Below are 57,671 nucleotides of genomic sequence, written 5' to 3' on the forward strand. Positions count from 1 at the left end.
AGGGACGACGATGGTGATACTGCCCATCACGCCCTCCACCTCCAGATCGATGACGTCAGCCGACGCTTGGGCACGCAGGCAGTTGAGTTTGATCTCGCCCATCCCGCCGTCCAGGCGCAGAAAGGGCGGCAGGGTCCAGACACCGTCACGCTTCTCGCTGTCCCAGCCGGCGCGGATGACCAGTGGATCATCAAGGGAATAACCAGGCTCGGTCAGCGGGGAGAGCTGTGCCGTCCGGGTACGCGGTTCCTGCATCGCCGAGGGAGGTGGCACGGGCAGGTCGGCCACCAGCGGGTCCAGGTCAGCGTAGACCTTGGCCGCCAACGCCTTCTCGACGCGTTCCGCCTGTTCCTCCATCGTGATCCGCCCCTCGGCGGCCGCCTTCTGCAGGACCTCGACCACGCGGTCCCGCTCGGCATGTCCAATTCTCATCTGCGCCGCGTCAGCCATGGCTGCATGGTAGCCAAGGCCCGGACGAGCCTCAGGCGCGGCAACGCCAGTCCGCTGATCAGGCGTGGCGGATCAGGCCGAAGGCGTACGCATCGGCCAACGCTTCCCAGCTCGCCTCAATGACGTTCTCCCCCACCCCGACGGTGGTCCACGCGTGCGGCCCGTCGGTGGTGTCGATCAGCACCCGCACGGTGGCATCGGTGCCGTGGCCCTGTTCGAGGATCCGCACCCGATAGTCGGTGAGTTCGAAGTCGCCCACCCGCGGCAGCATCGGCTCCAGCACCGTCCGCAGCGCATGGTCCAACGCGTTGACCGGCCCATTGCCGCTGGCATCGGCACTGGCTTCCTGGCCGGCCACCGACACCGTGACCGACGCCGAAGTGCTGTCCTTTCCGTCCCGTCCGGCGCGGACCGCGACATCCCAGTCGAGGATGTGGAAGGGCAGTTCGAGCACCCCGAGCTCGTCACGCAGCAACAACTCGAAGCTGGCATCAGAAGCCTCATAGGAGTAGCCGACCGATTCGCGTTGCTTCACCGTGGTGGTGATCCGCGCGGCGACTTCTCGGTCGGACAGGTCGAAACCGAGCTCGGCGCCCTTGAGCTGGATGTTGGCCCGACCGGCCATGTCACTGATGAGCATGCGCATCGAGTTGCCGACCAGCTCGGGCTCGATGTGCTGATACATGTTCGCGTCCACCTTGATGGCCGAGGCGTGCAGCCCGGCTTTGTGGGCAAAGGCGGAACTACCCACGTAGGGCTGTCGGCCCGGCAACTGGACGTTGGTGATCTCAGCGATCTCGTGGCACACGGCCGTGGCATCCGCCAAGCAGGAATCGGGCACCAGGTCCCAGCCGTACTTGAGCTGCATGTTGGCCAGCACCGAGACCAGGTCAGCGTTTCCGGTCCGCTCGCCGTAGCCGTTGACGGTGCCCTGCACGTGCATCACGCCGGCCGACACCGCGGCCAGCGAGTTCGCGACTGCACAGCCGGAGTCGTTGTGGCAGTGGATCCCCAGCCCCACACCGACCTCACCGACGGCGCTGACGATCTCGCCCATGTCCTCCGGCAGCATGCCGCCGTTGGTGTCGCACAGCACCACGACCTCGGCTCCGGCCTCGGCGGCCGCACGAACCACCTCCAGGGCGTACGCCGGGTTGGCCCGGTAGCCGTCAAAGAAGTGTTCGCAGTCGACGAAGACTCGCCTGCCCTGCTCGACCAGATGGCTGACGGTGTCGGTCACCATCGCCAGGTTTTCCTCCAGCGTCGTCTTCAACGCGTCGGTGACGTGGCGGTCGTGGCTCTTGGCCACCAGGCAGACCACCGGGGCCTCGGAGTCGACCAGAGCCTGCACCTGCGGGTCGGTCGCCGCGGTCGCACCGGCGCGGCGGGTCGAGCCGAAGGCAGCCAAGGTGGCGTGCTGGAGGTCCAGTTCGGTGCGGGCCCGCTGGAAGAACTCAGTGTCAGACGGGTTGGCGCCGGGCCAACCACCCTCGATGAACGTCACCCCGAGCCGGTCCAGACAGCCAGCCATGCGCAGCTTGTCCGCCACACTCAGCCGCAGGCCTTCCTGCTGTGCACCATCACGCAGGGTGGTGTCATAGATGTGGAAAACCTCCGGCGCGTGCGGGGTGGTCACCATCGAGTTCCTCCGGTCAACGAGAGAATCGGCCTGTCGCACCAGTCTGCTGCGCCCGGACCGGGGCAGAGTCCAGGTTCAGGGTCTGAGACTCACAGGATGCGATGCATCCAGCCGTGGTTGTCCTCCGCGCGGCCGTACTGGATGTCCATCAGTCGGCGCCGGATCTCCATCGTGACCTCTCCGGATGCGCCGCCGTTGACCTGCCAGTGCCCCTCGGGTGACTTGAAACTGCCGATCGGGTTGACCACTGCCGCGGTGCCGCAGGCGAACATCTCGGCGATACCACCGCTCGCGACACCGTCGAGCATCTGCCTGACGTCGATCGGCTGTTCCTTGACCGACAATCCCATCTCGTCGGCCAGCGTCAGGATCGACTTGCGGGTGACGCCTTCCAGGATGGTGCCCAGCGGCGGGGTGATGAGTTCATTGGAGTTGGTGACGGCGTACACATTCATGCCCCCCAGTTCGTCGACCCAGCGTCGCTCGACGGTGTCGAGGAAGAGCACCTGGCTGCAGTCGTTCTCGGCGGCTTCCTGCTGCGGAAGCAACGAGGCGGCGTAGTTGCCGCCGCACTTGGCCTCACCGGTGCCACCGGGAGCAGCGCGGGTGTAATCGGTCGAGATCCAGATGTCGACCGGCTCGACACCGCGCGGGAAGTACGCCCCGGCCGGTGACGCGATGCAGCAGTACTGGACCTGGCGGGCAGCCCGCACCCCGAGGAAGACCTCGGTCGCGAACATGAAGGGCCGCAGGTACAGCGAGGACTCACCACCGGCCGGCACCCATTCCTGGTCAACCCGGACCAACTCCTCGATGCTGGCCAGAAAGTCCTCCTCGGGCAGTTCCGGCAGCGCCAGCCGATGCGCGGATGCCGCCATCCGGCGGGCGTTCTGCTCGGGACGGAACAGCCAGATCGAGCCATCCTCCCAGCGGTACGCCTTGAGACCCTCGAAGACCTCCTGGGCGTAGTGCAGCACCGCGGCGGCGGGGTCCAGGCTGAACGGGGCGCGCGCCACGATGCCGGAGTCGTGCCAGCCGTCCGACGCAATCCAGGTCGCTACCGCCATGTGGTCGGTGAAGTACTGACCGAAGCCGGGCTTGGCGAGCACCTGCTCACGCTGCTGGGGGCTGACCGGGTTGTCGTTGCGGCGCAACTCGAACATCAAGGACATGAACGCAAATCTAACAGCGCGGCGCAGTGCCGCGCGGAGGATTCCGCCCCACTCATCAGGGTGAGTTGGCATCGTGAGACATTCCGGCGTGGCCCCGATGCGCCACTACGCTCACCCGCGTGACTACCAACGAGCAGAACACTGCTGCCCCCGGCAAGCCCACCATCGCCGTCATCGGCGGCGACGGCATCGGCCCCGAGGTGGTGACCGAAGCCCTCAAGGTGCTCGACGCCGCGTGGGGTGCCGACGCGTACGAACGAGTCGACTACGACCTCGGGGCCGAGCGCTGGCAGCGTACCGGCGAGGTGCTGCCCGATTCGGTGATGGCGGAGCTCGACACCGCCGACGCGATCCTGTTCGGCGCCATCGGTGCCGCTCCCGGAGCCACCGACATCCCCTCGGGCCTGCTCGAGCGGGGCCTGTTGCTGAAGCTTCGCTTCGCCTTCGACCACTACGTCAATCTGCGGCCGAGCATCCTCTACCCCGGCGTCCCGACACCGCTGTCCGAGGCGGTCGTGGGCGGTCGTGAGATCGACTTCGTGGTGGTACGCGAGGGCACCGAGGGGCTCTACTGCGGCAACGGCGGCGTGGTCCGTGCCGGTACGCCGCAGGAGATCGCCACCGAGGTCAGCGTCAACACTGCCTTCGGTGTCGAACGCGTGATCCGGGATGCCTTCGAGCGGGCCACCCAGCGCCGCAACAAGTTGACCCTGGTCCACAAGCACAATGTGCTGGTCAACGCCGGCGGCCTGTGGCGCAACCGCTTCGAAGCGGTCGCTGCGGAATACCCGCAGGTCACCACCGACTATCTGCACGTCGACGCTGCCACCATCTTCATGGCCACCGACCCCGCCCGGTTTGACGTCATCGTCACCGACAACCTGTTCGGCGACATCATCACCGACCTGGCAGCTGCGGTGACCGGCGGTATTGGTCTGGCTGCCAGCGGCAACATCAACCCGGACCGCACCCATCCCTCGATGTTCGAGCCGGTGCACGGCTCGGCCCCCGACATCGCCGGGCAGCAGCTGGCGGATCCGACCGCAGCGATCCTGTCGGCCTCCTTGCTGCTGCAGCATCTGGGAGAGGATGCGCGGGCAGCCCGCATTTCTGAGGCGGTCGCCGCCGACATCGCCGGGCGTGGCCACACCAAGCGCTCCACTGCCCAGGTCGGCGACGCGCTCGCCGCAGCCGTCAGCTGAGCGATGGACCTCCCACCCCTGGTCAGCAAGGCGCTCAGTGCGGCGCTGTCGTCCGGTTACATCGAAACCACACGGTCGGAAACCGGTCGATTCCTCGCGGTACTGGCAGCTGCCTGCACCGCACCCATTGCCGAGATCGGCACCGGGTCAGGGGTGGGAGCAGCCTGGCTGCGACACGGCGCGACCGATGCGGTCACGGTGCTGACGGTCGAGGCCGACGATGCCTTGGCGGAGGTCGCCAGTGCGGTCTTCGCCGATGACCGCATCGAGGTGATGCACGGCGACTGGGAGGACGTACGCCCGCGTGGCCCGTTCGGGCTGTTGGCCATGGATGCCGCGATCGCGGCCCAGCTGCCGCAGCCTGAACTCATCGAATCCCTGGTGCCAGGCGGGATGCTGGCCATCGACGACTTCGGACAGTTCGACGGCCGGCACGGGCTGCGCTCGGGGCTGCTGGAAAATCCTGGCTGTGTTGCCGCCGAGGTCCGCATCGCCGAGGACTGCCTGATCGTGTTGGCAACCCGGCTGCCCTGAGCTGACGCAACTGGCGGGAACCAGGCATGGCGATGCTGTCGTCCATTCCCGCGGGTCATCCGCCGAACAGCTACGATCTGTTCTGGCTCGGCCTCCGGTCGTTCGGCCCTCCTGATCCATGGGCCTTCGACCGCATCACTCGCCGGCCCATACTTTGACACCGAAGGAATCCCATGAATCGCTCCATCCTGTCCCGCTCCGCCCGCCGTGCCCTTGCGGGTGCCGCGGTGCTCGCCCTCACCCTGACCGGTTGCTCTGCCATCGAGGACCTCGTCGGTGGCGGCGCCGAAGGAGGGACCACCACTGAGGCCCCGCCCGCCACGCAGGCCCCCGAAACCAGCGATGCCCCCGAAACCAGCGATGCTCCGGAGACGACTGACGCCCCGGAGACCAGTGGCGCCCCCAGCGGCGGCGGCGAGTCGGGCGCACCGCAGATCACCATCGACGGTGAGTCGATCGACTTCAGCGGCGTGAAGGGCAGTTGCCTGCCCAGCGGTGAGGAGGTCACGCTGGCGTACTCCACCCAGGACGCCAATGACACCCGCGCGCTGTTGGCCACCATCAACGGCACGACCGTCGAGAGCCTCGCCCTGGTGCCGTCTGAGGCTGAGGTCATCAGCTACTCCACCGAGTCCGGTGGCGGCGACCTGAAGGTCAGCGAGTCCAACGGCACCTACACCATCACCGGTACCGCCAGCCGCCTCAGCGCCGCTGGCGCCGGTGAGGTCGAGATTGAGCTCGTCCTCACCTGCAGCTGAGTGTTCTCACCCACGGGTGCGCCCGCCAACCGGGCGTACCCGTGGGTTTTTTGTTGCCCGGACCCGTCCTCAGTTGTCCCGGACCCGCACCGCCGGAGCCGGCCGGGCCACCACGACGGTGGCGATGACGACCAGCACGGCGCCGACCACCGACAGCCATGACAGGGCGCGGTCGGCCGGCAGGAAAACGTCGAGCAGCAGGGAGACCACCACCTGCCCGGCAATGCTGGAGACCATCAGGATGAGGATGCCCAGCCGTGGCGCCAGCGCCGCGGACCCGGCGATGTAGACGATGCCGATCACACCGCCCAGGAACAGCCACGGGTTGACATCGAGGTTCAGGTTGTCGCCGGTGAGCAGGCCGATCGCGGTGATCCCGCCGACCAGCACTCCTCCGAGGCTCGAGTTCAGTGAGGTCGCCGCCAGCGGGTGCCCTGACAGTTTCGCAACCCTCCCGTTGAGCGCCTGCTGCACCGTCGAGGACAGACCGCCGGCCAGGGGGATGATGAGCAAGATCCACAAGGTCAGGCTGGGTTTCAGCGCCAACGTCGGCAACACCACTGCCACCAACGCCAATCCGGCGCCCAGCAGCCGGGTCCGTGACGGTGGCGTGGGAGACAGTGCCAGCCGGGAGCGGTCCACGGCATACCCGCCGACGAGTTGGCCGGCGACCAGTCCGACCGTGTAGAGCGTCAGTCCCAGGGGCAAGGCCGACAGCGACTGGGAGGACACCGCGACACAGCCGAACAGACCTCCGAGGAAGTACCACCGCGGCGAAGTGCCGTGCCGGATCGCGGTGGCAATGGTGCTCATCGCATGCCGACCGCGGCTGGTGGCCAGTGCCACCAGACCGGCCAGGATGCCGCCGATCAGCAGCGAGCACGCCGCAGCCGCCATCGGGTTGTCGAACTCGCGGCCGAGCTGGCCGTTCACGCGCGCCTGAACCGCGATGAGACCACCCAGAAACGCGCCGAAGAGCACCGCCAGCGGGGTCAGTCCCCCCGCCGGCGGTGCCACCGAGACAGCAGTAGGCCCGGAGGAAGGGGGAACCATGATGGCGTCCCTCCTCTCCGGGCCTGAATGCTGATGTGCTGTTACTCCTGTGATCCGGGACCGGATCAGCGGGCAGCGGTGCCCTCCACGTAGTCGTCGTCATGCGACTTGACCCACGCCATCAGACCGCGCAGCTTCTTGCCGGTCGCCTCGATCGGGTGCTTCTCGGCCTCCGCACGGAAGTTCTTGAACTCCGGTGCGCCGGCGTCCTGGTCGTCGATGAAACGCTTGGCGAAGGTGCCGTCCTGGATGTCGGACAGGACACCCTTCATGGTCTCCCGCACGGCCGAGTCGATGACGCGGGGGCCCGACACGTAGTCGCCGTACTCGGCGGTGTCCGAGATGGACCAGCGCTGCTTGGCGATGCCGCCCTCGTACATCAGGTCGACGATCAGCTTGAGCTCGTGCAGGCACTCGAAGTAGGCGATCTCGGGCTGGTAGCCGGCATCGACCAGGGTCTCGAAACCGGCCTGCACCAGCGCGGACATGCCGCCACAGAGCACGGCCTGCTCGCCGAACAGGTCGGTCTCGGTCTCTTCGGTGAAGGTGGTCTTGATGCCGCCGGCACGCAGACCGCCGATGCCCTTGGCGTACGCCAGGCCCAGATCCCAGGCCTTGCCGGTCGCGTCCTGCTCCACCGCGATGATCACCGGGACGCCGCGGCCCTCGCTGTACTCACGACGCACCAGGTGGCCGGGGCCCTTGGGGGCGACCATGACCACGTCGACATTGGCCGGGGGCTTGATGAAGTCGTAGCGGATGTTGAACCCGTGGGCGAAGAAGAGCGCGTCGCCCTCCTCCAGGTGCGGCTCGATCGACTCGGTGTACACGTGGCGGGCGACCTGGTCGGGCACCAGCAGCATGATGACGTCGGCCTCCTGGGCCGCCTCGGCCGGGGTGAGCACCCGCAGGCCTTCGTCGATGGCACGCTGACGGCTCTTGCTGCCCTCGGCGAGTCCGACGCGAACGTCGACACCCGAGTCACGCAGCGACAGCGCGTGCGCGTGGCCCTGGCTGCCGAAGCCGATGACGGCGACGCTGCGCCCCTGGATCACGCTCAGGTCGGCGTCGTCGTCGTAGAACATCTGTGCGGGCACAATTTCTCCTTCGTCTGTTGATGCGTCCGGGCTGGACGCGGGGTGATGACTCAGCGGCCGCCGGTGCGGTCGGCATGCCGGGGTCGCTCGTTCAGAGACTTGTGGCCACGCGCCAGCGCGACCATGCCCGACTGAACGAGTTCGCGGATCCCATAGGGCTCCAGCATCGAAATCAACGCGTCCAGCTTCTCACGGCTGCCGGTGGTTTCGACGGTGATCGCCTCGGGCGAGACATCCACGGTTTTGCCGCGGAACATCTCGACGATCTGCAGCACCTGGCCCCGGGTCTCGGGGTCGGCACGAACCTTGATCAGCACCAACTCTCGCCGCACCGACTGCGGGTCGAGTTCGACGATCTTGAAGACCTCGATCAGCTTGTTGAGCTGCTTGGTGATCTGTTCCAGGGCAAGGGGGTCATCGACGGAGGCGACGACCGTCATACGCGAGATGCCCGCGGACTCGGTCGGACCGACCGCAAGCGACTCGATGTTGAAACCGCGGCGCGAGAACAGCGCCGCCACGCGGGTGAGGACACCGGGGCTGTCACTCACCAGAACGCTGAGGGTGTGGGTGCTCACAGCTGCTCATCCTCCCAGTCGGGCGCCATGTCTCGCGCCACCTGAATCTCGTCATTGCTGGTGCCGGCGGCGACCATCGGCCAGACCATCGCATCCTTGTTGACCACGAAGTCGATCACGACCGGACGGTCGTTGATCTCCATCGCCTGCTTGATCACCTCGTCGACCTCGTCGCGGCTGGTCGCCCGCAGGCCGGCGCACCCCATCGCCTCGGCCAGCTTGGCGAAGTCGGGCACCGTCAACGAGTTGAGGTCGGTGTTGGAATAGCGCGAGTCATAGAACAGCGTCTGCCACTGCCGCACCATGCCCAGGGTCTGGTTGTTGATGATGGCGATCTTGATCGGGATCCCCTCGACGGCGCAGGTCACCAGCTCCTGGTTGGTCATCTGGAAGCAGCCGTCGCCGTCGATGCCCCACACGGTCGCCTCAGGGCGGCCGGTCTTGGCACCCATCGCGGCCGGCACGCAGTAGCCCATCGTGCCCGCGCCGCCAGACGTCAGCCAGTGACCGGGCGAATCGAAGGGCAGCAACTGAGCGGCCCACATCTGGTGCTGGCCCACGCCGGTGGCCCAGTAGGTGCCGGGTCCGGACAGTTGCCCGAGCCGCTTGACGACGTACTGCGGCAGCAGTGCGTCCTCGGGCTGGTCATAGCCGATTGGGTACCGCTCAACCAGACCGTCAAGATAGGAGACCCATGCCTCGTAGCCGGGGGTTTCCTCGCGTTCGAGTCGATCCAGCAGCGCCGCCAGCACCTCCTTGCAGTCCCCCACGATCGGCAGGTCCGCACGTCGGTTCTTGGAGATCTCGGCCGGGTCGACGTCGGCGTGGATGACCTTGGCGTCCGGGGCGAAGCTCGACAGTCGGCCGGTGACCCGGTCGTCGAAGCGGGCTCCCAGGGAAAAGACCAGGTCGGCTCGCTGCAGCGCACCCACGGCAGCAACGGTGCCGTGCATGCCGGGCATGCCGTAGTTGAGGTCATGGCTGTCGGGCAGCGCGCCGCGAGCCATCAGCGTGGTGACAATCGGGACCCCAAGCCGGTCCACGACCGCAGCCAACTCGTCGTACGCCTGTGCCTTGACCACGCCGCCACCGACGTAGAGCACCGGACGCTTGGCCTCCGTCAGCATCCGGGCAGCTTCCTTGATCTGCTTGCTGTGGGGGCGCGTCACCGGGCGGTAGCCGGGCAGGTCCACGTCTGCGGGCATGTGATACGGCGACAGTGCCTGCAGGGCGTCCTTGGCGATGTCGACGAGAACCGGGCCCGGCCGGCCACTGCTGGCGATGTGGAAGGCCTTCTTGAGGACACCGGGAATCTCGGCCGGATCCGTGACCAGGAAGTTGTGCTTGGTGATCGGCATCGTGATGCCGCGGATGTCGGCCTCCTGGAAGGCATCGGTGCCGATCATCGGCGCAGCGACCTGACCGGTGATGGCCACGATCGGGACCGAGTCCATCATCGCGTCCATGATCGGGGTGACCAGGTTGGTCGCACCTGGACCCGAGGTCGCCATGCACACCCCGACCCGACCGGTCGCCACGGCGTACCCCTCGGCCGCGTGGCCGGCGCCCTGCTCGTGACGGACCAGGACGTGACGGACCTTCTTGGAATCGAAGAGCGGATCGTACGCCGGCAGGATCGCGCCGCCGGGGATGCCGAAGACGACCTCTACGTCGAGATCCTCGAGGGCGCGAACGAGGGACTGTGAACCCGTGATCTCGTCAGTGTCTGCGGTGACCTCGCTGGTCATCTCGGCTCCCTTTCGGTTGGTGGATCAGGTACTGCGGGTGGTGCTGTGTGCGTGCTCGGGAAACAAAAAACCCCCGTTGCCGCGAAGGCAGACGAGGGAGCGCGCCGGTGGTCGAGGTGACTCAGCCGACACGCTTGGTTACTACGAGAACGAAGAACTGCACGGCCTCAGCTTCCTCCCTGCAGGACGCCGTGTCAACTCCTGTCCAGCAGTTGAACTCCCCCGGCTGGCCGGCGACTGGGGGCCCCGGCCGGGTGCTGCCGTGGCCCGGCTGTGGCGCAGCCGCTGCAGACTCCGCCAGCTGTCGGTCAGCACCGGCCCAGTCCACGGCACCGCCACCCCCAGCAGCAGCGCAGCGCCCAGCAGGGGCTGCGCCGCGCCGAGGGTGTCCTGCCACCAGTTGTAGGTCAGTTCGGCACCTTGGGCGTAGGGCAACAACGCCAACGGAAGGCCCGCGGCGATCAACAGGACCAGCGCGCGACAACCGATCAGCCAGAGCTTGGGCACGGACTCCAGCCGCGGCCCGAACGCCACGATCGCCAGTGGCATCGCCCAGACGTAGTGGTGGGTCCACGACACCGGCGAGACCAGGCAGGTGGTCAGCCCGGCCAGCGCCACGGCGAGCGCCCGGTCCTGACGGATCGGACCGGAGCCGCGCCACAGCCCGACAAAGACCAGCAGCCCCGCCAGCGCCACCAGCACCGAGACCGCCAGCCCGACTCCCATCCCCAGCGGGCGGGGTTCCAGTAGCCGCAGCCCGGCGCCGACCAAGGACTGGTTGCCGACGTAGAGCGAGTCCGGCGTGGTCTCCCCGGTCACTCCGGTGAAGAACCTCACCGTGTCACGCGGCAGCAGGACCAGGCCGAACAGGTTGAGGCCACCGAAGCTGAGCAGCGCATTGCGGACCGTACGCCAGCGGCCCGCCAGCAGCAGCGCGCCGATGAAGAACAATGGGGTCAGTTTGATCGCTGCGGCCAGCCCCACCAGCAGGCCGCGCGGCAACCGGCGACGGCCCTGATCGGATGGAGGAAGCAGATCAGCGGCCACCAACGTCATCAGGATGATGTTGACCTGGCCGTAGCCGATGGTGGTGCGGATGGGCTCCAACCCCACCACCATCGCCGCAACCAGGGCGCCGGTACGCCAGTTCGCCGGCAGGCCGAGACGCCGAGCCACCACGACCAGACAGACGACCTGCAGCACGCCCCAGACGATCTGCCAGAACAGCCGTTCGCCGAAGGCCATCGGCACCGCCAGCAACGCCGCGATCGGCGGATAGATGAAGGGCAGGTCCCAGCCGGGCGTACGGGTGTCGTAGATGCTGCGGCCGGCCAACAGGTCCCGTGCGGTCAGTTGGTAGACGTCGAGGTCGATGGTGTTCGGAGCCCACGGCCACGCCGACCCACCGGCGATCACCCACGGCAGCACCAGGGCGGCCGCGATGATGCCGGGCACGTGGGTCGCCAGCACCGAACGGATTCTCATCGGGCCGGCTTCACCACATTCTCCAGCGGCTCACCGGCAATGAAACGCTGCACCTGGTCGCGGATCAGCGCATCCCGGCGGGCCGGAAAGGCAGTGCTCAGACCGCCGACGTGCGGCACCAGCAGCACCCGCTCCAGGTCCCACAGCGGATGGTCCTGAGGCAGCGGTTCGGGGTCCACCACGTCGAGGGCGAACCGGAGCCGTTCCTTGGCCTGCTCGACCATGGCGTCGGTGTCGATGACGGCGCCGCGGCCAACGTTCACCACGAGCGCATCGTCGGGCAGCAGACTCAACAGTTCCGTACCGAGCAGCCCGCGGGTGTGCTGGTTGGCGGGCAGGACGCAGATCAGCACGTCAGTCTGGGGCAACAGCTGCGGCAGTTCCTCGACGCCGTGGATGTCGTCGCGTGCCCGGCTGGCGACCTTGGTGATGCTGGCGCACTCGAAGCCGGCCAGCCGCTGCTCGATGGCCTTGCCGATCCTGCCGTAGCCCAGGATCGTGACCCGCTGGTCGGCGATGGAGTGGCCCACCGACTTGGACCAGTCGCGCTGCCGGGCATACCGGTCGATGTGGCGGCCCTGGGCCAGGGCGAGCGTCACGGCGAGTTCGGCGGTGCTGGTGTCATGCACGCCGGCGGCGTTGCACAACGCGACCTGGTCCGGCACTCGGTCGATGAGATTCTCATATCCGGCCGACAGGCCCTGCAGGAACCGCAGCTTCGGCATCTGGGCGACCAGTTCCATGCCGGCTCCGGTGACGTTGTAGGGCAGCACATAGAACTCGGTCCGCTCCACCCCCTCCGGCGCCGGTCCCTGGCGATACAGCAGCACCTCGACGTCGTCGGGCAGCGGACCGACCACCTCATGGGCGGTCGCCAGGTCGTGGTAGGGCAACATGATCGTGGTCATCGAGAGCTCCGTGTCAGTTGGCAAATGGTCGGTTGGCGAGGGTGTCAGCCAGCAGAGGTGTCAGTCGCGGGCATGGTCCGCACCGGGAAACCGGCCTGGGCCAGGCCGGCCTTGACCTGGCCGACGGTCAGTGTCCCGAAGTGGAAGACGCTGGCCGCCAGGAGCGCATCGGCACCGGCCCGGGCCGCTGCCACGAAGTGCTCAACTGTGCCGGCTCCACCGGAGGCGATCAGCGGAACGTCGGTGGCCTCGCGTACCGCTGCCAGCATGTCCAAGTCGAAGCCGTCGGTGGTGCCGTCGGCATCCATCGAATTCAACAAGATCTCTCCGACGCCACGCTCGGCGGCCTCCACCGCCCACGCCACCGCGTCCCGGCCGGCGTCACGACGACCACCGTGGGTGGTGACACCGAAACCGGACGGCTGGGCCGGGTCGCGGCGGGCGTCCACCGACAACACCAACACCTGGTTGCCGAACCGGGCCGCGATCTCGTCGATGACCTCGGGGCGGTCGATGGCGCCGGTGTTGATGCCAGCCTTGTCGGCGCCGCTGCGCAGCAGGGTGTCAACGTCGGCGACGCTGCGTACGCCGCCGCCCACCGTGAGCGGGATGAAGACCGTCTCCGCGCAGCGCTGCACCATCGCATGGGTGGTGGCCCGCCCCTGGTGGGAGGCGGAGATGTCCAGGAAGACCAGTTCGTCGGCGCCGGCCTGTCCGTAGGCAGCCGCCAAGGCAACCGGGTCTCCGGCATCGCGCAGGTTGACGAAATTCACGCCCTTGACGACGCGTCCCCCGTCGACGTCAAGGCAGGGGATGACGCGAATCGCCACACCCTCCCCCGGGTCGGCCTGTTGAGTCTGGGATGAAGTCACAGGTCTCAGGCTATCCGGTCGGTCGGGGCTTAGGGTGGCATCCATGTCCGCACGGAATCCCGGCGCCCACGATGCTGGCGGCCCACACCGGGACCGCAAGCGCCCCGGCCAGCTCGATCGCTGGGACGTGGCCCGGATGGCTGTTGCCGCCATCCCGTCGGGTCGGGTCGTCAGCTACGGCGACCTCGGCGCGCTGCTCGGCACCGGTCCGCGCCAGGCCGGCCAGTTCATGGGGCAGCACGGCACGGGGTTGCCGTGGTGGCGGGTGGTGTCCCACAGCGGGGACCTGCGCAAGGATCTGTTGGAACGGGCGTTGCCGCACTGGCGCTCCGAAGGGATCGACCTCAAGCCCAACGGCCGAGGCTGCCGGATCCAGCACTACCGGGCAGACTTGCCGTCCTGGGCCGACGAGGTCGAAGCCGTTTCCGGCTGGCCGCCGGGTGGTCCCGATACCGTCGAGGTCGTCGACATCCCGGCGCCCTGATCCGGTTCGGGCAGCGGAGTGCCGCGACGCAGGTCATCCCAGCCCAGCAACGCCGCCCACGCCAGGATCGCAATCCCGAGCAACGCGGATACCGCACTCACCCACCATTGGTCGACGGTCCAGGTCAGCTCGACGTCACCGCCACCGGGCAGCCGGTTGTAGAAACCCAGGCACAGCCACAGCACCCAGCCACCGCACAGGGCCCGCAACGAGTCGGGGATGCCGGGCCGAGCCAGTGCCACCGCCATCGGCACCACCCAGACGAAGTGATGCGCCCATGACACCGGGGAGGCGATCAAGGTGGCGACGCCACCCAGACAGACCGCAAACCCGACCGCGCCGCGACGCCACCAGGCCACCACCGCCAGCGCGCCAACGGCGACGACCAATGCCGACGCCAGCACCGCGGCGCCGCTCGCATCCGGTCCGAGTCGACGCAACACCGCGACATGGATCGACTGGTTGGTGACATACAACACGGAATTGCCCAGGCCGGTGTCACCACCGAGCAGGCCCCACCAGTAGTCCCGCGACGCCGCCGGGGCGGCAACGGCGCCGACCACCCCGAACAGCAGGAAGCTGCCCACCGCACCCAGCGCCGTACGCCACTGGCGACAGCAGACCAGCACCACCGGGAAGAACAGTGGGGTCAGTTTGATGGCGGCCGCGAGCCCCACCAGTGCCCCCGCGGGCAGCAGGCGTACCGGGAACAACCGCGGCCCCGGCACCAGATCCAAGACCACCAGGGCCACCAACAGGATGCCGACCTGGCCGTACCACAGGGTCAGGCTGACCGGATGCACCAGCTGGACCACCAGCGCGGACAGCAGGCTCAGCAGCCAGGGGCGTTCCACCCCGATCCGATGCAGCACCGCCACCACCAGCACGGCGTTGAGCGCGGTCCAGACCATCTGCGCCGTGGACCATTCGACCAGCCGCAGGGGCACAGCCAGCAGCGCCGCGACCGGCGGATAGAGGAAGGGCAAGCCGCCGGCAGAGTCGTAGATGTCCTGTCCGGCCAGCAGCTGTTCCGCCGCCCTGACGTAGACCGCCAGGTCGGCTGTCAGCGCCTGCCACGGCCAGCTGACCAGCCCGGTGTCGCCCGTGTCGGCCACCACCCCGAAGGCAACAAAGATCGGCAACACGCAGACCGCGACCACCGCAGCGATCCGTTGCAGGACCGCGACCGTACCTCCGGTGGCCGGCAGCGCAAAGACCGCACGCCCGGCGTCGGCATCGGCGGCCTCGGTGGCACGCAACGTGACCGGGCCGAAGAAGTCGGTCAGCCGGCGTACCGTCGTGGTCACTCGGTCGATCCCTCGGCTGCGACCACGCCACGGCGGATCGCATCGACCAGCTCATGGCAGCGGCGCCGCAGCGCCGGATCCGGGGTGGCGTTGGCGACCTGACCGGTGAAGTCGATCAGCTGCCGGATCCAGCGTACGAAGTCACCGGCGGTCAGCCCGGACATCCCCAGCACCGTGCTGAGCGGGCGGCCGGCCGCCCACGCGAAGGCGACCTCGGCAAACCCCAGATCGAGCTCCTTGCCAGACTCGAGCTTGTGGTCCCGCTCCAGCAACCGGACCTGTCGCAGCAGCTGCTGTTGCAACCGGACCACCTCGTCGGTGCGGGCGTCGGGCATCTGCGGGCGGGTGTGGTCGTCAGCGCGACGGGACTCATAGAGCAGCGTCGACAGGCAGGCCGCCAGCTGCGGGGCGCTGAGCCCGTCCCAGATCCCCATCCGCAGACACTCGGCGGTGAGCAGGTCGAGCTCACTGTAGATCCGCGCCAGATGCTGGCCTTCGTCGGTCACGACGAGTTCGGCGCTGTCATCGGCGAGATAGCCCAACGCCAACAGCACCCCACAGATCCGGTCGAACCGTTGCGCGATGGTGTTGCTGCGTCGGCCCACCCGGGCCTCGGTGCGACGGACGTCCCGCTCCAGGCGAAGCGCCGGCTCCGCCAGCCGGGCATGGTCCTCCCGGTCGGGGCAGTCATGACATGGATGCTCACGCAACTCCCGACGCAACGCCTCGATGTCGGTCGGTACGCCGCCGGCCTCGTTGGAGCCAATGTCCGGCAGCGCGATCTCGTCGCTGGCGAGCTTGGCGTCGAAGGCGGCCATCAGGCTGCGCCGGTCCCGCGCCTCGCGGTGGTCGAACTGCTTGGGCACCCGGAGCTTGCCAACCACGTGCGGGGGCTGCGGGAAATCATGCATGCCAAGCCGCTTGATCTGCCGATGTTCCGTCAGCACCCAGGGCCGAGGACCTTCGCGGTCCTTGCCGGAGCCGGGCCGCACCACGACACCGAGGCCGGACCACTTGCCGGCTGGGATCGTGATGATGTCACCGGCGGTCAGCGCCACCACCGCCTCGACGCTGCGGTCGCGCCGCTTGGCCTTGCGCTCCTGAGCCGCGGCTGATTCGCGTTCGGAGATCTCGGCGCGCAGCCTGGCATACGACTGGAAGTCGCCGCGATCACAGCTGATGCCCTGCCAGGCCCGGGCGGCAGCTTCCTGCTGCCGGCGTACCCGGCGGGCGCCCCCGACCACCGACCGGTCGGCCTGGAACTGGGCAAAGGACTGTTCCAACAGGGTCCGGGCCCGGTCCCGGCCGAGCCGGCCGATCAGGTTGACGGCCATGTTGTACGTCGGCGCGAACGACGAATTCAACGGATAGGTACGCCGGGCCGCCAGACCTGCCACCGCACGCGGGTCCATTCCGGGCTGCCACAGCACCACCGCGTGGCCCTCGACGTCGATGCCACGTCGGCCGGCGCGACCGGTGAGCTGGGTGTACTCCCCCGGCGTGATGTCGGCATGGGTCTCACCGTTGTACTTGACCAGCCGTTCGATGACCACGCTGCGGGCCGGCATGTTGATGCCGAGCGCCAGGGTCTCGGTGGCGAAGACCACCTTGCACAGACCCCGGACGAAACACTCCTCCACGCAGGCCTTGAACGCCGGCAACAGCCCGGCATGGTGGGCCGCGATGCCGCGCCGCAGCGCCTCGGCGAAGTGACCCCACCCCAAGGCCGTCCGGTCGGCCTGCGCCAGGGCGCCGGTGTGGCGGTCGATCACCTCGTCGATCTCGGCCCGTTCGGCGGCATTGGTCAGCTCGATGCCGCTGGCGACCACCTGCCCGACGGCCTGGTCGCAGCCGGCCCGGGAGAAGATGAACACGATGCCGGGCAACAGGTGGGCGCGCTGCAAGGTCTCGACCATCTGATCACGACGGATCTGCGGTCGACCCTTGCCGCGGTGACGCGGGTGGGCCGCACCGCCGAAGGCGCCGCGCCCGTCCGGCTTGCCCTTGCCGCTGCGGCCGCGGGGGCGCCGGGCATCGTCACGCTGTCCGCGCGCCTCCTGCTTGGCGATATTGACCAGGTCTGGGTTGACCCGGGGCGGGTCCTTGTCCGGCAACACCCGGGCGGTCGGCGCCTCGCCGTCAAAGAGATCGTGCAGTTTGGAGCCCACCATGACGTGCTGGAAGAGCGGCACGGGTCGGCGTTCGGAGACCACGGTGACCACGGCTGCCTCAGGCTCGGCCAACTCGCCCTCGTCGCCGGGCTCGGCGGGGCCGGACTGCGGGTCACCGCCCTCGTCGTCCTGGTCGTCCTCGTCGTCCTGGTCTGGATCCGGCACGGCGAAGGCCGCGCCGCCGCGTACCTCGTTGAGCCATTCGCCGAACTCCTCGGCATTGGAGACCGTGGCCGACAGACCGACCAATTGCACCGCATCGGACAGGCCGATGATGACTTCCTCCCAGACCGCGCCGCGGTTGCGGTCGGCCAGGTAGTGCACCTCGTCCAGCACCACGTAACCGAGATTGTCCAGCGTCGCGGACTCGGCGTAGATCATGTTGCGAAGCACCTCGGTGGTCATCACGACCACCGGCGCCTCACCGTTGTGGGAGGTGTCGCCGGTCAGCAGCCCGACGTTCTCGGCGCCGTGGCGGCGGACCAGGTCGTTGTACTTCTGGTTCGACAGCGCCTTGATCGGCGTGGTGTAGAAGCATTTGCGGCCCGCATCCAGCGCCAACTCGACCGCAAACTCCCCCACCACGGTCTTGCCGGCACCAGTCGGGGCCGCGACCAGGACGCCCTTGCCGTCTGCGAGATGTTGGCAGGCCTCGGCCTGGTAGTCATCCAGCGGGAAGCCGAAACTTGCCGCGAATCGGGCGTACGCCTGCTTCGGATCCGGTCGACGGGGATCAGCGGCGGGCTGGTCGGTGTGCTCAGACATCCCGGCCAGCCTACTGCCGCGGTGCTCAGGGAACGTAGACCTCGAGCGCCCCGGGCCGGATCTGGATGTCAACCGGGGTCGGCCCCAGGTCCTCACCGTCGGCCATGCAGTAGAGATCCGATCCGGCCAGGCGCACCCGACTGGCCCGCAGCAGCTCCACTGCAGGATGGGCGACGTAATGGCCGCTGTACATCCGCGGCAACAGCCGCACCAGGGTGGCCTTGTCTGTGGGATGCACGATCGTCACGTCGGCCAACCCGTCGTCAGGTTCGGCGTAGGGGCAGGCATGCATCCCGGAGCCGAAGTACTTGGTGTTGCCGACCACGACGAACATGGCCTCGAACGAACGCTGTTCGCCGTCGATCTCGAGGTGGTACCGCATGGGCTCGAAGGTCCTCAGTTCGGCCATCGCCGCCACGAAGTAGCGGGCCCCGCCGCGGGGCCAGCTGAGCGCATTGGCGCGGCGATTGACCTTGGCCGGGTAGCCGGTGGCCACGGCCGAACCCACCCAGCGAGTCGGTCCGCCGACCAGGCTCCCGGAGGTCGACAACAGGTCAACTTCCCGGGTCCGGCCGGCGATGATGGCGCGGACCGCAGCCTGGGTGTCATGGGCGTCGATGCCCAAGCCGCGACACAGGTCGTTGCCGGTGCCGCCCGGGATCATTCCCAGCGGTACACCGGTGCCGGCGCAGGCGTTCAGCCCCAGATGCATCATCCCGTCCCCGCCGAGTACTGCCAGCGCATCGGCCGGGCGCTGGTCGGTGGCGGGACGGGAGCCCGCCACCGCATCGGCCAACGCCCGCTCCGCCTCCGGGTAGGAGACGGTCTCCATCAGATGGATCCGCCAGTCCGGCAGCCCCCGGACCAGATGGGCGACAACCTCGGGCAGGATCTTCGCACCGCGACCGACCCCGGCTCGAGGGTTGGTCACCAGTGTCAGGACAGGCGTGTCCTGCGGAGCGGCGACTGGGTTCATCTGAGGTGTCAGACCTCTGGGTCGAAGCGGGGCTTGACGGCCTTGCGACGGTCGTGGACCCGACAGATGATCTCGGCGATCACATAGAGCAGTGACATCGGCACCGCCAACGCCAGCATCGACAACGGATCACCCGAAGGCGTGGCGACCGCGCCGAAAACGAAGGTGCCAAAGACCACACCGTTGCGGGCATTGGCCAACTGGGCCGCCGACACGACACCCATGAAGTTGATCGCGCACACCACCACGGGCATCAAGAACGCCAGTCCGAAGACCAGCATCAGCCGGATGACCAGGTCGAGGAACTGGTTGATCTCGAGCATGTTGGTGATGCCCTGGCTGTCGGGCGTGAAGCCCAACATGAAGGAGATGCCCTTGGGCAACACCAGGTAGCCAATCGCCACGCCCATCAGGAAGAGCGGGATCGAGGAGAGCATGAACGCTGCGCTCCACTTGCGCTCATTGGCGAGCAGCCCGGGCGCGATGAACTTCCACAGCTGGTAGAGCCAGATCGGCGAGGCCGCGATGAGACCGGCCAGCGCCGTGGCCTTGACCGCCAGCATGAACGGGGCTGCCACGCCCTGATTCACCAGTGCGGTCTCGACGTCCGGATTCTGGGCCGCCAGATCAGCGATCGCGACGTCCCAGGGATACAGGATGATGGCCACCAGCTGCCGATAGAAGAACGCCGCAATCACGGTCGTGACGATGAATCCCAACACCGACATGACGAGGCGATAGCGAAGCTCAGCGATGTGCTCCCACAGCGACATGTTGCCGTCCGGTGGGACCACCGGCGGCTTCAGCCACCCGAGAGACAGCCGCGGCTTGGCGACCTTGAGGGCCACGAGTCAGGCCCTCACTTGGTGTCAGGCGTACGCGACTCGACAACCTCGGCATCCGCGATGTCGGACTTGGTCTGCTCGGCGGTGGCCTCGTCGTGAGCGGTGCCGTCCTCGAGCTCCTTGTCCTTGTCCTTCTCTCGCAGTCCGGCGGTCTCTTCCTTGAACTCGCGGATGGCGCGGCCGGTACCGCGACCCAGACCCGCCAGTCGGGAGCCACCGAACAGGAGCAGCGCGACGACGAGGAGGATGACCCACTCCATGCCGTTCGGGAGTCCCATCACCATTGGTGTGAACATCTGTCTCCTCTTTCCTGGTCTTGCTGTTGTTCTGCAGCGCCCCGGGGCGGGGCACTTCCGACAGAGGTCGTACCTGAAATCGCAGTCTATGTCCGGTCTGCCGTACGAGCCATGTCCGACTCGTCAGCCGTTACCAAGGTGAGACGTGACACGTCGATCTCACCGAGCAGTGTCGCCATCTCGTCAGTTCGCTTGCCGAGCACCTTGAGCTCGAAGAAGAGGTCGCTGGCCCGTCGCCACAGCCACAGCGCGTAGCAGACGAGCACGATCAGGCCCAGGACTGCGATCCCGGCGAACACCCACGGCCACATCATGGCCCCACCCTACACAAGGAAAACTGCTCCTCCAGTCAAGCGTCGGTTCGGACCGGTCCGGGCCCACCGGATCGGCTCGCGGCAACGGCCGCATAGTGATCCAATGCCGCGTTGGCCTCCTCGGCCAGGCCCCGAGCCAGATCAGCCGTCGGCAGGTCAGCGGTGGACAGCAGCTGGACCCGCGGCCCCAGTTCCAGCAAGAGTCGTCGCAACCACACGGGGTCGACCACCGGGATCCGGACCCGACGGCGGCCATCCCCCTCCTCTGGCGCGGTCAGTTCCTGGACTGGGAAGTACTCCACCACCCAGCTCGCCTGCGGGCTCAACTCGAGTTCGACCATTGGCGCCTCGGCGAGTCGCTGCTGCCAGTCCTGCCGGACATCGGGAGCCGCGCCGTGGTCGTGCACGGCTTCGGCGGTCAACTCGGCCGCGCTGATCCGGTCCAGCCGATAGACCCGCCAATCTCCGCGCAGCCGGCTCCACGCCTGCAGATAGCCCACCCCGTCGATCTCGAGCACGGCGTGCGGCTCGACCTCAAGGCGTCGGTCCGTGTCGTGGCGGCGATGGGTGATGACCACCATCTGCCCCGCTGTCACCGCCTCCTGCAGCACCTGGCGTACTTGTGGGTCACCGGTGGCAAGCTCGACCCGGACCCGCTCCAACCCTTCTTGTTCGCCGCCCAGAGCCTGGGTCAGCTTCGCCAGCACGCTGTCGGCCGCCGACTGCAGATCTTCGCCGACCAGCTCACGCAGCGCCCGGACGCCCAGCACGATGGGGATGGCGTCGTTGACGCTGAGCCGGATCGGACGGTTGAGGGTGTCGGCATTGGTGACGATGACGACGCCTTGGGATTCGGCCGCCTCGATGTCGACCTCGATCATGCCGCCAGGCGTACGCGAGGGCCCACACATGAACAGCACGTTGAGCAGTTGGAAGAGCCGCTGTTTGGGGATCCCGAAGGTCGCGGTGACCTCCTCGACAGGGATCCGCGGGTGCTGCAGCAGATAGGGCACCAAGGTGAGGGCCTGCTCCACCTCACCGCCGCTCCAGTCAGTCCTGACCTTTGCCATCACGGCCCTCCTGACCTACATCGGTCCCAGCCGCTGCGGCCCACCAGCCCAGCCATTGTTGTACTGCGGCCACCAGTTCGGGCGGCTCCAGCACCACGACCGCGCTGCCGTGACCTGCCAGGTCCGCGGCGGCCTCCTCGACGTCACCGAAGGTGTACGCGGCACGTTGCCAACCGGGCAATGCGGCTGCCACCTCGGGGGACAACTGTCCCTCGGCGCCGCCACGCAACTCCAGCGCACGGCCCGGCGCCAATGCCAGCACCGCCTGCCGATCCCGTTGTTCTGGGCGAATCGCCTGAGCGCGCGCGGCCGCCTCGTCCTCATCAATCTGGTAACTGCCCGGCTCGCCGATCAACTCCACGGCTTGGTCGACCCGTGCCAACTTGAAGGTACGCGGTTCGGAGCGGTCCAGGTCGTGCCCCACCACATACCAGTGGCCGCGCCGCTGTGCCAGCGTCCAGGGTTGCAGGTGGCGAGTGCTGCCGCGATAGCCGAACGTCACCGGCGTACGTGTGGTCACCGCCGTGAGCCACAGCGGCAGGTCGGCCGCCTGTGGGACCGAGGGATGCACCATCGGCAACGCCCCCACATCGGGTTGCAGGCCCGCTGCCCGAAGCTTGCCCAGCGCGGCAATCGAGGACCGGCCCATCGCCTGCTCCTGCCAGGTCCGGGTGGCGGCCCCGAGGATCATCGATTCTGCTGGGGAGAACTCCAACGGCGGCAGTTCGTAGTCTCCGGCCCGGATCAGATATCCCTCGGCCTCGGCGAACGGGTCGTGGCTGCCCGAGCTGATCGGGATGCCCATCTCGCGCAGTTCCTTCTTGTCCCGCTCGAACATCCGCTGGAACGCGTTGTCGCTGAGGCCCTCGTAGCCCGCCACCTGATCACGGATCTCCTCGCGCCCCAAGAATCGGCGGGTCGCCCGCAGCACCATCACCAAGCTGACCAACCGCTCGGTCTTCCGGTCCGCCATTCACCGCCCCTTGTCAGCCGTGACTTCGGCGCAACTTCTGGGATCTGTGCGCCCAGCAGCAACGTAGCAGCCACTACGGTGACTGATCATGAGCGCCACACAGCCAGCTCCAGGGCCAGCCGGATCACCGACGGCAGGCTATGGCCGGTTTGCGCCGAGTCCGAGTGGTCGGCTCCACGTCGGCAACCTCCGGACCGCGTTGGCGGCCCGCCAGCTGGCCGAGGCGACCGGCCGCGGCTTCCTGGTGCGGATGGAGGACTTGGATCAGTTGCGCAGCGCCGACGCCGAGACCATCGGCGCTGGCCAGCTCGCCGACCTGGCCGCGATCGACGTCATCAGCGACGTCGCCGTGGTGTGGCAGCGAGACCGGCTGTCGGCGTACGCGGCCGCTGTGGCCGAGCTGGCTCCGCTCACCTACGAGTGTTTCTGCACCCGCGCCGAGATCCGGGCCGCCAGCCGCGCCCCGCATGGCGCGCAACGCCCCTACCCCGGCACCTGCCGCGACCTCACCGACGCCGAGCGGGACCGGCGACGCCGGGACCGTCCGGCCGCGCTGCGGGTCCGCTCCGGGGACCAGTGGATCAGCTTTGACGACCGGTGGCAGGGCGAGCAGCGGGCCTTCGTCGACGACTTCGTGGTGCGACGCAACGACGGAGGATTCGCGTACAACCTGGCGGTGGTGCTCGACGACGCGTGGCAGCAGGTGAGCCAGGTCGTGCGGGGCGCCGACCTGATGGAGTCGACCGGCCGGCAGATCTGGCTGCAACGCCAGTTGGGCCTGCCCGAGCCCGAGTGGGCCCACGTCGGGCTGGTGCTCAACAGCGACGGCGTACGCCTGGCCAAACGCGACGGTGCGGTGGATCTGGGCGAACTGGCCGAGCTCGGGATCAGCGCCGAGCAGGTCCGCGCCGGCCTGGTCCGCAGCCTTGGCGGGCCGGGCGAGCCGATCGGCCCCGCCTCGGGCGCGAACCCAGCCGGGCCCGGCCAGACCTGGGTCTGGCACGGGCCCGGATCGCTCAGCTGAAGCGGTTGCCGCCGGTGTGGTGGCTCATCCGACCGGAGTGACGAAGCTCAAGTCGACGACGTAGATCATCGTCTCCCCCGGCGCCAGGTTCAGCTCAGGATTGCCTTCGGGGTATCCGGCCGAGGGCGGGATCGCGATGACGATCCGGCTGCCGCTCTTCTTGCCGATCATGGCTTCCTGAAAGCCTGGCACCAGGTCGGTCAGCAGGGCAGCATCGGGCTCTGGCGCGTCGAAGTTCTGTTCCATGACGGTGCCGCTCTCCCAGGCGATCGCGGTGTAGCGCAGGATGATGGCATCGCCCTCCTGGACCACCTCGCCGTCACCCTCGATCAGATAGCCGGACATGGTCTCGGTCGGGGCCGGCCCCTCCGGCTTGGTGATGACCGGTACGCCGTTGTCCCCAACGGTGACCGCGGGCATCCACGGCGCCGGCGCATGCTCGGTGCCGGTCGGTTCAGGAATCTCGGCCCCGAGGATGTCGATGACGAAAATCAGGGTGTCCCCGGGCAGGATGTCCGGCGGCTGCCCCTGGGGGTCGTAGCCATCGGCGCCGGTCATGGCGACCACGACCCGGCTGCCGACCTGCTGGCCCTCGAGCGCCTTCTTGAAGCCGGTGACGACCTGATCGGTGCTCATCGGCGCGGGGGCGCCCCGCTCCCAACTGGAGTCGAAGACCTCACCGGTACGCCCGTTGACACCGTGGTAGTTGACCCGGACCCAGGAGTTCTCGGCCACCACTGGGCCGCTGCCCGGTTTGAGGACCTCGACGGTCGTCTCGCTGATCCCCCACGGCGCGGGCACCGTGACCGTGGGCGCGTCATCGCCGGTGATCTCGATCCGGTCCAAATTGTCGTCGGTGGTGATCTCCCCGGCCGGGGTCGCAGCCGCCGACGGGTCGCTGCTCTGGCCGGCGGCGCTGGGATCGGTGGTCGGGTCTGCGGCAGGGTCGCCGCCGCAGGCGGCCAGGACGAGGCTCAGCCCCAGGGCCAGGGCGACGCCGGCGCTGCGGAGCGGACGACGGGACAGGCGTTCGGGCGTGGAATCAGGCACCCCGGGAGGATACCCGACCGAACCGGCCATCACGACCGATCGATTCCAGCGCTCAGACGAGCAGTTCGCCCTGACCGGCTGATCCACCGTGGGCCTGCACCGCTGCAATCAGGTCATCCACCCGTTCATCCTGGGCGGCCAATGGATCCTCCAACAGCACGGTCCGCTTGGTCTGCGAGGCGGCAGCACTGGTCCGGCCCGGCTCATCGGTCCACCGCAGCGTCGTCCAGTCGACCGTGTGGCCCACTCCGGCTGCGCGAGCGGCCTTGACGAACCGCCCCCGGAGCGCTGCCCGGGTGGTGGCCGGCGGCTCGGTCCGGGCTACGGTGACCGCCCTGGGATCGGTCAGTCGTGGCACCAGGCCGGACTCCTCCATCCGGCGTACGATCCCGCCGGGCTGGTGATAGGCCAGTGCCAGCTGAGCGGCTCGCGCGGACCCACCGTCGGGATGTCGTTGGCTGTCGCGTTCGATCAGCTGGCGCTTGATCGCCCAGTCGATCCGGTCGGCCAGATCGATCCACCGGTCCGCCGCCAGGCTGTCGAGCACCCGGCCCCATTCGGCACGGACGGTGGCCAACTCGTCGTTGTCCACCACTGCTTCGGACCACTGCCACAGCCGCTGTTGCATCTCCAGGGCGGACAGTTCACCACCGTCGGCCAGCGGCACCGGGGTGGTCAGGTCCCGGGAACTGGCACGAATGGCGGTCGAAGGGTTCTCCGGGGTGAGGCTGAGTGGCCCGGGGTGGCCGCTCTCGATCAGCCGTAGCACCAGTTCAGTGGTGCCCACCTTCAGCAGGCTCGTGGTTTCGCTCATCGTCGAGTCGCCGCTGATGACATGCAGTCGGCGAAATCGACGCGGGTCAGCATGTGGCTCGTCACGGGTGTTGACCAGGGGTCGGCTCCGGGTCGTGCTCGACGACATCGCATCGGCGAGGAAGTCGGCGCGGGCGCTGACCTGGTAGTGGGCGGCCTCACCGTTGCGTTCGGGTTGCCAGCGGCCGGCCCCGCACACCGCGATCCGGCTCACCAGATGCCCGACGAGGGCCGTCACAAAGCTGTGGAAGTGCGGATGCCGCTCCACCATGAAGTTCTCGTGGCAACCGTAGGAGTTGTGGTGGGAGTCGGCGTTGTTCTTGTAAACCCGCAGCCCGGCACTGGCGGGCAGGTCCGGATGGGCCGGGTCGCTGTGCAGCGATTCGGTGGCTCGCACCGCCAGGTCGCCGACCAGTTCCTCGCCAGCCCGGTCGTGGGTCAGCAGGTCCAGCAAGCCATCAGTCTCCGGGGTGGCGTACTCGGGGTGCGCGCCGACGTCCAGATAGAGCCGACCACCGTTGGAGAGATAGACATTGCTGGATCGCCCCCAGCCCACGACGGGATGGAAGAGCCGCCGCGCCGCATCCTCGATGTTGAGACGTACGCCCACCGCGTGCAGCCCGAACTCCGTCTCCAACCCATAGATCCGCCGGCCCATCCAAGCGCCTTGTGGACCGCTCACATCTGGACCAGGTCGAGCAGGGCGCCAAGTTCCTCCCGGCGCAGTTCCCGCAGTTCACCGACCGGGAGCCGTGCCAGCCGCACCGGGCCGACGGCGGTGCGGACCAACCGCCGTACCGGATGACCGACGCTGTCCATCATGCGCCGCACGATCCGGTTGCGGCCCTCGTGCAGGGTGATCTCGATCATGGTGCGTTCAGGCATCCGCTGCACCGCGGTGACCTGGTCCGGCTTCACCGGGCCATCCTCCAAGCGCAGGCCGGTTCGCAGTCGGGTCAGTTCCTTGTCCGTCATCGCACCCTCGACCTCGGCCAGGTAGGTCTTGGGGACCTCGTAGGAAGGATGCGCCAGCCGATGGGCGAACTCGCCGTCGTTGGTGACCAACAGCAGCCCCTCGGTGTCGGTGTCGAGTCGCCCCACGTGGAAGAGCCGCTCCGAGCGGCCCACCAACAGGTCCGCGACCGTCGGGCGGCCCTCGGGGTCCTCCAGGGTCGTCACCACACCGCGAGGCTTGTTGAGGGCCAGATAGACATGGCGGCGAGCTGTCGGAATGCGTGACCCGTCGACCCGGATCTCGTCCTGGTCGGGGTTGACCCGCAGACCCTGTTCGAGGATCAACTGACCGTTCACCTCGACCCGGCCATGGGCGATCATGTCCTCGGCGGCCCGGCGCGAGGCCACCCCGGCCGCAGCCAACACCTTCTGAAGCCGGACTCCGTCGGGCTGGTGCGGATCCTGGTCGGCTCCGCCGTCACGGCGGTCATCTCGCCTGGGGTTCATCATCTTCCTCCGTGGTGTTCGTGGACGGTGCTGCCTCGGCCAACCCGGTCTGGGTCAACTCGGCCTCCAGAACGCTGGCGTCCGGCAGATAGGGGGCGAGATCGGGCAGGTCGTCGAGAGAGGTGATGCCCATCCGCTCGGTGAAGTAGTCCGTGGTGACGAAGCGGGCTGCCTGGCCGGCGTCCGAGTCAGGTTGCGCCTCGGCGATCAGGCCGCGCGCCACCAGCGTACGCACCACCGCATCCACGCTGACGCCACGGATCGCCGAGATCCGGCCTCGAGTCACTGGCTGCAGGTACGCCACCACTGCCAGCGTCTCCAACGCCGCCTGGGACAGCTTGGCGGGTTGGCCCAACACCACTGCCTCGGCGATCGCGTCGGCCAGGTCCGCGCACGTGGCGAACCGCCAGCCGGCACCGGCCCGCCGCAGCTCGAAGCCGCGCTGCTGCACTCGGTAGAACTCGGCAATGGCGACGAGTTCGGCCTCGGTCTGTTCCTCGGTCAGGTCGACCTGGGCAGCCAGGGTCGCCGTGGCAACCGGTTCGGTCGCCATCAGCAACAGGGCCTCCAGCAGTCGGCTGTGCTCCGACTCAGCCATTCTCACCGCTCCCCTCCGCCGGGTCCTGCCCCGTCGTGCGCTGAGTCAGATCGTCCTGACTCACGTCATTGTGGCCCGCGTCCTCATGCTGATCGGGGACACCGTCAAATTCGTCGATGCCTGCGGTCAGGTCATCGGATTCGTCTGCCGCACTCCACACCACCGTCAGCGCCCCCAGCGGCGATTCCTGTTCGAAGGTGACCGCCCGATTCCGGAACAGCTCCAACAGCGCCAAGAATCTGGCCACGGTGGTCAACCGGTCCGCGCCGGCCACCAGATCCGCAAATCCCATCCGACCGGCGGCCCGGATCGAACTGGCCACGATCTGGGCCTGTTCCCGGACACTGACCTGAGCGCCGTGCAGGTGACTCAGCGACACTTCTGCAATCTCCTCGGGTGCCATCAACGCGGCCACCAACCGGGCCAGTTGCTCCGGCGTACGCCCGATCACTGGCGGCGGCAGCAGCGAACTGAAGGCATCCTCCAGACCGCCGGGGCGGGGATGGATCCGGTCGCTGACACCGATCCGGTCGGCCAGGAACCCCGACACCAGTTTGAACGCGCGGTACTGCAGCAGCCGCGCAAACAGCAGGTCGCGGGCCTCCAGCAGTTCCAGGTCCTCAGAGTCCTCCACCTCGCCGCTGGGCAGCAGCCGGGCGGCCTTGAGGTCCAACAGGGTGGCCGCCACCAGCAGGAAGGAACTGGCCTGTTCCAGGTCCCAGGGTTCGCCGGCTGAGCCGCTGGCACCGACTCTGATGTGAGCCAGGAAGTCGTCGGTGACTTGGGACAGCGCTACCTCGGTCACGTCGAGTTTGTGACGTGAGATCAGCTGCAGCAACAGGTCGAAGGGGCCCTCGAAGTTGGTGAGGCGCACCGTGAAGCCCCGCTCGGCGCCGGCGCGGGGCTCGGCCTCGATCGGGGTCGGGGTGGTCACCGCTTCAACCGCCGCCACAGGTCCGATTCGGTGCCGTTCGCCCGGTAGTCGGCGACCGCCTGGGCGACCGCGATCCGGACCAACCGGCCTCGGTCGACCCGGACCCCGTGACGGTCACACAGGTCAGCGCGAGTCTTCTCGATCACGTGCAGGTCCTCGGCGGACAGATAGACGGTGATCTTGGAGTCGTGTCGGATCCGTCCGGCGTCGACCCCGAACTCCTCGACGAATGCAACCGGTTCCCGATCCGGCATCACTTCCCTGGGCATCGGAGCAGCACCTCCCGCGCCAGATCGCGGTAGGCCTGAGCCCCAGCCGAGGAACTGGCGTAACTGGTGATCGGCTCCCCTGCGACGGTGGTCTCGGGGAATTTGATGGTGCGACGGATGACCGTGTGGAAGACCTTGTCACCGAACGCCTGAACCACCCGTTCCAGCACCTCGCGACTGTGCAGGGTGCGGGCGTCATACATGGTGCCGAGGATGCCCAGCACTTCCAGCTCAGGGTTGAGGCGATCGGTGACCTTCTCGATGGTGTCGGTCAACAGCGCAACTCCGCGCAGTGCGAAGAACTCCAACTCCAGCGGCATGATGACCTGGTCGGATGCCGTGAGGGCGTTCACCGTCAACAGTCCCAGCGAGGGTGCGCAATCGACCAGGATGACGTCGTACTGGCTGCGCAGCGGGTCCAACACCCGCTTCAGCGTCTGTTCCCGCGCCACCTCTGACACCAGTTGCACCTCGGCCGCCGACAGGTCGATGTTGGCGGGCAGCAGGTCCATGTTGGGAGTGTCGGTCGTGTGCAGGACCTCCGACACCGGCGTACGCCTGGACAGCAGCAGGTTGTAGATGGACTGGTCCATCGTGTGCGGATTCAGGCCCATCCCGACCGACAGCGAGCCCTGCGGGTCAAAGTCGACCAGCAATACCTTGCGCCCGGTCTCGGCCAAGGCTGCGCCGAGATTGATGGTGGTGGTGGTCTTGCCGACGCCGCCCTTCTGGTTGCACATCGCGATCACCAGCGCGTTGGTCTGCTCCGGCGGTGGCGTCGGCTCCGGCAACTGCGGCAGTGGACGCCCGGTGGGACCGATGTTGGGATCTGCCGCCGCGACCGACCGCGGCGGTGCCACGGTGGTGGCGGAATCGTCCGGGGTGAACAACACCGACTGACCTTGGTCAGGTGAGGTGGGGTCCTCGATGCGGGCATTCACGACCGGTCAAACCTCCAAGGGGCACGTCGGATGATCTTGGCCATGCTAGTACGCCCGCGGGTGCGCCGAAAGGTACACCTCACGCAGGTGGTCAATTCCGACATAGGTGTAGATCTGGGTCGTGGTCACCGACGCATGCCCGAGCAACTCCTGCACCACGCGTACGTCAGCGCCACCTTCGAGCAGGTGGGTCGCATAGGAATGCCGCAGCGTGTGCGGTGAAATTTCCACCTCCAGGTCGGCACGTTGGGCCTGCCGGGTCACCGCCTGCCAGGCTGATTGGCGCGACAGCCGCTGCCCGCGGGCATTCAGCAACAGGGCTGGCGTCGCGGTACGCGCCCGAGCAGCCAGCTCAGGTCGGCCCCGGACCAACCATGCCTCGACCGCTGATCGGGCAAAGCTGCCCAGCGGCACGATGCGTTCCTTGTCCCCTTTGCCGATCAGCCGCAGCCCGGCATCCTCACCAGCGGCGAGCAGGTCGGTCAGGTCATCGACGTCGAGGGCCAGCACCTCGCTGATGCGGGCGCCGGTGCCGTACAGGAGTTCCAGCAGACAGCGGTCCCGCAGCCCGGCCGGGGTGGCCGGGTCGGGTGCTTCGAGCAGGTGCTGCACCTGCCCGATCGTCAACGCCTTGGGCAGGTGCTGAGTCTGGCTCGGTGGCCGAACTCGGGCCGCCGGGTCGGAAGTGGTGATGCCCTCCACCAGTGCGAACTTGTGCAGGCCACGGACCGCAACCACGGCTCGGGCGGCGCTGGCGGGGGCGAGCCGGTGCTGTTCGCGCAATGCCACGACGAAATCTGCGACGTGCTCGGGAGTCACCACGCCTGGGTCGGACACGCCCTGGTTGATCAGGTGGTCGCGGTACCGGGTCAGGTCGCGACGGTAGCCAGCGATGGTGTGGGGCGACATGCCGCGCTCCACCCGCAGGTGGTCCAGATAGCCGGTGACGAGAGCGTCCACGGCCCCCATCCCGGCTTCACTGGTCGCGATTGCGATGCCTTTCCCGCGCCGGCCATGGGGTCTGCGGGGAGCGCAGCGAGGCGTACCCGTCGCGTTGCGCCACCGCGGTGGCAAGGACGCCGATGCACAGCGCCGGATTCTGCAACCGGCCCTGCAGGACGGCGGTGACCAACTCGTCGAGCGGCATCACGCCGACCGGCATGCCAACCTCTTCCCCCTCGGCTTCGAAGCCGTCGGGAGGCGCGGCGGCGCTCAGGCCGCGGGCCAGGAAGATCCGCTGGTGCTCCTGCATGCCTCCAGGCGACAGGAAGGCATCCACCAGCAGGTGCCACTGCGCGGCCTGGATCTGCGCCTCCTCGGCCAGTTCCCGCTGCGCCGCGACCAGGGTGTCCTCACCGACCACGTCGAGCAGTCCGGCGGGCGGCTCGACCAGCCGCCAACCGACCGGATGCCGGTACTGGTGCACCACCACGACCCGGTCCTGGTCATCCACCGCAATCACGGCCACCGAACCGGGGTGGGTGGTGTAATCGCGCACCACCGGCCCCGACTCCAACTCGACCGTGTCGCGCACCATGTCCATCAGGTAGCCGTGAGCCAGCAGTTCGTGCTGACTGACCGGCTGGGGATCGGCAACGTCGTGGTGGTCCGCCAGCGACCACTGCGGCAGGTCGAGACTCATCTGGTCGTCCTCACGCTGGTTGTCACTGGAGGTTGCCCGTCACTGGTCCGCAGCGACGGTGTCAGACTCGGTCGCCTCGTCTTCCACCGGCAGCATGGCGCTGGACTGACGCTCCAGGGCCGCAGCCACCAGACCGACGAAGAGCGGATGCGGCCGGGTAGGCCGCGACTTCAGCTCGGGGTGGGCCTGGGTCGCAACAAAGAACGGGTGCGTCTCGCGAGGCAGCTCGATGAACTCGGCCAGCTGACCGTCCGGAGACGTGCCGCTGATGACCAGTCCGGCCTCGGCGAGCTGGTCGCGGTAGGCGTTGTTGACCTCGTAGCGGTGTCGGTGCCGTTCGCTGACCCGAGTCTCGCCGTACAGCTCGGCCACCAGCGAGCCGGACTCCAGATCGGCCGGGTACGCCCCGAGCCGCATGGTGCCGCCTAGGTCACCTTCGCCGCCGATGATCGCCACCTGCTCAGCCATCGTCGCGATCACCGGGTGCTGAGTGTCGGGGTCGAACTCGGAGGACTGCGCGTCGGCGAGGCCCGCCAAGTTGCGGGCCACTTCGATGACCATGCACTGCATGCCCAGGCACAGGCCCAGGATCGGGATCTGGTTCTCCCGGGCATACCGGATCGCGCCGAGCTTGCCCTCGACGCCACGGATCCCGAAGCCGCCGGGCACCACGATGCCGTCGACATCAGCCAGCGCGGCGTGGGCACCCTCACGGGTGGCGCAGTCGTCGCTGGGAACCCAGACCACCTTCACCTTGGCGGAGTTCGCGAAGCCACCGGCTCGCAGCGCCTCCCCCACCGACAGGTAGGCATCGGGCAGGTCGATGTACTTGCCGACCAGCGCGATCGTGACCTCGTGGTCGGGATGGTGGACCGCCTCCAGCAGAGCGTTCCACGCCGTCCAGTCGACGTCACGGAAGGGCAGGCTGAGCCGGCGCACGATGTAGGCGTCCAAGCCCTCAGCGTGCAGCACCTTGGGGATGTCGTAGATGCTGGGCGCGTCCTCGCAGGCGATGACGGCCTCCTCCTCCTCGACGTCACAGGCCAGCGCGATCTTGCGCTTGACCGAGTCGGGGATCTCGCGGTCGCAGCGGCACACGATGGCGTCAGGCTGGATGCCGTCCTGGCGCAGCGCGGCCACCGAGTGCTGGGTCGGCTTGGTCTTCAACTCGCCGCTGGGACCGATGTAGGGCACCAGGGAGACGTGCAGGAAGAAGACATTGTCTCGGCCGACGTCGCGCCGGACCTGCCGCGCCGCCTCCAGGAAGGGCAGCGACTCGATGTCACCGACGGTGCCACCGATTTCGTGGATCACCAGGTCGACATCCGGCCCGCCCATGGCGAGCATCTCGTCCTTGATCTCGTTGGTGATGTGCGGAATGACCTGGACGGTGTCGCCGAGGTAGTCACCGCGGCGCTCCTTGGCGATCACCGAGGAGTAGACCTTGCCGGTGGTGACATTCGCCTCACCGGAGAGGTTCTCGTCAAGGAAACGCTCGTAGTGACCGACATCCAAATCGGTCTCCGCACCATCCTCGGTCACGAACACCTCACCGTGCTGGAACGGGTTCATGGTGCCGGGATCGACATTGAGGTAGGGGTCGAGCTTCTGCATGGTGACCCGCAGGCCGCGGGCCTTGAGGAGGCTGCCCAAGCTGGAGGCCGTCAGGCCCTTGCCCAGCGAGGAGGCAACGCCTCCGGTCACGAACACGTGCTTTGTCATCGAAGCTCCCACGGGTTTTCAGCCTAGCTGGTGAAACCCGGTCCGGGCCAGCACAGCGGTGGGGCGAGCCTACGCTGTCGGCTGATTCGGTCGGGTTGAGACCGAGGGGTTGCGGTTTCCCCGGTTTCTGGGATTCACTTCCAACTGTGAACCCCGCCGCTGACCAGCCAACCACCGGTGCCGGAGCGAGCCCGACGTCGAGCCCGCCCGGGGCCCGCCGAACCCGAGCGACCATCCACGCCGACGAGCTGAGCATCACCCCTGAGCTGGTACGCCAGCTGGTCACCCGCGACCTGCCGGCCCGGTGGGCCGAGTTGCCGCTGTCGGAGCTGCCGCTGACCGGCTCCACGAACCGTCTCTTCCGGCTCGGCGACGAGCTGCTGGTCCGGCTGCCGCGCCAGTCCGGCAGCGGCAAGCATCTCGAGACCGAGACCAAGTGGAGCGCAGTCCTGGACGAGGCACTGCCGATCGCGGTGCCCCAGGTGGTGGCCACGGGCCAGCCCGGTTTCGGCTACGGCGAGAACTGGACCGTGGTGCGCTGGGTCGACGGTGTGCACCCGCCGACAGCGAAGCCCGGCGACGCCGTTGACCAGAACGCCGACCATCTCGCCAAGGAACTGGCGGGCGTCGTGCGTACCCTGCGCGAGTTGCCCGTCGAGGACGACGCCCGTTATGACCCGGCGCTGCGCTGGTATCGCGGCGGCGCGTTGGCGCCGATCGATGTGGACGTGCGCAAGAACATCGAGGCGTGCCGGGACCTGCAGCTGGATCTGGATCTGGACGGGCTGCTGAAACTGTGGGAGGGCTCGCTGACGCTGCCCGGGGCTGCGGCTGATGCTCGCAGCACTGGCGACCTGCACTGGTTCCACGGCGACATCGTCGCGGAAAACCTGCTCGTCAAGGACGGCCGACTGGTGTCGCTGCTGGACCTGGGTGGGATCGGAGTCGGCGACCCGACCGTGGACCTGCACGGCGCCTGGGAGTTGTTCGACGCCGATGCTCGCGAAACCTTCCGCGAGGGCATCGGCGTCGACGAGCCGACCTGGCTTCGGGGCCGGGCCTGGGCGATTGCGATCTCAGTGGGCGTGCTGTCCTACTACTGGCATTCGATGCCGGACCGCTGTGTGGACCGGTTGGCGATGGCGCAGAACGTGCTGGCCGACCGCTGAGGTCAGCGGCTGCCCCAGTCCCACCGCGGCGTGCTGAGCAGGCCTTGGTCGGTCACGACCGTCTCACCGAGCTCGCGCTCAAGGTGGTGGTGACGTGTCCGGTCGTCATCCGACTCATCCGACAGCGCCTCCACCAAGGCCTCGGCGTGGGAAATCACCATCACCTGGCTCCGGCTGGCAGCACTGCTCACCATCGCCGCCACCGCCGGCACCACGCTGGGGTGCAGGCTCGCCTCGGGTTCGTTGAGGACCAGCAGACCCGGCGGTCGTGGGCTGTGCAGGGCTGCGGCGAGGCAGATCAGCCGCAGCGTGCCGTCGGAGAGCTCGGCTGCCGCCATCGGCCGCAACAGGCCTCGTTGTTCCACCTCGATGCTGACTTGGGAGTCCACCTCCCGCACCCGCACCGTGCTGCCGGGCAGGGCCCGGTCGATCACCTCGGCGAAGGAGCCGGCCATGTCGGACTCGTCGATGGTCGCCACCGCCGACCCCAGGTCAGCACCGTCGGCGGACAGCACCGGAGTCTGGGTCAACATGCCGGGCTGCCGGGCCGGGGCTGCGGCGTCGGTGCGCCAGCCGTCATAGAACCGCCAGCCGCGCACCCGACGGCGTACGCCGATCACTTCGGGGGTGGTACCGGGATCTCCGAGCTCATCGATGATGCTGCCGCGGTCCTCGATGGATCCGACCTCGACCCAGTCGTCCTCGCGCCGCTCGACCCGGGCGTTGTGCCGCCGCACCAGTAAAGAGGCCGGCCGGCGATGCGGTCCGGCGAAGATCTCCTCACGTTTGATGATCGGGTCGTGGCTGAATCGGGTGGTGCTGTCGGGACGGGGCAACCCGAGATCGATCAGATAGCCCAGGTCGCCACTGGCGTAGCCCAGCTGGAGCGCGACCGGCGCCAGCCGTGCACCACTCCCCTGCACCGGCACTTCACCGCGTCGCATCCGACCGCTGACGTGCTCGGGGCCGGCCCACAGCACCGCCGACAGTCCACCGACCGCCGCCAGCTCCGGCAGCAATCGACCGTCGGCAATCTCGGCCAACAACCGCAACGCCCGATACAGGCTGGTCTTGCCCGTGCCGTTCGCACCCGTGACCACCGTGAGGCGCTCTCCCAGGTCCAACACCACCTCACGCAGGCTGCGGTAGCCATGCACGGCGACCGTCGTCAGCGGGGTGGGCGGTGGCAACGTCACGAGTCAGCACCGTGCCGATCGCGGCTCGCCTGCGCTGCGGCCAGCAACTCCTCGGCATGAGCCAGCGCCACCTCGGCTTGGGTGCCACCCATCATCCGGGCCAGTTCAGCACTACGGTCCCGGTCCGCGACCCGGCGCACCTGGGAGCTGGTGACCTGGCCATCACTGGCCTTGGCCACCACCAGGTGCAGATCAGCGAAGGCGGCGACCTGGGCCAGGTGGGTGACGACGATCACCTGCGCTGTCCGGGCCAGCCGGGACAGCCGGCGGCCGATCTCGGTGGCAACGGCACCGCCGACACCAGCATCGACCTCGTCGAAGACGAAGGTGTGATGGGCGCTGCCGGAGCGTTCGGCCAACACCACTTCCAGAGCCAGGCGTACCCGGGACAGCTCACCGCCGGAGGCGACCTTGCCGAGCGGTCCTGGCGTGGATCCAGGGTTGGCCGTGAACATCAGCTGCACCCGGTCCTGCCCGGAGGGGCCCGGTTCAATCCGCTCGATCTCGAAACTGATCCGGGCGTGGGGCATCGCCAACGCTGCCAGCTCCGAAGTGGCTGCCTCCGCCAGGTCGGTAGCAGCCTCCTGGCGGGCAACGGTCACCTCATCGGCCAGCTGCTGGAGTTGCTGCTGCAACGCCTCGGCGCGAGCGTCGAGTTCGTCGATCCGAGTGTCGTCACCATCCAGTTCAGCAACCCGTTGTGCCGAGGTCGCCGCCCACGCAAGGACCGCGTCGACGTCCTCGCCGTACTTGCGGGTGAGTTTGGCCAGGTCCGCCTGCCGGGCGGCGATCCACTCCAGTCGTTGCGGGTCGGCTTCCAGGCCCGCCAGGTAGCTGGCGACCTCCGAAGCCAGATCGTTGGCGAGGTGGCTCAACTCCCCCGCCCGGCTGGCCAGGTCGGCCAGCGTCGCATCGTCACGGGCGGCGCGGCCGAGCACCTCGCGGGCCCGACCGAGCCGGCCCATCGCGCCGGGGTCCTCGCCGGTGTCGTCGCCTGCCAGCGCCATGCTCGCCTCGGCTGCTGCTTGCCGCAGGTCGTCGGTGGCCTGCAGGCGTACGGTCTCGGCGTGCAGGTCGGCGTCCTCACCCGGCTGCGGTTCGACGGCGGCGATCTCATCGAGGGAGAACCGCAGCATGTCGAGCTCCCGGGCGCGTTCCTGAGCGTGCTGTCGCAGTCGGTCGCGTTCTGCCTGAACCGTCCGGCATTCCTGGTGGACCGCCCGGTAACGCTCCAGCAGGGTGGCCATCTGCGGACCGGCACAGGCATCGAGGACCTCGCGCTGCCGCTCCGAACTGGCCAACCTGACTTGCTCGGACTGGCCATGGATCGTCAGGCCGGCCGAGGCAACCTCGGCCAGCTTCCCGTTCGGCACACGTGCTCCGCCCACATAGGCCCGCGACCCGTTGCTGGCCACCTCCCGGACCGTGACCAAGCCGTCGTCATCCCATTCAGCGCCGAGTTCCTCGGCGACGGCCGCGACCGAGTCGACCACCGGCAGCCACGTGCCCTCGACACGAGCACTGCGGGAACCGGACCGGATCAGCCCGGTGTCGGCACGTTGTCCGAGCAGCAGTCCCAAGCCGGTGACCACCATGGTCTTGCCGGCGCCGGTCTCACCTGTCACCACCGTCAGCCCGGACGCGAGGTCGACGTTGGCCTCGTCGATGACACCGAGTCGTCGGATCCGTAGGTCAGTGAGCATGCCGCCCCTCGTGGCCATCCGCTTGCTGGTCCGTGTCGTCGTGATGTGAGGTCTCCAGACCGACGCTACGGCCTCGCCAGCCCTCCACCCGCAGCCCGAACTTGTTCACCAGCCGGTCGGTGAAGGCCTGCTGGGTGATCCGGGCCAGCCGCATCCGGTGCTGGCCGGTCACCACCCGGATGTTGCTGCCGGGCGGCAGGTCCAACGACCGACGGCCGTCGCACCACACCACCCCGGACGCCGTCGATTCCGGTGCCAGGGTGATGTCGACCACCGTGCGGGGCCCGACCACCATGGGCCGAGCGAAGAGCGCGTGGGCACTGACCGGCACCACCAGCAGCGCCTCGATGTCGGGCCACATCACCGGACCTCCGGCAGAGAAGGCGTACGCCGTGGAGCCGGTCGGGGTGGCGACCAGCGTGCCGTCGCAGCCCCACCGCGCGAGTGGCCGATCGTCGATCTTGACGATGACTTCCAGCATCCGTTCGCGGGCCAGCTTCTCGATCGAGGCCTCGTTGATGGCGTACGACTCCCACAGCAGGTCTCCACTGTGGTCGGTCACCGACACCGACAACGTGACGCGTTCCTCGACGGTGTACGCCCCCGAAGCCACCGCCTCTACCAGGGCCGGGATCTCGGAGGACTCCGCCTCGGCGAGGAAGCCGACGTGACCCAGGTTGACCCCGACCACCGGCACTTCGCGCGACAGCGCCCATTCAGCGCCGCGCAGGATCGAGCCGTCGCCACCGAGCACTACCGCAAGGTCGCAGTCCTGGCCCGGTTCAAGCTCCTCAAGGATGGCGGCATCGGCGGTGAACCGGTCCCCCATCTCGGCGACGTCGGCGCTGGGCAGCGCTGCATCGATGCCGCGGTTGGTCAGCTCGGTGACGAAGGAGGAGGCTGCAGCGATCGCGGCCGAGCGACGGGCATGGGTGAAGATGGCAATCCGGCGCGGCACCGCAGTGGTCTGCGGCTGTGCGGCAGGCTGGGCAGGGGTTGGCTTCTCCACGGCACCACCCTAGGGGGTGTGACCGGACGCCCTCATCACCAAGGGCACCCCGATTTCGGAGGTGCGGTCGGATCGGCCAGCAGATGCACGAAGAACTCGACATTTCCGGTGGGCCCGGGGACGCGGCTGGGGCCCTGCCAGCGCGCCTGCCAGCCCAGTTCGGCGGCGCAGGCCACCACGGCTGCCACCGCCTCAGCGCGCAGCCCCGGGTCGGTGACGACACCGTTCTTGCCGAGGCGCGCTCGGCCCACCTCGAACTGGGGTTTCACCATCACCATGGCCTCACCTGCCGGCCTCACCAACGGCAGCAGGGTCGGCAGCACCTGGGTCAGGGAGATGAAGGACAGGTCCGCCACCAACCAGTCGACCGGTTCGTGGTCCAGATCACTCAGCGTGAGCTCGCCGACGTGGCAGCCTTCCCGATTCAGCACTCGCGGGTCGCTGCGCACCGGTTCGGCGAGTTGGCCGTGGCCGACATCGACGGCGTACACCCGGCTGCAGCCACGTTCCACGAGTACCTGGCTGAAGCCCCCGGTGGAGGCACCGGCGTCAAGCGCGCGGCCCCGGTCGAAGTGTCCCGCCAGTTCGGCATCATCGAAGGCACCGAGGAGTTTGCGTGCGGCCCGGGACACCCATGGGTCATCGTCGACCTCGAGCTGTACGTCGTGGACAACCGGCGCGGCCGGTTTGGTTGCGACCCGGCCGGCGACCCGGACCCGGCCGCGTGCGATGAGTTCCTGGGCGCGGCTGCGGCTGGCCACCAGGCCACGGTTGACCAGCAGCCGGTCCAATCGCTCAGCCACGCTCACCCAGCGGCAGCTGGTCGCCGTCGTCGAGGACTGATTGGAGCTGTGCCAGTGCCGCGCTGATGTGTTCCGGGTGCTCGTCGACCGGACGGTTGTCGAGGTCGGCCAGCTCGCCCAGGGCAGCATCGACGGTGGCGTGGCCGGTCGGCTCGAACCGCTGTTGCTGTTCTTGCTCCTCGGTCGGGTCAGTCATGGTGGGATGGTATCCGCTCGGACTGTCTGCGCTCGTCGACCAGCAGGCCGCGCGCCACCAATGCCTCACCGGAGCGATGGGCCAACGCAACGGCGTCGATGACGACCGGGGTGACCAGCCGCACCGGTCCCATGCGTACGCCGCGCGCCCGCCCGGCGTCGCGAACCCGCTGCACCGAACCGATCAGTTCGGGGATGCTGCGCAGCATCAGTGCCACTGCCATCGCGACCTGGCGGGGATTCAGCACTCGGCCCAGCAGCGGCAGTCGAGCCAGCACGCCAACCGCGCTCTCGATCTGATCCACCATCACCGGCACCGGGATCGTGGTCAGGACGATCCGGCTGGCGTACAAGCAGCACAGCAGGTTGACCGCCAGCACCACGCCAGTGAGCCAGCCCTGACCGAGCCAGGCGTGGTAGCACACCAGTGCCGCGGACAGAATCACCAGGCCGGTGGGCATCCGCAGCAGCGGCCAGGCGCGGCCCGGCAACGAGGCGACGGCGGTCAGCATCAGCAGCGCCACCAGCGCGCTCAGCCACCACCGCTGTACCAACACCGCCAGCAGCGGCACCAGGATCGCCAGCGCCATCGTCACCCCGGCGGGGATTCGGTGCCACACCGTGTTCCCGGGTCGGTACTGCCCGAAGATGTGCTGGCCCGAGCTGGTTGTCACGGTTGGCCTGCGCTGTAGTCGCGGTAGGTCGCGATCGCCGGCTCCGGCGGCCCATCGACGATCACGGTGCCCTGGTCGAGCACGATGACCCGGTCGGACTGGGCAGCGAGGTCCAGGTCATGGGTGGCGATGATGAGTTGTTGGGGCAAGTCAGCAAGACGCTGCAGCAGTGCGGTGCGGTTGCGCAGATCCAGCAGCGTGGTCGGTTCGTCGCAGAGCAGGATCTCGGGTTCGCTGGCCAGCACTGCGGTCAGGGCGACGAGTTGGCGTTCGCCGCCGGAGAGGTCGTGGACGGACTGGTCGGCCAGCCGGAGCAGGCCGAGCCGATCAAGCCAGTCCTCGGCCGCGGCTCGGCGCTGCTCGGCTGAGCGGATGCGGCGTCGCAGTGACAGCTCGATGTCCTGGCGAGCCGTCGGCATGATCAGTTGCGCCAGTGGGTCGGCGAACAGGAAGCCAACCCGGTCCCGCTGTCGGTACGCCGGACGTCCGGCCACCGTGACGGTGCCGGTGTCGGGCCGGACCAGCCCGTTGCCCAGTCGGAGCAGGGTTGACTTGCCGGAACCGTTGGCGCCGACGAGACATATCCGGTGCTCGGTGAGCTGCAGACTGAGGGGGCCCAGGATGGTTCGCCGCGCCTCGCCCACCTGGGCGAATACTTGGACGTCGGCGAATTCGAGACCGTGCTCAGGCACCAGCGGCAGCGCGGCGGGAGGCATGCCGGGGCAGCAGCCGCGGGAAGGCGGCGTGCACCGAGGCCGCGATGGCGCCGGCCGCCAGATTTTTGATGACGTCGCCGGGCCAGTAGAGCATGTCTGCGAGGGCTGCGGCGGTCCAGGACAGGTCGGCGTTGGCGACCATGCCGACGATGCCGAGCGGGTGGACCACCAAGAAGCTGCCGGCAAGTCCTGACAGCACCAGCAAGGCGTACCGCCAGCTGCGATGCCGGGAGCGCAGCGCGCGGCGGGACAGCAGGCCGATGATGATGGCTGCCAGCGGGAAGCTGAGGAGGTAGCCGGCCGAGGGCTTCGCCAGCACCGCCACCCCCGCTGCGCCACCGGCGAAGACAGGCAGGCCGACCAGGCCGACCACCAGATACAACCCCACTGCCGCGGCGCCGCGCCACGGGCCGAGCACCATGGCGGCCAGCGCGACAGCCAGGGTCTGCAGGGTGATCGGTACGCCGGCGGCCCCGACCGGGATCGGCGGCATCAGCGACAGCGCGGCCAACAGCGCAGCGAAGACCGCAACCAGGGCAACGTCGGTGGCGGTGCTGGTCTCCTCACGCTCGTGTGTCTGCTGGGCGTCGGCTGATGCGCGCACGTGTGATCTCCTACCGGGTCAACAAACAGGTCAGCGCAGCTTATCGAGCGCTGCCGCCAGCGGGGCCGGATCCACCATGTGACCGCGGTCGGCCGCGGCCCAGGCCAGCGGCAGCGCTGCCCGGAGCAGGTCGTACTGACCGTCCTCGCTGTCCAGGTCGGCCGACCACCTCAGTTCGGAGCCGTTGATGTCGGCGCTGGCAGCACCAACCGTGGCCCGGTCGACCTCGACAGTCACCTGATACTCACTGAGCAGGGTCGCGATTCCGGCCCCAATGAGGCTGGGGCGCCGATCCGCGGCCGCAGTCAGCAGGTCCTGTTTACCGTGGGTGCCGGTGAAGACCAGCAGCGAATCCATTCCGGTCGCCACGGCGCCCTGGATGTCGGTGTCGAGCCGGTCACCGACGAAGACGGCCCGGCTGGGCTCGGTGCCGAAGCGTTCCAGGGCGGCCAGCAGGAGCGGCGGGTGGGGCTTTCCGATGACAATCGGATCGGGCTCCACGGCTGCGGCCAAGGCCGCCACCGCAGCACCGTTGCCCGGCACCAGTCCACGTTCGGTGGGTCGGGTCAGGTCGCCATTGGTGGCGTACCAGACCGCACCCGCGGCGATGGCCAGTGCTGCCTCGTCGAGGCTGCGCCAGTCGAGGTCATTGTTGTACCCCTGCACCACCGCGACCGGCGCGTCCTCGGCACTCCGGACCGGGGTGAGGCCAACGGCGGTCAGTTGCTCGGCCAGGTTGTCGGTGCCGACGACCAACACCTTGGATCCGGCCGGGAACCGCTCGGCCATCAGACCCACCGTGACAGGCGCCGAGCTGATCACCTCATCGGCGGTGGCGGTGACGCCGAGCTCGGTGAGGTGCGCGGCGACGGCCTCCGGTGACCTGGCCGCATTGTTGGTGACGAAACCAATCTGTACGCCGTGTTCACGCAACTGGCTGATCGCCTCCGGCGCCCCGGTGACGGCCTGCGGACCGAGGTACACCACCCCATCCAGATCGAACAGCGCCACGTCGTAGCGGTCAGCAAAAGACATCAGTTCTCCCCGGGATCGGTGGTGGCGTCACCCGTACCAGCTGCATCGTCGGTAGCCGTGGCGTCAACGACGGACTCGTCATCATCCGAGGAGTCTGCGACATCACCGGAGGCGGAATCGTCAGTGGACGCGGCGTCGTCAGTGGACACAGCATCGTCAGTGGACACAGCATCGTCAGTGGGCACAGGCGGATCGGCCGGTGCGGCCTCCTCAGCTGAGGCGGCAACCTCGTCAGCAGCCGTAGGGGCCCCCGTCAGCTCAGCGGCCTCAGGGTTGTCCGCTTCGACCGGTTCCTCTGGCTCGTCAAAGTTGAGGTCCACCACGACACCGTCGAGCGCGTCGAGGTGTTCCGCGGCGCCGGTGAGGTCCTGTGGATCCAGCGACCGAGCGGAAACGTAGTGAGCGCGGGCGGCTTCGGCGTTGCCGTGACGCTCGAGCAGCCCGGCGTACGCCATCTGCAGCCGAGCCCGGCTCAGCTGCGGCCCCTTGCTGCCGAGTCGAGTGATCTCCTGGCGTAGGACACGTTCCGCCTCCGCGACCTGGCCGAGGTCCTCGCGCACTCCGGCCGCGACCAACTGCAGCTCGACGGCGTCCTCCGCCGAGAGCTCTACAGCTGAGGCTTCCTTGACGGTACGCAGCGCGCCTTGGGGATCACCGGTGCCACGCTGGCAGTCGGCGATCAGAATCAGCAGGGAATCATTCCCGCTCATGCGGCGCAGCGCCCGGAACTGGGCCAGCGCAGCCTCGAACTCACCAGCCGCGTACGCGGTCTCCGCCACCGCTTCGCGCACCACCGGGAGCCGGGGTGCACGGCGACGAGCCGCCTCGGCGTGGCGATGCGCCAACTCCGGGTCGACCTCGATCAGTTCACCGGCGGCCACCAGGTGGGCGCCCACGGCATCGGCCAACGAAGCCGACAACCCCCGCAGCTCCGCGCGCACGGGTAGCGGCAGGGCCTTCAGGTCAACCTCAGTGGGCGTTTCTGGTTCGTTCTCGGCAGGCATCCGACCGGGCCGGAAGGCGAACTCCTCCTCCCCCTGGAATCGGTCATCATCGCGGTCCGGCGTACGCCCTCGCTCCCGAAAAGAACCCCGGTCACCGAAGGAACGCTGATCGCGGTCGCCGTAGGGCTTACGGTCGCGGTCCTGGCCGTCGCGAGGTCCGCGACGCTCATCGCGACCGCGGTCACCAAAGGAACGCTGATCACGATCGCCATAAGGCTTACGGTCGCGGTCGCCGTAGGGCTTACGGTCGCGGTCACCGAAGGAACGCTGATCGCGGTCGCCGTAGGGCTTACGGTCGCGGTCCTGGCCGTCGCGAGGTCCGCGACGCTCATCGCGACCGCGGTCACCAAAGGAACGCTGATCACGATCGCCATAAGGCTTACGGTCGCGGTCGCCGTAGGGCTTACGGTCGCGGTCGCCGTAGGGCTTACGGTCGCGGTCGCCGTAGGGCTTACGGTCGCGGTCCTGGCCGTCGCGAGGTCCGCGACGCTCATCGCGACCGCGGTCACCAAAGGAACGCTGATCGCGATCGCCATAAGGCTTACGGTCGCGACCGTCGTACGGCTTACGGTCGCGGTCGCCATAGGGCTTACGATCCCGATCCTGGCCCTCGCGAGGTCCGCGACGCTCATCACGACCGCGGTCACCAAAGGAACGCTGATCACGATCGCCATAAGGCTTACGATCACGATCGCCGTAGGGCTGACGGTCACGATCACCAAACGGCTTGCGGTCCCTGTCGCCATAGGGCTTACGATCCCGATCCTGGCCCTCGCGGGGCCCGCGACGCTCATCACGTCCACGGTCACCAAAGGAACGCTGATCACGATCGCCGTAGGGCTTGCGGTCGCGGTCACCGTAGGGCTTGCGGTCGCGGTCACCGTAGGGCTTGCGGTCGCGGTCGCCATAGGGCTTACGATCCCGATCCTGGCCGTCCCGAGTTTCGCGACGCTCATCACGACCGCGGTCACCGAAGGAACGCTGATCACGATCGCCATAAGGCTGACCGTCGCGATCGCCGTAGGGCTGACGGTCACGATCACCAAACGGCTTGCGGCCCCGCTCGCCATAGGGCTTGCGGTCGCGGTCGTCGCGTGAGCCACGACCATCAGGTTGCCCAGCAGAGCCATCCCCACGCCCACGGGGACGCGCCCCGGACGATCCACGTTGATCGCCGGACCCACCAGCACCCGCACCAGACCGCCGGCGCTCCCCTTCGTGATCTGACTCGCTCATCTGACCTCTACTCCTCGTACTGTCCAGCTCAATCTCATCATTTCATCCCGGCAGCACCTGCCGCCGGCCCGCCACCTGTCAGCGGCGGCTACCTGGTGACCACATCATCCGCCCCAGAACGCAAAAAACACCCTTGGGGCGGCCATTGCTGACCGCCCCAAGGGTGTTGTAAATGTCCGGCGACGACCTAGTCTCCCACAGGGTCCCCCCTGCAGTACCATCGGCGCTGAAAGGCTTAACTTCCGGGTTCGGAATGGAGCCGGGTGTTTCCCTTTCGCAATGATCACCGAAACTCTATGGAGTTGTGATCGGATCCCGACCGCAACTCGGGAACCATACAGTGGACGCGTAGCATCTTTGTAGTAACAAGCCCTCGGCCTATTAGTATCGGTCAGCTCCATGCATTGCTGCACTTCCACATCCGACCTATCAACCCGGTGGTCTACCGGGGGCCTTACTAGTTGGGAGCCCTCATCTTGAAGCGTGCTTCCCGCTTAGATGCTTTCAGCGGTTATCACTTCCGAACGTAGCCAACCAGCCGTGCTCCTGGTGGAACAACTGGCACACCAGAGGTTCGTCCGTCCCGGTCCTCTCGTACTAAGGACAGCTCTTCTCAAGACTCCTACGCGCGCAGCGGATAGGGACCGAACTGTCTCACGACGTTCTAAACCCAGCTCGCGTGCCGCTTTAATGGGCGAACAGCCCAACCCTTGGGAGCGACTCCACCCCCAGGATGCGACGAGCCGACATCGAGGTGCCAAACCATGCCGTCGCTATGGACGCTCGGGCAAGATCAGCCTGTTATCCCCGGGGTACCTTTTATCCGTTGAGTGACGGCGCTTCCACATGCCACCGTCAGATCACTAGTCCCGACTTTCGTCCCTGCTCGAGATGTCTCTCTCACAGTCAAGCTCCCTTGTGCACTTACACTCAACACCTGATTGCCAACCAGGCTGAGGGAACCTTTGGGCGCCTCCGTTACTTTTTGGGAGGCGACCGCCCCAGTCAAACTACCCATCAGGCACTGTCCCTGATCCGGATAACGGACCTAGGTTAGATAACCAGAACAACCAGAGTGGTATTTCAACATTGACTCCACAACCACTGGCGTGGCTGCTTCAAAGTCTCCCACCTATCCTATACAAGTTGTACCGATCACCAATACCAAACTATAGTAAAGGTCCCGGGGTCTTTCCGTCCTGCTGCGCGTAACGAGCATCTTTACTCGTAGTGCAATTTCGCCGAGTTCGTGGTGGAGACAGCGGGGAAGTCGTTACTCCATTCGTGCAGGTCGGAACTTACCCGACAAGGAATTTCGCTACCTTAGGATGGTTATAGTTACCACCGCCGTTTACTGGGGCTTAAGTTCAGCGCTTCGCCGAAGCTAACGCGTCCCCTTAACCTTCCAGCACCGGGCAGGAGTCAGTCCGTATACATCGTCTTTCGACTTGGCACGGACCTGTGTTTTTAGTAAACAGTCGCTTCCCCCTGGTCTCTGCGGCCCGCAATGCTCACACAGCAAGTGTGGTCACAAATTGGGCCCCCCTTATTCCGAAGTTACGGGGGTATTTTGCCGAGTTCCTTCACCACGATTATCTCGATCGCCTTGGTATTCTCTACCTATCCACCTGTGTCGGTTTAGGGTACGGGCGGCTAACAACTCGCTCACGAAGATTTTCTAGGCAGCATAGGATTACCCATACACAATGACCAATGGTCAAAGGACACGTCATGCCTCGGGCTTGTGTGGTGCGGATTTGCCTACACCACGCCCTGCGCACTTGACCCGGTATTACCATAACCGGGATGGGCTACCTTCCTGCGTCCCTCCGCAGCTTGCCTAATACAAGATTGGTTCGCAGAGTCAGCTCGTTCAGTCCGAAGACGTCCGGAGCCTTCCATGCTTAGCATCACTCGCCTCGGCAGGGTTGTTGTTTCGCCGGTCTCGGGAATATCAACCCGGTGTCCATCGACTACGCCTGTCGGCCTCGCCTTAGGTCCCGACTAACCCAGGGCAGATTAACTTGACCCTGGAACCCTTGGATATTCGGCGGACGGGTTTCTCACCCGTCATTCGCTACTCATGCCTGCATTCTCACTTGTGTACTCTCCACGGCTGGGTCACCCCGCCGCTTCATCGCATACACAACGCTCCCCTACCCATCCAGAAAACTGGATGCCACAGCTTCGGCGGATTGCTTGAGCCCCGCTAAATTGTCGGCGCAGAATCACTTGACCAGTGAGCTATTACGCACTCTTTCAAGGGTGGCTGCTTCCAAGCCAACCTCCTGGTTGTCTCCGCAACTCCACATCCTTTTCCACTTAGCAATCTCTTTGGGGCCTTAGCTGGTGATCTGGGCTGTTTCCCTCTCGACTACGAAGCTTATCCCCCGCAGTCTCACTGCCACGCTTCACTTACCGGCATTCGGAGTTTGGTTGATGTTGGTAAGCTGTTGGGCCCCCTCAACCATCCAGTGCTCTACCTCCGGTAAGAAACGCGTGACGCTGCACCTATATGCATTTCGGGGAGAACCAGCTATCACGGAGTTTGATTGGCCTTTCACCCCTATCCACAGCTCATCCCCTCCATTTTCAACTGAAGTGGGTTCGGGCCTCCACGACGTCTTACCGTCGCTTCACCCTGGCCATGGATAGATCACTCCGCTTCGGGTCTAGAGCATGCGACTCAATCGCCCTGTTCGGACTCGCTTTCGCTACGGCTTCCCCACACGGGTTAACCTTGCCACATACCACTAACTCGCAGGCTCATTCTTCAAAAGGCACGCCGTCACTTTCGCTCCGACGGATTGTAGGCAATCGGTTTCAGGTACTATTTCACTCCCCTCCCGGGGTACTTTTCACCTTTCCCTCACGGTACTGGTCCGCTATCGGTCACCAAGGAGTATTTAGGCTTAGCGGGTGGTCCCGCCAGATTCGTACGGAATTTCAGGGGTTCCGTACTACTTGGGGTAACGCTCAGGAGTGATTGAATTACGTCTACCGGGGTGTTACCGTCTTTGCCGTGTCTTCCCAGGACACTTCGACTTTTTCAATCATTTTTGACTCCTTGACCAATTGACAGCCTGGTCGGAGCGGCCCCTCAACACCATAGCTGCAACGCCTGTCAGCTATCACACAACTATGGTTTGGCCTCTTCCGCGTTCGCTCGCCACTACTTACGGAATCACGGTTGTTTTCTCTTCCTGTGGGTACTGAGATGTTTCACTTCCCCACGTTCCCTCCAACTACCCTATGTGTTCAGGTAGAGGTCGCCGGACTTGCCTCCGGTGTTTCGAGGTTTCCCTATTCGGAGATCCACGGATCGAAGCTTGTTTACCAGCTCCCCGTGGCTTATCGCAGGTTACAACGTCCTTCATCGGCTCTTGGTGCCTAGGCATCCACCGATTGCCCTTAGTAGCTTGTTATTACTACAAAGATGCTCGCGTCCACTGTATAGTTCTCAAGATACGGGCGGTATCTGGACTCATCACCTCAGTGACTCATCGTGATCCGCTAGAAGAGTTGTTGCTGAGCAACCGACCCTTCAGGACCCAACAGTGTGCCTGGGCTCGACCTTCTCGCTTCATCGTTCCACTCCTGCAAGCAGGTTGTACTGGACGAGGTGAGTCGCTCGAGCTTAATGGTCAATGTTCCACATTCCGGTGCCTGCTCAGCCAGAGACGTTTGCTCTGGAACTGAACATTGGACAGCCAGTGATGAGCCGGCTGCCAAAAGGCTCCTTAGAAAGGAGGTGATCCAGCCGCACCTTCCGGTACGGCTACCTTGTTACGACTTAGTCCTAATTACCAGTCCCACCTTCGACGGCTCCCTCCACAAGGGTTGGGCCACCGGCTTCGGGTGTTACCGACTTTCATGACTTGACGGGCGGTGTGTACAAGGCCCGGGAACGTATTCACCGCAGCGTTGCTGATCTGCGATTACTAGCGACTCCGACTTCATGGGGTCGAGTTGCAGACCCCAATCCGAACTGAGACAGGCTTTTTGGGATTCGCTTGACCTTGCGGTTTCGCAGCCCATTGTACCTGCCATTGTAGCATGCGTGAAGCCCTGGACATAAGGGGCATGATGACTTGACCTCATCCCCACCTTCCTCCGAGTTGACCCCGGCAGTCTCCTATGAGTCCCCGGCATTATCCGCTGGCAACATAGGACGAGGGTTGCGCTCGTTGCGGGACTTAACCCAACATCTCACGACACGAGCTGACGACAGCCATGCACCACCTGTATACCGACCACAAGGGGGCGCCTGTCTCCAGGCGTTTCCGGTATATGTCAAACCCAGGTAAGGTTCTTCGCGTTGCATCGAATTAATCCGCATGCTCCGCCGCTTGTGCGGGCCCCCGTCAATTCCTTTGAGTTTTAGCCTTGCGGCCGTACTCCCCAGGCGGGGCACTTAATGCGTTAGCTACGGCACGGAACTCGTGGAATGAGTCCCACACCTAGTGCCCACCGTTTACGGCATGGACTACCAGGGTATCTAAGCCTGTTTGATCCCCATGCTTTCGCTTCTCAGCGTCAGGAAAGTCCCAGAGAACCGCCTTCGCCACTGGTGTTCCTCCTGATATCTGCGCATTCCACCGCTCCACCAGGAATTCCGTTCTCCCCTAACTTCCTCTAGTCTGCCCGTATCGAAAGCACGCTCAGGGTTAAGCCCTGAGTTTTCACATCCGACGCGACAAACCGCCTACAAGCTCTTTACGCCCAATAATTCCGGACAACGCTTGCACCCTACGTATCACCGCGGCTGCTGGCACGTAGTTGGCCGGTGCTTCTTCTGCAGGTACCGTCACTTTCGCTTCGTCCCTGCTGAAAGCGGTTTACAACCCGAAGGCCGTCATCCCGCACGCGGCGTTGCTGCATCAGGCTTGCGCCCATTGTGCAATATTCCCCACTGCTGCCTCCCGTAGGAGTCTGGGCCGTATCTCAGTCCCAGTGTGGCCGGTCGCCCTCTCAGGCCGGCTACCCGTCGAAGCCTTGGTGAGCCGTTACCTCACCAACAAGCTGATAGGCCGCGAGCCCATCCATGACCGCCGGAGCTTTCAAGCTCAGCGGATGCCCGCCGAGCTGGTATTCGGTATTAGACGTTCTTTCGATCGCTTATCCCGATGTCAAGGGTAGGTTGCTCACGTGTTACTCACCCGTTCGCCACTGATCAGATGGAGCAAGCTCCATCGTCACCGTTCGACTTGCATGTGTTAAGCACGCCGCCAGCGTTCGTCCTGAGCCAGGATCAAACTCTCCGTTGAAAATTTTTAGGTGTTAACCTTCAACTTTGTGTTTGATGACTGACTTGAGATCCATTGCTGGATCCAAATATTCATCAAAGGAACCGTCCTCTGTCGTCACCGACGGAAATCGCCGGATCTGCCAGAGCACGGGGTTATTTTCGTGCATTATTTGGCATTGACTTTTAAGCACACTGTTGAGTTCTCAAGTTTCGGGTGCACACCGCGCTTCGGCTTTCGCTTCTGCTTGGGGCAACTCGAACAACATTACCGAGGTGATCTGTCGGTGTCAAATCGGCTTGTTTTGCCTCTCTGAGCGACCGTACCTGGTTCCATCCGTGGCCAGCTGGCCAGTGGATCTCCCTCAGGTGATCATTCCCGATTCAGTTGTTGTGAGGGGCTCGCCTGGCGATCAGATCGCCGGTGGAGAACCCTTCGGTCTTGCTCTTGTTCTTGCTGGCCGCCCTGCGGCGACCAGATGAACATTACCCGGTGTCCCTGCCCCGGTCAAATCCGGGATCTTGGGGTCCTGGTCAACTCACATAGCTCCGCACCGGCCCTCAGTGGGTCCTCATTGGACACACACCTCGCCGCTACCAAGTTGGTGGGTTGGCCCCTGTGGCGCCGGCCTCGGTCAGTGACCTCGTCCTTGCTCTCCGGTGGGGCGAGACATAAAAGTACACGGGGTCCGGGGTCGGGTCAAATCGACCCCGGACGCGGCGCGTCAACGGCGCAGTTCGACCACACCGACGGTCTTGCGGCCCCGGCGTACGACGACGAAACGGCCGTGCAGCAGGTCCTCGGGACCGATGGGATCCTCACCGCGGTCGGGCTCGACCTTGGTGTTGTTCAGGTACGCCCCGCCCTCCTTCACGGCGCGACGGGCAGCTCCCTTGGAGTCCACCACTCCCCCGGCCGGCAGGAGGTCGACCGGGGTGGGCAGATCCGCTCCGGCATCGAGGACGCCGCCCCCGACTTCCTTGGCAACGGCCGACAGCATCGACTCCGGAAGGGTGCTCAGCTCCTCACGTCCGAAGATCGCCGCAGCTGCTTGGGTGGCAGCCTCCCGCTCCTCGCGTCCGTGGACCAGATCGGTCACGTCATCAGCCAACGCCCGGTGGGCCGCACGCTTGAACGGCTCTTCCTGGTTGGCGCGGTCCAACTCGGTGACTTCCTCGCGACTGCGGTTACCGAAGACCTTGAGGTACTCGATGACCTTGACGTCCTCGACGTTCAGGAAGAACTGGTGGAAGGCGTACGGGCTGGTGCGCTCGGGGTCCAACCAGACCGTGCCCTGCTCCGTCTTGCCGAACTTGGTGCCATCAGCCTTCGTCAGCAGCGGCGTCGACAGCGCGTGGACCCGTTCCCCTTCACTGCGGCGGATCAACTCCACCCCGGCCGTGATGTTGCCCCACTGGTCCGAGCCGCCGGTCTGCAGGGTGCAGCCATGGCGGCGGAAAAGTTCGCGGTAGTCGAGCGCCTGCAGCAACACGTAGCTGAACTCGGTGTAGGAGATGCCCGACTCGAGGCGCTTGGCGACCACGTCGCGGGCCAGCATCCGGTTCACCGGGAAGTGCTTGCCGGTGTCACGCAGGAAGTCGATGACGTTGATCTCGGCGGTCCAGTCCAGGTTGTTGACCAACTGGGCGCCCGCCGGCCCGTCCATCTCGACGAACCGGCTGACCTGGGAGCGGATCTTCTCCACCCATTCGGCGACCACCTCGCGGGTGTTGATGGTCCGCTCGCCACCCTCCTTGGGGTCGCCGATCAGACCGGTCGAGCCACCGACCAGCAGCAGCGGTCGGTGACCGGCTGCCTGAAGTTTGCGGGCAACGATCAGCTGGACCAAGTTGCCCATGTGGATGCTTGGCGCGGTGGGGTCGAAGCCGACATAGAAGGTGACTGGTCCGCTGTCGAGGTGCGCCGACAGCGCCTCCTCATCGGTGCTCTGGGCCAACAGCCCGGACCACTTCAGCTCATCCAGTACACCGTTCACGACAACTCCTCATCCGCCCGGTCGGAAGAAACAGTGCGTGCGACGGCCATCGCACACCACCGGACGCAGTCCATCTTGCCGCATCGGCGCCGCAGTCGCCGGACAATTCCGGGTGACGGGGCCGCTGTGACCCATCGCACTCGATCGCCCGCCCCCTGGTCAGTTGCGGTCGTCGGGTTCGGGCAGCGCCGCCATCGGCAGCAGTCGCGCCACCTCATCGCGGATCTCGGCCAGCTGGGCCACGACCTGGCCGGGTGCGGTGCCACCACGGCCGTTGCGGGCCGCGACCGATCCTTCGACGGTGAGCACCGCGCGTACATCGGGGGTCAGTTCGGGAGCCACCTCAGCCAGTTGCTCACCGGTGAGGTCCGACAACTCCAGATCGCGCTGCTCGCAGTAGCTGACCGCCTTGCCGGCAATGTCATGGGCGCGGGAGAACGGAACCCGCTGGCGTACCAACCAGTCCGCCATGTCGGTGGCCAACGAGAATCCTCGCGGCGCCAGGTCAGCCATCCGCGCCTCGTCGAAGGTCAGGGTGGCCATCATGCCGGTCACCGCCGGCACCAGGATCCGCAGCTGGTCCAAGCCGTCGAAGACCGGCTCCTTGTCCTCCTGCAGGTCCCGGTTGTACGCCAGCGGAAGGCCTTTGAGCGTGGCCAGCAACCCGGACAGGTTGCCGATCAGCCGACCGGCCTTGCCACGGGCCAACTCCGCCACGTCAGGATTCTTCTTCTGGGGCATGATGCTGGACCCGGTCGACCAGGCATCATCCAGCCGTGCGAAGCCGAACTCGTGGGTGCACCACAGGATCACGTCCTCGCTCAGTCGGGACAGGTCCACGCCCACTTGGGCCAGAATCCAGGCCGCCTCCGCGACCAGGTCACGTGCCGCGGTGCCATCGATCGAGTTCGGCACGCTGTCGCGGAAGCCCAGGTCGGCGGCGACCAGCTGCGGGTTGAGGCCGAGCGAGGTACCCGCCAGCGCCGCTGATCCGTACGGACTCAGCCCGAGTCGGCGCTGCAGGTTGCCAATCCGATCGAGATCGCGCACCAACGGCCAGGCATGGGCCAGCAGATGGTGGGCCAGCAGCACCGGCTGCGCATGTTGAAGATGAGTACGGCCCGGCATCACGGCCTGCCGATGCTCCTCGGCCCGGTCGGCGAGCGTCGTGACCAGCTCACCGAGGCGCTGCGCCAACTGCGACAACTCGTCGCGCAGATAGAGCCGCACCAGGGTCGCGATCTGGTCGTTGCGGGAGCGGCCGGCGCGCAGCCGTCCACCGAGTTCGGGCCCGACGATGCCGATCAGACCTCGTTCCAGGGCACCGTGGACGTCCTCGTCCTCAGGGGTGGCGGTGAACTCACCTGTGACGACAGCGGCCGCCAGGTCATCCAGCCCGGCCAGCAGCGCCTCGCGTTCCTCGTCCCGCAGCAAACCGGCCCGATGCAGTGCACCGACGTGGGCCCGAGAACCGGCGATGTCGACCCGCGCCAGCCGCCAGTCGAACTGGGTGGAGCGCGACAATTCAGCCATCACCTCGCTGGGACCGCCGGCAAACCGGCCACCCCACAGGCGTCCGGCTTCGTGGCTCCCTGCACCGCTGTGGCTCATCGTCTCCCTCTCAGATCTGTCAACGTTCGGCGACATCGGTCCGCAGGTGGCCGGCGAACCATTCCACCAGTGCTGGACCAGCTGCCGGGTCACGTCCGACCAACAGAATCGTGTCGTCCCCGGCGATCGTACCGAGCACCTCGGGCAGCTCGGCACGGTCGATCGTGGAGGCGAGGTACTGCGCAGCGCCCGGCGGCGTACGCAGGATCACCTGGTTGCCCACCGACTGGGCCGACACCAACAGTTCCTGACACAGCCGGGCCAGCTTGCCGCTCAGTCGGCCCCGCTCCCCCGAGGTCAACGAGCGGTCGCCGCCCTCGCCCGGCACGGCGTACGCCTGCTGACCGTCCGCGCGTCGGATCCGGACCGCGCCGACCTCGAGCAGGTCCTTGGACAGCGTCGGCTGGGCCACCTCGACGCCCTCGTCGGCGAGTCGCTGGGCGAGTTCGGCCTGCGAACCGATCACTTCGTTGACCAGCAGGTCAATGATCCGTTGCTGGCGGGCAGTCTTGCTGAGCCGCACCATGTCAGCCCCGGGCTGCGTCGAGCAGGTCCGGCAGCGCTGTCACGAAGCTGTCGATCTGCTCCGGGGTCACCACCAGGGAGGGCGCCAGCCGAAGCACGGACGGACGGGGGGCGTTGATGATGAACCCCGCCGCCAACGCTGCGGCAGCCACGGCGGAGCCACGCTCGGCCCATTCACCGGTCAGTTCGATACCGAGCAGCAGGCCCGCACCGCGTACGCCGGCAATTCCTGGATGCTGCAGCGCCAGCACCCCCTCACGCAGCTGCGCGCCACGTTCCCGGGCCGCCACCAGCAGACCGTCCTCGTCGATGACCGCCAAGGTCGTCAGCGCCACTGTCGCAGCCAGCGGATTGCCACCGAAGGTGGTCCCGTGGGCGCCGGGCTCGAAGAGCTCCGCGGCACGGCCGACGCCAATGCAGGCGCCGACGGGGAAGCCCGCACCCAGGCCCTTGGCGAGCGTGATGACGTCGGGCTGGACCCCCTGCCCCACGCTCAGCAGCCAGCTGCCGCAACGGCCGATGCCAGTCTGGACCTCGTCGACCCACATGAGCGCCCCGGTGCGATCGCACACCTCGCGAACGCCGGCCAGGTAACCCTCCGGTGGCACCACCACACCGTTCTCACCCTGAATCGGTTCCAGCACCACGGCCGCGGTCTGGTCGTCGACGGCTGCCGCGAGGGCAGCCAGGTCGCCGTACGGGACGAAGCTCACCTCGCCGGGCAGTGGCTCGAAGGGAGTCCGATACTTCGGTGTGTGGGTGAGCGCGAGCGCCCCCATGGTGCGGCCGTGGAAGCTGCCCTCCATCGCCACGATCTTGGTACGTCCGGTGAGGCGGGTCAGCTTGAAGGCGGCCTCATTGGCCTCAGTTCCTGAATTGCACAGGAAGGTCCGGGCCGGCAGCGTCGGGTTGAGTTCGGAGGCCATCGTTGACAGCCGCTCGGCCAACGCCACCTGGACATCGGTGGTGAACAGGTTGCTGACGTGCATCAGCAGACCTGCCTGGCGCCCGATCGCCGCAACGATGTCGGGGTGCGCATGGCCCAGCGAGTTGACCGCGATGCCGGAGAAGAGATCCAGGTAACGAGTGCCGCCGCGGCTCCAGACCCAGCACCCTTCGCCGCGCTCCAAGATCTGGGCCGGCTCGGGGAAGGTGTGCATCAGCACCCGGCGATACCGGCTGGGCTGCGCGGGAGCGAGATTCTGGGGCGCATGGTCGACTGGGGCGTTTTCGGGATTCGTCATGGTGGCCTCTCTCAGTGGGTTCGGGAAACTCAGCTCGGGCGTGCCACGTCGACGCGCGGGCCGGTCTGGACCGGGCCCACGGGGCTGGGGACCACCGGTCCGGGTTCGTCCGCGGTGACCATCGTGCCGATGCCCTCGTTCGTGAACATCTCCAGCAGCAGCGCATGCTTGACGCGCCCGTCGATGACCGTGGCCCGTTCGACGCCACCACGGACCGCCCGCAAGCAGGCCTCCATCTTGGGGATCATGCCGCTGGCCAGGCTCGGCAACATCTCATCGAGCTCGTCGGCGGTGAGTTGGGCGATCGTGGTCGAGGTGTCGGGCCAGGCCGCGTACAGACCCTCGACATCGGTCAGCGCGACGAGTCGAGCCGCACCCAGCGCTTCGGCGATCGCTGCCGCGGCAGTGTCGGCGTTGAGGTTGTGGATGACACCGTTGACGTCGGGTGCGACGCTGGAGATCACCGGGATCCGACCGGCGTCGATGAGGTCCTGGACCGCATACGGCCGCACCTGGGTGACATCGCCGACCAGGCCGAGGTCGACCTGTTCGCCGTCCACCTCGGCGGTACGCCGCTCGGCCACCATCAGGCCGCCGTCCTCACCCGACTGACCCACCGCCAAGGGGCCGTGCTCGTTGATCAGCCCGACCAACTCCCGGCCCACCTGACCGGTCAGCACCATCCGGACCACTTCCATCACCTGAGGCGTGGTGACCCGGAAGCCGCCGCGGAACTCACTCTCGATGCCCAGGCGCTTGAGCATCGAGGAGATCTGCGGACCGCCGCCGTGGACCACGACGGGTCGAAGTCCGCAGCGCCGCAGGAACACCACGTCTTGGGCGAAGGCCCGCTTGAGGTCGTCGTCGATCATGGCGTTGCCGCCGTACTTGACGACGATGGTCTTGCCACCGTAGCTCTCCAGCCAAGGCAGCGCCTCGATCAGGATGGAGGCCTTGGCGACCTGTTCCTCGGTGGAATGCTGGGTCCGGATCCTCATGTGGAGTACTCCGCGTTCTCCTTGACGTAGTCATAGGTCAGGTCGTTGGTCCACACTGTCGCGCTCGCGTCACCGGCGTACAGCTCGATGTCGATGGTCACTGCGCGGGGGCTCAGGTCCACCAGCGAGCGGTCCTCGCCGATGGCGCCGCCGCGACAGACCTTCACGCCGTTGAAGCTGACGTCGAGTTGGTCGGGGTCGAAGGTGGCGTCGGTGGTGCCGACGCTGGCGAGCACCCGGCCCCAGTTGGGGTCGCTGCCGAAGACGGCGCACTTGAGCAGATTCGACCGGGCCACGCTGCGCGCGACCACGACAGCCTCGTCCTCGCTGATCGCGCCCCGGACGGTCACCGCGATGTCATGGCTGGCACCCTCGGCATCGCTGAGCAGTTGCTGGGCCAGGTCATGGCAGACCGCGGTCAGCGCCGCGGTGAACTCCGACTCCGGCGGCTCTTCCCCACTGGCCCCACTGGCCAGCAGCGCCACGGTGTCATTGGTCGACATGCAGCCGTCGGAATCCAGCCGGTCGAACGTGACCCGAGTCGCCTCCGCCAGAGCGCGCTGGCCGATCTCGGCGGGCACCACCGCATCAGTGGTGATGACCACCAGCATGGTTGCGAGGCCCGGCGCCAACATGCCAGCGCCCTTCGCCATCGCGCCGATGGTCCAGCCCGCCGCGGCACGGTGGCCGGCCTGCTTGGCCCTGGTGTCGGTGGTCATGATGGCCCGGGCCGCGTCAGCGCCGCCATCCTCGCTGAGGGTGCGGCAAGCGTCCGTGATGCCGGCCGACACCAGATCCATCGGCAACCGGGTACCGATCAGGCCGGTGGAGCAGACGGCGACGTCGTCGGCTGCCAGGTCAAGGGCAGTGGCGGTGGCCTGAGCCATCGCACGGGCATCTGCCATCCCGGCTTCACCGGTGCAGGCATTGGCACCGCCCGAGTTGAGCACGATCGCCCGCAGGACGCCATCGGCGACAGCTTGGCGGGTGAGGTGCACCGGCGCTGCGGCGACCCGGTTGCTGGTGAGGACGACCGCGGCATCGTGGCGTGGCCCAATGTTGTGGACAACGGCCAGATCGGAGCGTCCCGACCGCTTGAGACCGGCGGTGACGCCGGCGGCGCGGAAGCCAGCCGGGCTGGTGACACCGAGCGGGGGCCCGTCGGTGGCTGTCACGTCGTGAGGTGTCGTCACGGTGCTACTCCTTGCCCGTGCAGGCCGGTGGTCTCGGGCAGTCCCAGCGCGAGATTCATGCACTGGATGGCTGCCCCGGAGGTGCCCTTGGTGAGGTTGTCGAGTGCGGCGATGGCCACCAACCGGCCGGCGGCCTCGTCGACGGTCACCTGCACCTGGCACATGTTGGATCCGAGCGCCGATTGGGTCTGGGGCCACTGCCCCTCAGGCAGCAGCTGCACGAAGGGCTCGTCGGCGTACGCCTCGAGATAGGCCTGCCGGACCTGGTCCGCGGTGGTCGGACTGGCCAACGGGGCGGTGCAGGTGGCCAGGATGCCGCGCGACATCGGCACCAGCACCGGGGTGAAACTGACGGTCGGCTCA

General features: G+C 67.0%; 52 protein-coding genes and 3 rRNA genes (2 of these 55 only partly in view). 6 read left to right on the top strand and 49 right to left on the bottom strand.

The genetic code is table 11. The annotated features are described in order from the left end of the window. The 3 genes from CGZ91_RS07485 to CGZ91_RS07495 form a co-directional block, all read right to left on the bottom strand. Positions 1-450: the 5' portion of a DUF1707 SHOCT-like domain-containing protein gene (locus CGZ91_RS07485; RefSeq protein ID WP_094453854.1), read on the bottom strand. It extends 219 nt beyond the left edge of the window; 450 of the gene's 669 nt are visible here — the first part of the coding sequence; it begins with the start codon at positions 448-450; the stop codon falls past the left edge of the window. Positions 451-508: 58 nt separating this feature from the next. Continuing rightward, the gene (cimA, locus tag CGZ91_RS07490; RefSeq protein ID WP_094453856.1) at positions 509-2,089 is read right to left on the bottom strand and encodes a citramalate synthase; all 1,581 of its coding nucleotides are present in this window, start codon (positions 2,087-2,089) and stop codon (positions 509-511) included. 89 nt (positions 2,090-2,178) lie between these two features. Continuing rightward, a complete protein-coding gene (locus CGZ91_RS07495; RefSeq protein ID WP_094453858.1) occupies positions 2,179-3,261 on the bottom strand; it encodes a branched-chain amino acid aminotransferase in 1,083 nt (360 codons plus the stop codon). Positions 3,262-3,380: 119 nt separating this feature from the next. Between CGZ91_RS07495 and CGZ91_RS07500 the strand changes: the two genes are divergently transcribed. The 3 genes from CGZ91_RS07500 to CGZ91_RS07510 all read left to right on the top strand — a co-directional run bounded on the left by CGZ91_RS07500 (position 3,381) and on the right by CGZ91_RS07510 (position 5,755). Continuing rightward, entirely contained in the window at positions 3,381-4,463 is a 1,083-nt protein-coding gene (locus tag CGZ91_RS07500; RefSeq protein WP_094453860.1) for a 3-isopropylmalate dehydrogenase, read from the top strand. Between the two features lie 3 nt (positions 4,464-4,466). Then, a complete protein-coding gene (locus tag CGZ91_RS07505) occupies positions 4,467-4,997 on the top strand; it encodes an O-methyltransferase (RefSeq protein WP_094453862.1) in 531 nt (176 codons plus the stop codon). Positions 4,998-5,170: 173 nt separating this feature from the next. Continuing rightward, on the top strand, positions 5,171-5,755 hold the full coding sequence (locus CGZ91_RS07510) for a lipoprotein LpqH (RefSeq protein WP_094453864.1): 585 nt from the start codon (positions 5,171-5,173) through the stop codon (positions 5,753-5,755). Between the two features lie 69 nt (positions 5,756-5,824). Here CGZ91_RS07510 and CGZ91_RS07515 read toward each other — a convergent pair whose 3' ends face one another. The 7 genes from CGZ91_RS07515 to hisF form a co-directional block, all read right to left on the bottom strand. Continuing rightward, positions 5,825-6,772, bottom strand: a complete 948-nt coding sequence (locus CGZ91_RS07515; RefSeq protein ID WP_179229265.1) for a DMT family transporter — start codon at positions 6,770-6,772, stop codon at positions 5,825-5,827. Positions 6,773-6,873: 101 nt separating this feature from the next. Then, positions 6,874-7,893 (bottom strand): ketol-acid reductoisomerase, encoded by a 1,020-nt coding sequence (ilvC, locus tag CGZ91_RS07520; protein ID WP_094449711.1) that lies wholly within the window; start codon positions 7,891-7,893, stop codon positions 6,874-6,876. A 62-nt stretch (positions 7,894-7,955) separates the two neighbouring features. Continuing rightward, complete coding sequence (ilvN, locus tag CGZ91_RS07525) at positions 7,956-8,483, bottom strand: acetolactate synthase small subunit (protein ID WP_094449710.1); 528 nt, start codon at positions 8,481-8,483, stop codon at positions 7,956-7,958. Next, positions 8,480-10,231 carry an acetolactate synthase large subunit gene (locus CGZ91_RS07530; protein WP_094453868.1) on the bottom strand — a complete coding sequence of 584 codons (1,752 nt, stop codon included), beginning with the start codon at positions 10,229-10,231 and terminating at the stop codon, positions 8,480-8,482. Before CGZ91_RS07530 ends, ilvN begins: the two co-directional genes overlap by 4 nt. A 141-nt stretch (positions 10,232-10,372) precedes the next feature. Then, positions 10,373-11,701, bottom strand: coding sequence for a glycosyltransferase 87 family protein (locus tag CGZ91_RS07535; protein ID WP_179229266.1), 1,329 nt, complete (start codon positions 11,699-11,701; stop codon positions 10,373-10,375). 11 nt (positions 11,702-11,712) lie between these two features. Beyond that, positions 11,713-12,624 (bottom strand): 2-hydroxyacid dehydrogenase, encoded by a 912-nt coding sequence (locus tag CGZ91_RS07540; RefSeq protein WP_094453872.1) that lies wholly within the window; start codon positions 12,622-12,624, stop codon positions 11,713-11,715. A 44-nt stretch (positions 12,625-12,668) separates the two neighbouring features. Then, positions 12,669-13,454: an imidazole glycerol phosphate synthase subunit HisF gene (hisF, locus tag CGZ91_RS07545; protein ID WP_229115916.1), complete on the bottom strand. Its 786-nt coding sequence runs from the start codon at positions 13,452-13,454 to the stop codon at positions 12,669-12,671. A gap of 85 nt (positions 13,455-13,539) precedes the next feature. On the opposite strand from hisF, the gene CGZ91_RS07550 reads away from it, so the two are divergent. Next, positions 13,540-13,980, top strand: a complete 441-nt coding sequence (locus CGZ91_RS07550; protein WP_229116486.1) for an MGMT family protein — start codon at positions 13,540-13,542, stop codon at positions 13,978-13,980. Here the strand turns inward: CGZ91_RS07550 and CGZ91_RS07555 are convergent. The 8 genes from CGZ91_RS07555 to CGZ91_RS07595 all read right to left on the bottom strand — a co-directional run bounded on the left by CGZ91_RS07555 (position 13,875) and on the right by CGZ91_RS07595 (position 22,697). Further along, entirely contained in the window at positions 13,875-15,287 is a 1,413-nt protein-coding gene (locus CGZ91_RS07555) for a glycosyltransferase 87 family protein (protein ID WP_179229267.1), read from the bottom strand. The genes CGZ91_RS07550 and CGZ91_RS07555 overlap by 106 nt on opposite strands. Further along, positions 15,284-18,223, bottom strand: a complete 2,940-nt coding sequence (locus tag CGZ91_RS07560; RefSeq protein WP_324252654.1) for a DEAD/DEAH box helicase — start codon at positions 18,221-18,223, stop codon at positions 15,284-15,286. The genes CGZ91_RS07555 and CGZ91_RS07560 overlap by 4 nt, the downstream gene beginning before the upstream one ends. Before the next feature lie 25 nt (positions 18,224-18,248). Next, positions 18,249-19,154: a diacylglycerol/lipid kinase family protein gene (locus CGZ91_RS07570; protein WP_229116487.1), complete on the bottom strand. Its 906-nt coding sequence runs from the start codon at positions 19,152-19,154 to the stop codon at positions 18,249-18,251. Between the two features lie 53 nt (positions 19,155-19,207). Beyond that, positions 19,208-20,047, bottom strand: coding sequence for a twin-arginine translocase subunit TatC (gene tatC, locus CGZ91_RS07575; protein WP_229116488.1), 840 nt, complete (start codon positions 20,045-20,047; stop codon positions 19,208-19,210). A gap of 11 nt (positions 20,048-20,058) precedes the next feature. After that, the gene (gene tatA / locus CGZ91_RS07580; protein ID WP_407670843.1) at positions 20,059-20,340 is read right to left on the bottom strand and encodes a twin-arginine translocase TatA/TatE family subunit; all 282 of its coding nucleotides are present in this window, start codon (positions 20,338-20,340) and stop codon (positions 20,059-20,061) included. 86 nt (positions 20,341-20,426) lie between these two features. After that, positions 20,427-20,654 (bottom strand): hypothetical protein, encoded by a 228-nt coding sequence (locus CGZ91_RS07585; RefSeq protein ID WP_094453880.1) that lies wholly within the window; start codon positions 20,652-20,654, stop codon positions 20,427-20,429. A 35-nt stretch (positions 20,655-20,689) separates the two neighbouring features. Next, positions 20,690-21,724 carry a helix-turn-helix transcriptional regulator gene (locus tag CGZ91_RS07590; RefSeq protein ID WP_094449701.1) on the bottom strand — a complete coding sequence of 345 codons (1,035 nt, stop codon included), beginning with the start codon at positions 21,722-21,724 and terminating at the stop codon, positions 20,690-20,692. Next, on the bottom strand, positions 21,705-22,697 hold the full coding sequence (locus tag CGZ91_RS07595; RefSeq protein WP_094453882.1) for a helix-turn-helix transcriptional regulator: 993 nt from the start codon (positions 22,695-22,697) through the stop codon (positions 21,705-21,707). The genes CGZ91_RS07590 and CGZ91_RS07595 overlap by 20 nt, the downstream gene beginning before the upstream one ends. 88 nt (positions 22,698-22,785) lie before the next feature. Between CGZ91_RS07595 and gluQRS the strand changes: the two genes are divergently transcribed. Beyond that, positions 22,786-23,721, top strand: coding sequence for a tRNA glutamyl-Q(34) synthetase GluQRS (gene gluQRS, locus CGZ91_RS07600; RefSeq protein WP_094453884.1), 936 nt, complete (start codon positions 22,786-22,788; stop codon positions 23,719-23,721). A 24-nt stretch (positions 23,722-23,745) separates the two neighbouring features. Here the strand turns inward: gluQRS and CGZ91_RS07605 are convergent, their stop codons facing one another. From CGZ91_RS07605 to CGZ91_RS07650, 10 genes are all read right to left on the bottom strand, one after another. After that, a complete protein-coding gene (locus tag CGZ91_RS07605) occupies positions 23,746-24,771 on the bottom strand; it encodes an FKBP-type peptidyl-prolyl cis-trans isomerase (RefSeq protein WP_179229268.1) in 1,026 nt (341 codons plus the stop codon). Between the two features lie 52 nt (positions 24,772-24,823). Beyond that, positions 24,824-26,266 (bottom strand): proteasome accessory factor PafA2 family protein, encoded by a 1,443-nt coding sequence (locus CGZ91_RS07610; protein ID WP_229116489.1) that lies wholly within the window; start codon positions 26,264-26,266, stop codon positions 24,824-24,826. Continuing rightward, entirely contained in the window at positions 26,263-27,045 is a 783-nt protein-coding gene (locus CGZ91_RS07615; RefSeq protein WP_094453890.1) for a pseudouridine synthase, read from the bottom strand. Before CGZ91_RS07615 ends, CGZ91_RS07610 begins: the two co-directional genes overlap by 4 nt. Continuing rightward, positions 27,026-27,643 (bottom strand): SMC-Scp complex subunit ScpB, encoded by a 618-nt coding sequence (gene scpB, locus CGZ91_RS07620; RefSeq protein WP_094453892.1) that lies wholly within the window; start codon positions 27,641-27,643, stop codon positions 27,026-27,028. Before scpB ends, CGZ91_RS07615 begins: the two co-directional genes overlap by 20 nt. Further along, on the bottom strand, positions 27,636-28,577 hold the full coding sequence (locus tag CGZ91_RS07625) for a segregation and condensation protein A (RefSeq protein ID WP_229116490.1): 942 nt from the start codon (positions 28,575-28,577) through the stop codon (positions 27,636-27,638). The genes scpB and CGZ91_RS07625 overlap by 8 nt, the downstream gene beginning before the upstream one ends. After that, positions 28,574-28,846 carry a hypothetical protein gene (locus CGZ91_RS07630; RefSeq protein ID WP_144276831.1) on the bottom strand — a complete coding sequence of 91 codons (273 nt, stop codon included), beginning with the start codon at positions 28,844-28,846 and terminating at the stop codon, positions 28,574-28,576. Before CGZ91_RS07630 ends, CGZ91_RS07625 begins: the two co-directional genes overlap by 4 nt. Continuing rightward, positions 28,831-29,706, bottom strand: coding sequence for a ParA family protein (locus CGZ91_RS07635; protein WP_229116520.1), 876 nt, complete (start codon positions 29,704-29,706; stop codon positions 28,831-28,833). Before CGZ91_RS07635 ends, CGZ91_RS07630 begins: the two co-directional genes overlap by 16 nt. Before the next feature lie 126 nt (positions 29,707-29,832). Further along, a complete protein-coding gene (locus CGZ91_RS07640) occupies positions 29,833-30,747 on the bottom strand; it encodes a site-specific tyrosine recombinase XerD (RefSeq protein ID WP_407670845.1) in 915 nt (304 codons plus the stop codon). 16 nt (positions 30,748-30,763) lie between these two features. Beyond that, positions 30,764-31,429 (bottom strand): NUDIX domain-containing protein, encoded by a 666-nt coding sequence (locus CGZ91_RS07645; protein ID WP_094453900.1) that lies wholly within the window; start codon positions 31,427-31,429, stop codon positions 30,764-30,766. Between the two features lie 39 nt (positions 31,430-31,468). Next, entirely contained in the window at positions 31,469-33,151 is a 1,683-nt protein-coding gene (locus CGZ91_RS07650) for a CTP synthase (RefSeq protein ID WP_094453902.1), read from the bottom strand. Between the two features lie 146 nt (positions 33,152-33,297). Between CGZ91_RS07650 and CGZ91_RS07655 the strand changes: the two genes are divergently transcribed. After that, the gene (locus tag CGZ91_RS07655; protein WP_179229269.1) at positions 33,298-34,320 is read left to right on the top strand and encodes a phosphotransferase; all 1,023 of its coding nucleotides are present in this window, start codon (positions 33,298-33,300) and stop codon (positions 34,318-34,320) included. Between the two features lie 2 nt (positions 34,321-34,322). On the opposite strand, the gene CGZ91_RS07660 is transcribed toward CGZ91_RS07655, so the two are convergent. From CGZ91_RS07660 to argC, 21 genes are all read right to left on the bottom strand, one after another. Beyond that, entirely contained in the window at positions 34,323-35,516 is a 1,194-nt protein-coding gene (locus CGZ91_RS07660; RefSeq protein ID WP_229116491.1) for an AAA family ATPase, read from the bottom strand. Then, positions 35,513-37,219 (bottom strand): DNA repair protein RecN, encoded by a 1,707-nt coding sequence (gene recN, locus CGZ91_RS07665; RefSeq protein WP_094453906.1) that lies wholly within the window; start codon positions 37,217-37,219, stop codon positions 35,513-35,515. The genes CGZ91_RS07660 and recN overlap by 4 nt, the downstream gene beginning before the upstream one ends. Beyond that, positions 37,209-38,228 (bottom strand): NAD kinase, encoded by a 1,020-nt coding sequence (locus tag CGZ91_RS07670; RefSeq protein WP_229116492.1) that lies wholly within the window; start codon positions 38,226-38,228, stop codon positions 37,209-37,211. Before CGZ91_RS07670 ends, recN begins: the two co-directional genes overlap by 11 nt. A 35-nt stretch (positions 38,229-38,263) precedes the next feature. After that, positions 38,264-39,031, bottom strand: coding sequence for a TlyA family RNA methyltransferase (locus CGZ91_RS07675; RefSeq protein WP_229116493.1), 768 nt, complete (start codon positions 39,029-39,031; stop codon positions 38,264-38,266). Beyond that, positions 39,024-39,227: a hypothetical protein gene (locus CGZ91_RS14580; RefSeq protein WP_229116494.1), complete on the bottom strand. Its 204-nt coding sequence runs from the start codon at positions 39,225-39,227 to the stop codon at positions 39,024-39,026. The genes CGZ91_RS07675 and CGZ91_RS14580 overlap by 8 nt, the downstream gene beginning before the upstream one ends. Next, positions 39,220-39,900 carry an energy-coupling factor transporter transmembrane component T family protein gene (locus CGZ91_RS07680; RefSeq protein ID WP_094453910.1) on the bottom strand — a complete coding sequence of 227 codons (681 nt, stop codon included), beginning with the start codon at positions 39,898-39,900 and terminating at the stop codon, positions 39,220-39,222. The genes CGZ91_RS14580 and CGZ91_RS07680 overlap by 8 nt, the downstream gene beginning before the upstream one ends. Then, complete coding sequence (locus tag CGZ91_RS07685; protein WP_094453912.1) at positions 39,897-40,616, bottom strand: energy-coupling factor ABC transporter ATP-binding protein; 720 nt, start codon at positions 40,614-40,616, stop codon at positions 39,897-39,899. The genes CGZ91_RS07680 and CGZ91_RS07685 overlap by 4 nt, the downstream gene beginning before the upstream one ends. Continuing rightward, a complete protein-coding gene (locus tag CGZ91_RS07690) occupies positions 40,585-41,220 on the bottom strand; it encodes a biotin transporter BioY (RefSeq protein WP_229116495.1) in 636 nt (211 codons plus the stop codon). The genes CGZ91_RS07685 and CGZ91_RS07690 overlap by 32 nt, the downstream gene beginning before the upstream one ends. A 30-nt stretch (positions 41,221-41,250) precedes the next feature. Further along, the gene (locus tag CGZ91_RS07695) at positions 41,251-42,255 is read right to left on the bottom strand and encodes an HAD-IIA family hydrolase (protein ID WP_094453914.1); all 1,005 of its coding nucleotides are present in this window, start codon (positions 42,253-42,255) and stop codon (positions 41,251-41,253) included. Next, entirely contained in the window at positions 42,255-43,259 is a 1,005-nt protein-coding gene (locus CGZ91_RS07700; protein ID WP_144276832.1) for a tetratricopeptide repeat protein, read from the bottom strand. Before CGZ91_RS07700 ends, CGZ91_RS07695 begins: the two co-directional genes overlap by 1 nt. Further along, the gene (locus tag CGZ91_RS07705) at positions 43,214-44,389 is read right to left on the bottom strand and encodes a hypothetical protein (RefSeq protein ID WP_179229270.1); all 1,176 of its coding nucleotides are present in this window, start codon (positions 44,387-44,389) and stop codon (positions 43,214-43,216) included. The genes CGZ91_RS07700 and CGZ91_RS07705 overlap by 46 nt, the downstream gene beginning before the upstream one ends. Before the next feature lie 280 nt (positions 44,390-44,669). Next, positions 44,670-44,786: ribosomal RNA gene (gene rrf / locus CGZ91_RS07710) — 5S ribosomal RNA — on the bottom strand. 70 nt (positions 44,787-44,856) lie between these two features. Beyond that, a 23S ribosomal RNA gene (locus CGZ91_RS07715) occupies positions 44,857-47,920 on the bottom strand. A gap of 319 nt (positions 47,921-48,239) precedes the next feature. Then, positions 48,240-49,762: ribosomal RNA gene (locus CGZ91_RS07720) — 16S ribosomal RNA — on the bottom strand. Together the 16S, 23S and 5S rRNA genes form the textbook arrangement of a ribosomal RNA operon. A 703-nt stretch (positions 49,763-50,465) precedes the next feature. Further along, the gene (tyrS, locus tag CGZ91_RS07725; protein WP_094453920.1) at positions 50,466-51,737 is read right to left on the bottom strand and encodes a tyrosine--tRNA ligase; all 1,272 of its coding nucleotides are present in this window, start codon (positions 51,735-51,737) and stop codon (positions 50,466-50,468) included. A 159-nt stretch (positions 51,738-51,896) separates the two neighbouring features. Then, complete coding sequence (gene argH, locus CGZ91_RS07730) at positions 51,897-53,348, bottom strand: argininosuccinate lyase (protein WP_094453922.1); 1,452 nt, start codon at positions 53,346-53,348, stop codon at positions 51,897-51,899. Between the two features lie 19 nt (positions 53,349-53,367). Next, the gene (locus CGZ91_RS07735) at positions 53,368-53,874 is read right to left on the bottom strand and encodes an arginine repressor (protein WP_094449681.1); all 507 of its coding nucleotides are present in this window, start codon (positions 53,872-53,874) and stop codon (positions 53,368-53,370) included. A gap of 1 nt (position 53,875) precedes the next feature. Next, complete coding sequence (locus CGZ91_RS07740) at positions 53,876-55,117, bottom strand: acetylornithine transaminase (protein WP_094453924.1); 1,242 nt, start codon at positions 55,115-55,117, stop codon at positions 53,876-53,878. A gap of 29 nt (positions 55,118-55,146) precedes the next feature. After that, entirely contained in the window at positions 55,147-56,115 is a 969-nt protein-coding gene (gene argB / locus CGZ91_RS07745) for an acetylglutamate kinase (protein ID WP_094453926.1), read from the bottom strand. Continuing rightward, entirely contained in the window at positions 56,112-57,308 is a 1,197-nt protein-coding gene (gene argJ / locus CGZ91_RS07750; RefSeq protein WP_229116496.1) for a bifunctional glutamate N-acetyltransferase/amino-acid acetyltransferase ArgJ, read from the bottom strand. The genes argB and argJ overlap by 4 nt, the downstream gene beginning before the upstream one ends. Further along, on the bottom strand, positions 57,305-57,671 hold the 3' portion of the coding sequence (gene argC, locus CGZ91_RS07755) for an N-acetyl-gamma-glutamyl-phosphate reductase (RefSeq protein WP_094453928.1). Its footprint extends 665 nt past the window's final position; the window shows 367 of its 1,032 coding nt (coding positions 666-1,032); its start codon lies off the right edge, out of view; it ends in the stop codon at positions 57,305-57,307. The genes argJ and argC overlap by 4 nt, the downstream gene beginning before the upstream one ends.

Origin of the sequence: Parenemella sanctibonifatiensis, assembly GCF_002250565.1 — a bacterium.
Lineage (GTDB): Bacteria > Actinomycetota > Actinomycetes > Propionibacteriales > Propionibacteriaceae > Parenemella > Parenemella sanctibonifatiensis.

What these genes read in the sequence shown, in the direction of transcription:
- CGZ91_RS07740 (WP_094453924.1), bottom strand. Translation starts at nt 55,117, where the DNA reads ATGACGAATCCCGAAAACGCCCCAGTCGACCATGCGCCCCAGAATCTC.
- tatA (WP_407670843.1), bottom strand. Translation starts at nt 20,340, where the DNA reads ATGTTCACACCAATGGTGATGGGACTCCCGAACGGCATGGAGTGGGTC.
- CGZ91_RS07695 (WP_094453914.1), bottom strand. Translation starts at nt 42,255, where the DNA reads ATGTCTTTTGCTGACCGCTACGACGTGGCGCTGTTCGATCTGGATGGG.
- CGZ91_RS07585 (WP_094453880.1), bottom strand. Translation starts at nt 20,654, where the DNA reads ATGATGTGGCCGTGGGTGTTCGCCGGGATCGCAGTCCTGGGCCTGATC.
- gluQRS (WP_094453884.1), top strand. Translation starts at nt 22,786, where the DNA reads ATGAGCGCCACACAGCCAGCTCCAGGGCCAGCCGGATCACCGACGGCA.
- CGZ91_RS07505 (WP_094453862.1), top strand. Translation starts at nt 4,467, where the DNA reads ATGGACCTCCCACCCCTGGTCAGCAAGGCGCTCAGTGCGGCGCTGTCG.
- CGZ91_RS07595 (WP_094453882.1), bottom strand. Translation starts at nt 22,697, where the DNA reads ATGGCGGACCGGAAGACCGAGCGGTTGGTCAGCTTGGTGATGGTGCTG.
- CGZ91_RS07630 (WP_144276831.1), bottom strand. Translation starts at nt 28,846, where the DNA reads ATGCCCAGGGAAGTGATGCCGGATCGGGAACCGGTTGCATTCGTCGAG.
- CGZ91_RS07615 (WP_094453890.1), bottom strand. Translation starts at nt 27,045, where the DNA reads ATGAACCCCAGGCGAGATGACCGCCGTGACGGCGGAGCCGACCAGGAT.
- cimA (WP_094453856.1), bottom strand. Translation starts at nt 2,089, where the DNA reads ATGGTGACCACCCCGCACGCGCCGGAGGTTTTCCACATCTATGACACC.
- scpB (WP_094453892.1), bottom strand. Translation starts at nt 27,643, where the DNA reads ATGGCTGAGTCGGAGCACAGCCGACTGCTGGAGGCCCTGTTGCTGATG.
- CGZ91_RS07495 (WP_094453858.1), bottom strand. Translation starts at nt 3,261, where the DNA reads ATGTCCTTGATGTTCGAGTTGCGCCGCAACGACAACCCGGTCAGCCCC.
- CGZ91_RS07700 (WP_144276832.1), bottom strand. Translation starts at nt 43,259, where the DNA reads ATGCCTGCCGAGAACGAACCAGAAACGCCCACTGAGGTTGACCTGAAG.
- ilvC (WP_094449711.1), bottom strand. Translation starts at nt 7,893, where the DNA reads ATGTTCTACGACGACGACGCCGACCTGAGCGTGATCCAGGGGCGCAGC.
- CGZ91_RS07685 (WP_094453912.1), bottom strand. Translation starts at nt 40,616, where the DNA reads ATGCCTCCCGCCGCGCTGCCGCTGGTGCCTGAGCACGGTCTCGAATTC.
- CGZ91_RS07550 (WP_229116486.1), top strand. Translation starts at nt 13,540, where the DNA reads ATGTCCGCACGGAATCCCGGCGCCCACGATGCTGGCGGCCCACACCGG.
- CGZ91_RS07735 (WP_094449681.1), bottom strand. Translation starts at nt 53,874, where the DNA reads ATGGTGCGGCTCAGCAAGACTGCCCGCCAGCAACGGATCATTGACCTG.
- CGZ91_RS07650 (WP_094453902.1), bottom strand. Translation starts at nt 33,151, where the DNA reads ATGACAAAGCACGTGTTCGTGACCGGAGGCGTTGCCTCCTCGCTGGGC.
- CGZ91_RS07645 (WP_094453900.1), bottom strand. Translation starts at nt 31,429, where the DNA reads ATGAGTCTCGACCTGCCGCAGTGGTCGCTGGCGGACCACCACGACGTT.
- CGZ91_RS07510 (WP_094453864.1), top strand. Translation starts at nt 5,171, where the DNA reads ATGAATCGCTCCATCCTGTCCCGCTCCGCCCGCCGTGCCCTTGCGGGT.
- CGZ91_RS14580 (WP_229116494.1), bottom strand. Translation starts at nt 39,227, where the DNA reads ATGACTGACCCGACCGAGGAGCAAGAACAGCAACAGCGGTTCGAGCCG.
- CGZ91_RS07540 (WP_094453872.1), bottom strand. Translation starts at nt 12,624, where the DNA reads ATGACCACGATCATGTTGCCCTACCACGACCTGGCGACCGCCCATGAG.
- CGZ91_RS07590 (WP_094449701.1), bottom strand. Translation starts at nt 21,724, where the DNA reads ATGGCAAAGGTCAGGACTGACTGGAGCGGCGGTGAGGTGGAGCAGGCC.
- argB (WP_094453926.1), bottom strand. Translation starts at nt 56,115, where the DNA reads ATGAGGATCCGGACCCAGCATTCCACCGAGGAACAGGTCGCCAAGGCC.
- argH (WP_094453922.1), bottom strand. Translation starts at nt 53,348, where the DNA reads ATGAGCCACAGCGGTGCAGGGAGCCACGAAGCCGGACGCCTGTGGGGT.
- CGZ91_RS07530 (WP_094453868.1), bottom strand. Translation starts at nt 10,231, where the DNA reads ATGACCAGCGAGGTCACCGCAGACACTGACGAGATCACGGGTTCACAG.
- CGZ91_RS07560 (WP_324252654.1), bottom strand. Translation starts at nt 18,223, where the DNA reads ATGTCTGAGCACACCGACCAGCCCGCCGCTGATCCCCGTCGACCGGAT.
- recN (WP_094453906.1), bottom strand. Translation starts at nt 37,219, where the DNA reads ATGCTCACTGACCTACGGATCCGACGACTCGGTGTCATCGACGAGGCC.
- CGZ91_RS07705 (WP_179229270.1), bottom strand. Translation starts at nt 44,389, where the DNA reads ATGGCTCTGCTGGGCAACCTGATGGTCGTGGCTCACGCGACGACCGCG.